Origin of the sequence: Nonomuraea sp. 3N208 (assembly GCF_052245935.1) — a bacterium.
Lineage (GTDB): Bacteria > Actinomycetota > Actinomycetes > Streptosporangiales > Streptosporangiaceae > Nonomuraea.
In genome coordinates this window covers 169,456-213,239 of record NZ_JBQQBR010000020.1, presented here as the reverse complement: position 1 = coordinate 213,239, position 43,784 = coordinate 169,456, and the positions used below count along the sequence as shown (strand labels likewise).

General features: G+C 69.9%; 48 protein-coding genes and 1 riboswitch (1 of these 49 running past the window's edge). Of the genes, 30 read left to right on the top strand and 18 right to left on the bottom strand.

The genetic code is table 11. The annotated features are described in order from the left end of the window. Positions 1 to 309: 309 nt before the first annotated feature. On the bottom strand, positions 310 to 504 hold the full coding sequence (locus tag ACTWPT_RS29625) for a hypothetical protein (protein WP_443180748.1): 195 nt from the start codon (positions 502 to 504) through the stop codon (positions 310 to 312). Between the two features lie 179 nt (positions 505 to 683). Here ACTWPT_RS29625 and ACTWPT_RS29620 point away from each other — a divergent pair, with 179 nt between their 5' ends. After that, positions 684 to 968 (top strand): hypothetical protein, encoded by a 285-nt coding sequence (locus ACTWPT_RS29620; RefSeq protein ID WP_443180747.1) that lies wholly within the window; start codon positions 684 to 686, stop codon positions 966 to 968. Between the two features lie 78 nt (positions 969 to 1,046). Further along, entirely contained in the window at positions 1,047 to 1,193 is a 147-nt protein-coding gene (locus ACTWPT_RS29615) for a hypothetical protein (protein WP_443180746.1), read from the top strand. 4 nt (positions 1,194 to 1,197) lie between these two features. On the opposite strand, the gene ACTWPT_RS29610 is transcribed toward ACTWPT_RS29615, so the two are convergent. Further along, positions 1,198 to 1,953, bottom strand: coding sequence for a hypothetical protein (locus tag ACTWPT_RS29610; RefSeq protein WP_443180745.1), 756 nt, complete (start codon positions 1,951 to 1,953; stop codon positions 1,198 to 1,200). A 12-nt stretch (positions 1,954 to 1,965) separates the two neighbouring features. Continuing rightward, entirely contained in the window at positions 1,966 to 2,265 is a 300-nt protein-coding gene (locus ACTWPT_RS29605; RefSeq protein WP_443180744.1) for a hypothetical protein, read from the bottom strand. A 164-nt stretch (positions 2,266 to 2,429) separates the two neighbouring features. Between ACTWPT_RS29605 and ACTWPT_RS29600 the strand changes: the two genes are divergently transcribed. Next, the gene (locus ACTWPT_RS29600; RefSeq protein WP_443180743.1) at positions 2,430 to 2,792 is read left to right on the top strand and encodes a YbaB/EbfC family nucleoid-associated protein; all 363 of its coding nucleotides are present in this window, start codon (positions 2,430 to 2,432) and stop codon (positions 2,790 to 2,792) included. 23 nt (positions 2,793 to 2,815) lie between these two features. Here ACTWPT_RS29600 and ACTWPT_RS29595 read toward each other — a convergent pair whose 3' ends face one another. Beyond that, positions 2,816 to 3,595: a hypothetical protein gene (locus ACTWPT_RS29595; protein ID WP_443180742.1), complete on the bottom strand. Its 780-nt coding sequence runs from the start codon at positions 3,593 to 3,595 to the stop codon at positions 2,816 to 2,818. An 86-nt stretch (positions 3,596 to 3,681) separates the two neighbouring features. Further along, positions 3,682 to 4,794, bottom strand: coding sequence for a phosphotransferase family protein (locus ACTWPT_RS29590; protein WP_443180741.1), 1,113 nt, complete (start codon positions 4,792 to 4,794; stop codon positions 3,682 to 3,684). A 117-nt stretch (positions 4,795 to 4,911) separates the two neighbouring features. Between ACTWPT_RS29590 and ACTWPT_RS29585 the strand changes: the two genes are divergently transcribed. Further along, entirely contained in the window at positions 4,912 to 5,544 is a 633-nt protein-coding gene (locus ACTWPT_RS29585) for a hypothetical protein (RefSeq protein ID WP_443180740.1), read from the top strand. 176 nt (positions 5,545 to 5,720) lie between these two features. On the opposite strand, the gene ACTWPT_RS29580 is transcribed toward ACTWPT_RS29585, so the two are convergent. From ACTWPT_RS29580 to ACTWPT_RS29570, 3 genes are all read right to left on the bottom strand, one after another. Continuing rightward, on the bottom strand, positions 5,721 to 6,953 hold the full coding sequence (locus ACTWPT_RS29580) for a MucR family transcriptional regulator (RefSeq protein ID WP_443180739.1): 1,233 nt from the start codon (positions 6,951 to 6,953) through the stop codon (positions 5,721 to 5,723). 136 nt (positions 6,954 to 7,089) lie between these two features. Then, entirely contained in the window at positions 7,090 to 7,479 is a 390-nt protein-coding gene (locus ACTWPT_RS29575) for a type II toxin-antitoxin system VapC family toxin (protein WP_443180738.1), read from the bottom strand. Further along, positions 7,476 to 7,709, bottom strand: coding sequence for a FitA-like ribbon-helix-helix domain-containing protein (locus tag ACTWPT_RS29570; RefSeq protein ID WP_443180737.1), 234 nt, complete (start codon positions 7,707 to 7,709; stop codon positions 7,476 to 7,478). Before ACTWPT_RS29570 ends, ACTWPT_RS29575 begins: the two co-directional genes overlap by 4 nt. Positions 7,710 to 7,811: 102 nt before the next feature. On the opposite strand from ACTWPT_RS29570, the gene ACTWPT_RS29565 reads away from it, so the two are divergent. The 7 genes from ACTWPT_RS29565 to ACTWPT_RS29535 all read left to right on the top strand — a co-directional run bounded on the left by ACTWPT_RS29565 (position 7,812) and on the right by ACTWPT_RS29535 (position 17,147). After that, complete coding sequence (locus tag ACTWPT_RS29565; protein WP_443180736.1) at positions 7,812 to 8,648, top strand: NAD(P)H-binding protein; 837 nt, start codon at positions 7,812 to 7,814, stop codon at positions 8,646 to 8,648. A gap of 70 nt (positions 8,649 to 8,718) precedes the next feature. After that, on the top strand, positions 8,719 to 9,846 hold the full coding sequence (locus ACTWPT_RS29560; protein ID WP_443180735.1) for an ROK family transcriptional regulator: 1,128 nt from the start codon (positions 8,719 to 8,721) through the stop codon (positions 9,844 to 9,846). Positions 9,847 to 9,851: 5 nt separating this feature from the next. After that, complete coding sequence (locus tag ACTWPT_RS29555) at positions 9,852 to 10,814, top strand: hypothetical protein (protein ID WP_443180734.1); 963 nt, start codon at positions 9,852 to 9,854, stop codon at positions 10,812 to 10,814. 66 nt (positions 10,815 to 10,880) lie between these two features. Beyond that, positions 10,881 to 12,632, top strand: coding sequence for an ATP-binding protein (locus ACTWPT_RS29550; RefSeq protein ID WP_443180733.1), 1,752 nt, complete (start codon positions 10,881 to 10,883; stop codon positions 12,630 to 12,632). Between the two features lie 14 nt (positions 12,633 to 12,646). Continuing rightward, positions 12,647 to 13,786 (top strand): exonuclease SbcCD subunit D, encoded by a 1,140-nt coding sequence (locus ACTWPT_RS29545; RefSeq protein WP_443180732.1) that lies wholly within the window; start codon positions 12,647 to 12,649, stop codon positions 13,784 to 13,786. Continuing rightward, entirely contained in the window at positions 13,786 to 16,203 is a 2,418-nt protein-coding gene (locus tag ACTWPT_RS29540; protein ID WP_443180731.1) for an AAA family ATPase, read from the top strand. The genes ACTWPT_RS29545 and ACTWPT_RS29540 overlap by 1 nt, the downstream gene beginning before the upstream one ends. Further along, positions 16,200 to 17,147 carry a hypothetical protein gene (locus ACTWPT_RS29535; RefSeq protein ID WP_443180730.1) on the top strand — a complete coding sequence of 316 codons (948 nt, stop codon included), beginning with the start codon at positions 16,200 to 16,202 and terminating at the stop codon, positions 17,145 to 17,147. The genes ACTWPT_RS29540 and ACTWPT_RS29535 overlap by 4 nt, the downstream gene beginning before the upstream one ends. Here ACTWPT_RS29535 and ACTWPT_RS29530 read toward each other — a convergent pair. Continuing rightward, the gene (locus ACTWPT_RS29530) at positions 17,144 to 17,575 is read right to left on the bottom strand and encodes a VOC family protein (protein WP_443180729.1); all 432 of its coding nucleotides are present in this window, start codon (positions 17,573 to 17,575) and stop codon (positions 17,144 to 17,146) included. The two genes, ACTWPT_RS29535 and ACTWPT_RS29530, sit on opposite strands and share 4 nt — an antisense overlap. Before the next feature lie 151 nt (positions 17,576 to 17,726). Here ACTWPT_RS29530 and ACTWPT_RS29525 point away from each other — a divergent pair, with 151 nt between their 5' ends. Beyond that, positions 17,727 to 18,254 carry a hypothetical protein gene (locus ACTWPT_RS29525; protein WP_443180728.1) on the top strand — a complete coding sequence of 176 codons (528 nt, stop codon included), beginning with the start codon at positions 17,727 to 17,729 and terminating at the stop codon, positions 18,252 to 18,254. Between the two features lie 25 nt (positions 18,255 to 18,279). Here the strand turns inward: ACTWPT_RS29525 and ACTWPT_RS29520 are convergent, their stop codons facing one another. Both ACTWPT_RS29520 and ACTWPT_RS29515 read right to left on the bottom strand, forming a co-directional pair. Beyond that, positions 18,280 to 19,746, bottom strand: coding sequence for a serine/threonine protein kinase (locus ACTWPT_RS29520; RefSeq protein ID WP_443180727.1), 1,467 nt, complete (start codon positions 19,744 to 19,746; stop codon positions 18,280 to 18,282). Then, positions 19,743 to 21,437, bottom strand: a complete 1,695-nt coding sequence (locus ACTWPT_RS29515; protein WP_443180726.1) for a protein kinase domain-containing protein — start codon at positions 21,435 to 21,437, stop codon at positions 19,743 to 19,745. Before ACTWPT_RS29515 ends, ACTWPT_RS29520 begins: the two co-directional genes overlap by 4 nt. Before the next feature lie 134 nt (positions 21,438 to 21,571). Between ACTWPT_RS29515 and ACTWPT_RS29510 the strand changes: the two genes are divergently transcribed. After that, positions 21,572 to 22,129, top strand: a complete 558-nt coding sequence (locus ACTWPT_RS29510; protein ID WP_443180725.1) for a class I SAM-dependent methyltransferase — start codon at positions 21,572 to 21,574, stop codon at positions 22,127 to 22,129. Positions 22,130 to 22,180: 51 nt separating this feature from the next. Here the strand turns inward: ACTWPT_RS29510 and ACTWPT_RS29505 are convergent, their stop codons facing one another. Continuing rightward, complete coding sequence (locus ACTWPT_RS29505; RefSeq protein ID WP_443180724.1) at positions 22,181 to 23,380, bottom strand: sensor histidine kinase; 1,200 nt, start codon at positions 23,378 to 23,380, stop codon at positions 22,181 to 22,183. Beyond that, complete coding sequence (locus ACTWPT_RS29500; RefSeq protein WP_443180723.1) at positions 23,377 to 24,033, bottom strand: response regulator transcription factor; 657 nt, start codon at positions 24,031 to 24,033, stop codon at positions 23,377 to 23,379. Before ACTWPT_RS29500 ends, ACTWPT_RS29505 begins: the two co-directional genes overlap by 4 nt. Positions 24,034 to 24,185: 152 nt before the next feature. Between ACTWPT_RS29500 and ACTWPT_RS29495 the strand changes: the two genes are divergently transcribed. The 4 genes from ACTWPT_RS29495 to ACTWPT_RS29480 are packed head-to-tail and all read left to right on the top strand — an operon-like array spanning position 24,186 to position 27,767. Beyond that, positions 24,186 to 24,701: a hypothetical protein gene (locus ACTWPT_RS29495; RefSeq protein WP_443180722.1), complete on the top strand. Its 516-nt coding sequence runs from the start codon at positions 24,186 to 24,188 to the stop codon at positions 24,699 to 24,701. Next, positions 24,701 to 25,846: an efflux RND transporter periplasmic adaptor subunit gene (locus ACTWPT_RS29490; protein ID WP_443180721.1), complete on the top strand. Its 1,146-nt coding sequence runs from the start codon at positions 24,701 to 24,703 to the stop codon at positions 25,844 to 25,846. Before ACTWPT_RS29495 ends, ACTWPT_RS29490 begins: the two co-directional genes overlap by 1 nt. An 8-nt stretch (positions 25,847 to 25,854) precedes the next feature. Next, positions 25,855 to 26,547 carry an ABC transporter ATP-binding protein gene (locus tag ACTWPT_RS29485; protein ID WP_443180754.1) on the top strand — a complete coding sequence of 231 codons (693 nt, stop codon included), beginning with the start codon at positions 25,855 to 25,857 and terminating at the stop codon, positions 26,545 to 26,547. Next, positions 26,547 to 27,767, top strand: coding sequence for an ABC transporter permease (locus ACTWPT_RS29480; RefSeq protein ID WP_443180720.1), 1,221 nt, complete (start codon positions 26,547 to 26,549; stop codon positions 27,765 to 27,767). Before ACTWPT_RS29485 ends, ACTWPT_RS29480 begins: the two co-directional genes overlap by 1 nt. 142 nt (positions 27,768 to 27,909) lie before the next feature. Here the strand turns inward: ACTWPT_RS29480 and ACTWPT_RS29475 are convergent, their stop codons facing one another. Further along, positions 27,910 to 28,896 carry a rod shape-determining protein gene (locus ACTWPT_RS29475; RefSeq protein WP_443180719.1) on the bottom strand — a complete coding sequence of 329 codons (987 nt, stop codon included), beginning with the start codon at positions 28,894 to 28,896 and terminating at the stop codon, positions 27,910 to 27,912. Positions 28,897 to 29,072: 176 nt separating this feature from the next. Here ACTWPT_RS29475 and ACTWPT_RS29470 point away from each other — a divergent pair, with 176 nt between their 5' ends. The 3 genes from ACTWPT_RS29470 (at position 29,073) to ACTWPT_RS29460 (ending at position 31,434) form a co-directional block, all read left to right on the top strand. Continuing rightward, a complete protein-coding gene (locus ACTWPT_RS29470) occupies positions 29,073 to 29,273 on the top strand; it encodes a DUF5302 domain-containing protein (protein ID WP_433005190.1) in 201 nt (66 codons plus the stop codon). A gap of 160 nt (positions 29,274 to 29,433) precedes the next feature. Beyond that, a riboswitch (cyclic di-AMP (ydaO/yuaA leader) is annotated at positions 29,434 to 29,568 on the top strand. A 172-nt stretch (positions 29,569 to 29,740) separates the two neighbouring features. Then, positions 29,741 to 30,550, top strand: a complete 810-nt coding sequence (locus ACTWPT_RS29465; RefSeq protein ID WP_443180718.1) for a hypothetical protein — start codon at positions 29,741 to 29,743, stop codon at positions 30,548 to 30,550. A gap of 44 nt (positions 30,551 to 30,594) precedes the next feature. Continuing rightward, positions 30,595 to 31,434, top strand: a complete 840-nt coding sequence (locus tag ACTWPT_RS29460) for an alpha/beta fold hydrolase (protein WP_443180753.1) — start codon at positions 30,595 to 30,597, stop codon at positions 31,432 to 31,434. A 36-nt stretch (positions 31,435 to 31,470) separates the two neighbouring features. On the opposite strand, the gene ACTWPT_RS29455 is transcribed toward ACTWPT_RS29460, so the two are convergent. Continuing rightward, positions 31,471 to 31,821, bottom strand: coding sequence for a winged helix-turn-helix transcriptional regulator (locus ACTWPT_RS29455; RefSeq protein ID WP_443180717.1), 351 nt, complete (start codon positions 31,819 to 31,821; stop codon positions 31,471 to 31,473). Between the two features lie 54 nt (positions 31,822 to 31,875). Between ACTWPT_RS29455 and ACTWPT_RS29450 the strand changes: the two genes are divergently transcribed. Next, positions 31,876 to 32,481: an NAD(P)-dependent oxidoreductase gene (locus ACTWPT_RS29450; protein WP_443180716.1), complete on the top strand. Its 606-nt coding sequence runs from the start codon at positions 31,876 to 31,878 to the stop codon at positions 32,479 to 32,481. Here the strand turns inward: ACTWPT_RS29450 and ACTWPT_RS29445 are convergent. After that, complete coding sequence (locus tag ACTWPT_RS29445; protein ID WP_443180715.1) at positions 32,475 to 33,683, bottom strand: DUF4032 domain-containing protein; 1,209 nt, start codon at positions 33,681 to 33,683, stop codon at positions 32,475 to 32,477. The genes ACTWPT_RS29450 and ACTWPT_RS29445 overlap by 7 nt on opposite strands. Before the next feature lie 22 nt (positions 33,684 to 33,705). Here ACTWPT_RS29445 and ACTWPT_RS29440 point away from each other — a divergent pair, with 22 nt between their 5' ends. Next, positions 33,706 to 35,295, top strand: a complete 1,590-nt coding sequence (locus ACTWPT_RS29440) for a DUF885 domain-containing protein (protein WP_443180714.1) — start codon at positions 33,706 to 33,708, stop codon at positions 35,293 to 35,295. A gap of 21 nt (positions 35,296 to 35,316) precedes the next feature. Here the strand turns inward: ACTWPT_RS29440 and ACTWPT_RS29435 are convergent, their stop codons facing one another. Continuing rightward, on the bottom strand, positions 35,317 to 35,949 hold the full coding sequence (locus ACTWPT_RS29435; RefSeq protein WP_443180713.1) for a class II aldolase/adducin family protein: 633 nt from the start codon (positions 35,947 to 35,949) through the stop codon (positions 35,317 to 35,319). 54 nt (positions 35,950 to 36,003) lie between these two features. Beyond that, complete coding sequence (locus ACTWPT_RS29430; RefSeq protein WP_443180712.1) at positions 36,004 to 36,588, bottom strand: TetR/AcrR family transcriptional regulator; 585 nt, start codon at positions 36,586 to 36,588, stop codon at positions 36,004 to 36,006. 47 nt (positions 36,589 to 36,635) lie between these two features. Here ACTWPT_RS29430 and ACTWPT_RS29425 point away from each other — a divergent pair, with 47 nt between their 5' ends. From ACTWPT_RS29425 to ACTWPT_RS29390, 8 genes are all read left to right on the top strand, one after another. Further along, a complete protein-coding gene (locus ACTWPT_RS29425) occupies positions 36,636 to 37,553 on the top strand; it encodes a carbohydrate kinase family protein (RefSeq protein WP_443180711.1) in 918 nt (305 codons plus the stop codon). Next, complete coding sequence (locus ACTWPT_RS29420; protein WP_443180710.1) at positions 37,550 to 38,764, top strand: aminotransferase class III-fold pyridoxal phosphate-dependent enzyme; 1,215 nt, start codon at positions 37,550 to 37,552, stop codon at positions 38,762 to 38,764. The genes ACTWPT_RS29425 and ACTWPT_RS29420 overlap by 4 nt, the downstream gene beginning before the upstream one ends. 212 nt (positions 38,765 to 38,976) lie before the next feature. Then, positions 38,977 to 40,422, top strand: coding sequence for an N-acetylglucosamine/diacetylchitobiose ABC transporter substrate-binding protein (ngcE, locus tag ACTWPT_RS29415; RefSeq protein ID WP_443180709.1), 1,446 nt, complete (start codon positions 38,977 to 38,979; stop codon positions 40,420 to 40,422). Positions 40,423 to 40,426: 4 nt separating this feature from the next. Further along, positions 40,427 to 41,344, top strand: coding sequence for a carbohydrate ABC transporter permease (locus ACTWPT_RS29410; RefSeq protein ID WP_443180708.1), 918 nt, complete (start codon positions 40,427 to 40,429; stop codon positions 41,342 to 41,344). Continuing rightward, the gene (locus tag ACTWPT_RS29405; RefSeq protein ID WP_443180707.1) at positions 41,337 to 42,185 is read left to right on the top strand and encodes a carbohydrate ABC transporter permease; all 849 of its coding nucleotides are present in this window, start codon (positions 41,337 to 41,339) and stop codon (positions 42,183 to 42,185) included. The genes ACTWPT_RS29410 and ACTWPT_RS29405 overlap by 8 nt, the downstream gene beginning before the upstream one ends. Before the next feature lie 9 nt (positions 42,186 to 42,194). Then, the gene (locus ACTWPT_RS29400; protein WP_443180706.1) at positions 42,195 to 42,470 is read left to right on the top strand and encodes a 4a-hydroxytetrahydrobiopterin dehydratase; all 276 of its coding nucleotides are present in this window, start codon (positions 42,195 to 42,197) and stop codon (positions 42,468 to 42,470) included. Positions 42,471 to 42,568: 98 nt separating this feature from the next. Beyond that, a complete protein-coding gene (locus ACTWPT_RS29395; protein WP_443180705.1) occupies positions 42,569 to 43,129 on the top strand; it encodes a superoxide dismutase family protein in 561 nt (186 codons plus the stop codon). 47 nt (positions 43,130 to 43,176) lie between these two features. Further along, positions 43,177 to 43,784, top strand: partial view of a low temperature requirement protein A gene (locus ACTWPT_RS29390; RefSeq protein ID WP_443180704.1) — the 5' portion only. Its footprint extends 493 nt past the window's final position; 608 of the gene's 1,101 nt are visible here — the first part of the coding sequence; the start codon lies at positions 43,177 to 43,179; its stop codon lies off the right edge, out of view.

The window sequence follows — 43,784 nt, the reverse complement described above, 5'->3', positions numbered from 1 at the left end:
GCTCCACGACCAGGGCGGCAAGCTCGTCATACGACGGACGCCCATCCCCAGCCTGCACCGAAAGATCATCCCACGAGCAGCACGACGCTCACGCCGTACCCGATCTTGAGCCCTGATGAATGCTTACCCAGCAGGTGTGCGGGTCGAGCCACGTGGCGGTATCCGGGCGGGCGTGGCGGAACAGTAATCTTCACTGCTAGCGCATCACTAGCGCGCGAATAGCGCCCCATGCAAACTGTGCCACCGGGCCGACCACGACACCCGCGGGAAGGCGATGGGTGGGCCCCGGCCCGCTGCGGAATGCCCGCGTCACTCCGTCGTGAGCACCCACGGTCGCCGGTCGCCGTCGTGCGGGGCCCGGACCTGCTCGCGGCCGTCCGCGCTCAGCTCCTCGATCTCGGCCCCGTACGGAAGTCCCACCCCGTTGATCTTGTACTCCCTGATCGTCTCATCGACGTTCGGCGCCAACCCAAGGCCGACGAACGGAAGCTCCTCGACGACCATCCGGCGACGGCCGCCATTCCCTCCGCATCGACCCCTCCGTACGGCGTCCGGTTGAGGGACGGGCCGACGACCGGCCAGCGCAGGATGTTCAATGCTCCGCCGCTGGTGAGCGCCTCCTCCTGGAGCAACGCCCGGGCGAGCACGACCGGCGTCGCGATGTGCTCCACTTCCATCGCGTGATGGCAGTAGCCCGACACGCCCAGCGGCTGGATGTCGCGGGGCCGCATCGAAGGGCTGCTCACGCTCGCCCAGACCGCGCGCGCGAGCTGACAGAGCGCGAGCCGGTCGACCTGGCCCACTCCGTCCTCGGACGGTACGAGGGGGTGGCGGCCGAGCTTTCGCCCGCCCGGGCCGCGGGCGACCCGGTGCTGCTGGAGCGCGTCATCGCGAACTTGGCGGACAACGCGGTCACGTACAAACTCCGCAGAAGGCTCTGTGAGCGTACGCACTGGCTCGCGGCCTGACGCGGTCTTCGTCGTGGTGGAGAACACCGGGCCCGAGGAGGCGCTTTCGGAGGTGCCGCGGCTGTACGAGCCGTTCAGGTGGCTCGAGAACGACTGTACGGGGTCGGCGTCGGGCTCGGCCTGTCCATGGTCCGGCCCGTGGTCCACGCCCACGGCGGCACCGCGGTCGTGCCACGCGAGGAAGGCGGGCTCGTGGTGAGCGCGCCGATCCCCGCTGCCGGGTGATGGGTCAGCGCGGCTGCTTCTGCGGCTCCGGCTGCTCCGACTGCTCCGGCGGCTGCGGGTCCTCCTCCTCCGGCTGCGGTGGGGCGGGCAGCTCGCGCATCGGGGCGATGTAGTTCGACGGCGGGTCCGTGGAGATGACGGCGCGCTCGAAGTCGATGGCGGCGCTCTGGGTCGGCTGGACGGTGAACAGCTGGCCCAGCGACTGCGAGCTGGTTCCGAGCGTGGCTGCGGCCACCCCCAGGAAGCTGAAGAGGAATCCGGTCTTCTTGGCGATCATGTAGTTGGTCGCCGCGGTCAATCTGTTGAGCATGACGGTGCCGGAGGCACGCAGGTGCGGCGTCATCATCATGGCCATGCAGGCAACGACATAGCCGATGACAACGACGGCGAGGGCGCCGATCTCCAGCCAGTAGATAGCGTAGGCATCGCGTACCTGGTCGACCTGCCCCTCCATGTTGTAGCAGAGGCCGCTGAGCTTCTGCAGGTCGCCGGTGAAGAGGGCGGCGGCGTTGAGGAACGCCTCGCGGTCGTCGGCGACCCAACCCGCCCTGGACAGGAAGACGGCGTTGCCGATCAGGCTCGGGTACTCCACCTCCAAGGCCTTGGCCAGCGAGTTCCAGTTGGACTTGGCTTCGCCCATGCCGGGCCAGTTCGCCAGCGCGGTGGTGGCGATGGCCACGCCGACTATGATGCCCGGAGCCGACTTCGCGGCCAGCTTGAGCTGGTTGAGCGCGGCGGTGGCCAGCGCGGGGTCAGGCATGCGGGCGTCCTTTCATTGGTAACCGACCTCGCTGGCGTCCTCGGCCGCACGCCAGTTCGTCCTGATCGTCTCCAGGGCCATGATCCAGTTTCGGACCGTCTCGATGGAGTCGTCCGCGTAGGCCTTGACGTCGTCGCGGACGAGGTCATACTTGCCGATCAGGACGAAGCCCAGCGTGCCGAAGCCGGGGAAAGGCACGTGGGTGCTGTCAACGGAGCTCTTGAGCCGCTCTAGTCCCGGGATGACGTACTCGTTGAGATTCCGCTGGATGTCGGCGATGGCCTTGGAAGTGACGTGAATGTCCTGGGCCATGAACCTCTCCCTTGACCAGCTGCAATCGCAGACCGCGAAACATCGGCTTAACGTGGGATGAGCGTATCGACTATTTTGTCCAAAGTCAGGAGTGATCGTTGTTACAGATGTGTCGCGTTGGGGGTTCTGTGGTGTTCGATCTCGGTAATGTCGGTCCTGAGGACATGGAACGGATCGCCCGGGAGGCGGAAGAGGCCATGCGCCGCCTCGCCGGCCTCCAGGAACGGCTCGGCGCGGTACGCGGCAGCGGCACGGCCGCGGGCGGGCAGATCGTCGTCGAAGTCGACAGTTCCCTTCGTATCGACTCGATCCGGCTGAACCCGCGCGTGATGCGGATGGCCAGCCAGGACCTCGCCGACGAGTTGCTGCGCGCGGTCAACGCGGCGCAGGACGACTGTGCCCAGCAGACCAACGACCTGATCGCCGAGACCGGCGTGAAGCCCGCGGTGGACGAGGCCGAGTTCCAGGCCATGGAACGACGGCTGAATGAGGCCCACGCCGCCTTCATAAAGGAGATGGGCTTCTGACCGGGGCGGTCAATCAGGTCCGTCTAACCTTCCCTTCGCGGGAGCGCCCTCCTGCGGCGTAGCGCGAGACCGGCGGCGGAAGAGAGGATCACCAAGGATCCGGCCAGCATCAACGCCCGCCCGTCCGGCCCGGCCTCGCCCCCGGCCCCCGTATCGACTCCTCCCTCCGGGGTCGCGGTGGTCGTGACGGTGGTCGTCACCTCAGGGGTCGTGGCGTCAGCCTCGTCCTCATCGTCTGTGGTCTCGTCCTCATCCGGGTCGGTGGGCGAGGTGGTGGGGGTGCTCGTTCCGGCGGATTCCCCGACGGCGAGGGGATACTGCGTGAGGGCGGACTTGTTCTTGACCTCGCACTCGATCAAGGGCTCCTGAGGGCTGGGGCCGATGTTGATGGCGGCGGCGTGCACCGTGCCCGTGCCCTTGCCCGGCGGTGTCGTCGTCAGGTTGACCGTGGTCGTGGGGAGCGGGATGGGCTGGCCTGGGGTGATCGTGCCAAGCTGGCCGACGCCGGTGGCCGAGGTCAGCCGCGGGATCCCGCTGATGCCGGCGTAGGCGTAGAGCTTGAGGCCGCCCTCCAGGCCGGTCGAGGGCGCGCGGAGCTCGGATCCCGTCACGTAGGTGCCGCGCCAGCCGATCGTCAGGTTCTCGCCCACCGCGGCACGCGCGGGGACGGTCAGTTCGACATCGACCTTGACCGGCTGCTTCTGGCCAGTGGCCGTCGTGGTGCACTCGTACTCCACCACGCTCGCCCCGGGGGCGGGTAAGAGCTGCAGGGCGATGATCGGGACGACCAGGTGGACGCGCACGGCGGCCCTCCTTGCGGCGGATGAGGCACTCGAGGAGACGAGGGTGGAGAAAGGTTGACACGAATGTCCACATATGGACAACCCGGTCAGCGGCCTCGGGGAGTGTAGGGCGGGACGGCGTCGAGGTCCAGGTCCGCGTCGGGCCAGCGGCGGCGGAGCAGGTCGGCCGCCTGCCGGGCCCAGCCGGCCAGGTGCGGTAGGGCACGGTGGGCCTCGGCGGTACGGGCGGCGGCCTCGAGTGTCGCGACCAGCTGCGGGCGGCTGTCGTCGCCCGGCGGGCGGGCGTCCACTCTGGGGAAGCGTTCCAGCCGGACCAGGGCGTAGGAGAGGCAGGCCGCAGCCAGGCCGAAACCGTAACGCCGGTCGTCCTCGGCCTCGGGCACGCCGCGGGCCAGGGCGCGGCGATACACGGCGGCGAGGCCGTCGTCGCGGACCGACAGCCAGCCGGGACCGGGCACATGCAGGCAGACGGCGTCGTGGAGAGCGTGGGCGTAGGCGGCGAACTCGAAGTCGATGAGCCGGGCGTCCGGGTCGCCCGATGGACGCACGAGGATGTTGTTCGCCTCCGGGTCGCCGTTGCTCAACGCCAGGAACGATCCGGGCTCGGCCAGCTCCTCCCGCATGGCGGTCAGCTCCCGCTCGGCCCGCCCCGTGATCGGCGCGCCGAGGGCTGCGGCCTGCCGGTGCCCCTCCTCGCGGATCCTGGCGAAGAGGATACGGTCCTCGTCCGGTGTGATCGGGCCGAGCGCGGCCCTGCGCGCGTGGTAGATCGGGGCCCGCCCGGCGGTGGCGGCGTTCAGCTCGCCGCGGGCGCGGGCGAAGGCGGCCAGACGTACCGCGTGGGCGGCTGCGCCGTCCGCACGCAGCAGCCCGTCCAGCGGCGTGCGCGGCGCCAGGTCCTCCAGCACGATGAGCCCGGCACCCAGGTCGGCGGCTAGAGCGCGGGGAGTCAGGCCGAGGCCGAGGTCGTCGGAGAGGAAGCGCAGCGCGGCCAGCTCGGTGCGGGTCCGCCACGAGGCGGTACGGATACCGTCGGCGCCCCGGTGCGGGCGCGTCCATTTGGCGATCACCTGTTCGGCGCCGTCCAACCGCGCTCGCGCGACGGCCCAGGGCGGCACGGGTTGCCAGCCGACGACGGTGACGGGGGCGGGACGATGGCGGGATAAGAGGGATTCCACTTCGGCAGGCTGGCCGATCATCCGAGCAGCTTACGCCCCTGCCGGGCCGGATTGATTTCAAAGGGCAAGGTTGGACTTCTCTGAAGTCGTTCCACGCTATGCATCTCAGAGAGTAATGGGTCAGTTACAATCTGTTATATGAACATGCTGCAGTCGGCCAATGGCCTGCCCGATCATGGGTATGGAGGGCTGGGACGGGTGGCGCACGGAGCGCTGATGTCCCTGTCCGGCGCTGAGGAAGGCCCGAGGCTCTTCCTCGGCTACAACACGCTTCCCAATCCGCCGTTTCCGCTGGTCGGATACCTGCAGAACGACTTGGGCCCGGAGGCGGCGACTCTCGACCCGGTCTCCCTGCTGCACGCCGCCGCCGGGTCGCTGCGCGCGCACCCGGTGCCGCCGAAGGAGGCGTTCGACGAGGGGCACCGGCGGGTGGCGGCGGTGATGCGGGTGGACGCGATGGTATTCGTGGTCTCGGCGCGGGCGTTCGCTCCGCAGCAAAGCCCGTCCGCCCGCGCACTGTGGGCGAACCTGGTCGAGGGCTATTACCGCGATGGCGATGCCGAGGCGTGCGCGGACGCGCGGGAGACGGCGGTGGCTCTGGGTGTGGACCGGCAGAAGGGTCGTGTGCTGCTGATGGCCGAGCCGGGTCCGTCCGGCGGCTATGCCGCGCCTGTCCACATCGAGGGCGAGCCGCGAGGGGAGCTGTTCGACCTGCTGGGGGAGGTGCTGGACGCCCAGTTCGTGTGGACCAAGGCGGCGTTCACGCTCTGAGGTCATGCCCTGTCGGTGTTCTCCCAGCCCAGCCATCCCTCCGTGGCGCCGGGGCGCCGGCCGCCGATCGGCTCCCGCCCCCGGCGCCTTCCTGCCTCGCCTTGAGCACGGCGAGGTAGGAGGGCCATGAAAGATCATGCAGCGCTCCTTACGGCACCCGGCGGACGCCGGACAGCTCATGAAGGTCGTCGATGCAGCTTGAGGTGGGTGGGCAAGCCGTGGCGGGCGCGGTATTCCTCGGAGCTGATCGCGTGCTTCCACCTCGCGTGCGCGGCGATGCCCCGTGTCCACTGGCCGCACTCCAGGCATAAGAGCTGGCTGTCCTTCTCGGGCTGCTCGCCGTGCGGCACGGCCGCCAGCTCCTCCGCTGAAAGCTCCGGGTGCGGACGGGGGGTCTTGGGGACGAATCCGACCGGCCTGGCACCGCGCGGGGGCGTGAAGCCGTAGCGGTGCCGGAGCTCGCGGGTCTTGCGCCGGCTTACGCCCAGCAGCTTCGCCAGGTCGGTGCCGTTCCATGAGGCTGTGGCGGTGAGCAGGTCGGTCAGCGAGGCGTAGCCCAGCTCGCGGGCCCGTGCCTCGTGCGGGTCGATACCGTGCTTCACGCGGTAGTCGGTGACAGTGATGGAGTGCATCACCGACATATGCTGGTCCAAAGTCTTGAACCAGCGGCCGCACTCCAGGCACAGGAGGTGACCGTTCCTGGTCGGCTGCTCACCGTACGGCACCGCCGCGAGCTCCGCCGCGGGGATCGGCGGCTGCATGCTGGGGTGTTTGACCACGTAATCCGCAGCCCATCGGCCGGGCGGCTCGAACCCCAGCCGGCGACGCTGCCCGCTCACACGACGCACGCTGATGCCCAGCAGCTCGGCGATCTGATGGTTGTTGAGGTCCTGGTGAGTGGTGAAGACCTCTTCGAGGCTCGCGAATCCGGCCTGCCGGCAGCGCTCGTCGAGCTCGGCGTTCAGCTGTTTCACGCGGCCCTGGGTCGCCAGATGAACGTTCTTGCCGACTCTTGGGTTGCCCCGATAGGAGGCGCGGACCCCGGCCCGGTCCTTCGATTCACGCCAGGCCGCCTTCGACAGCTCGGCCAGCTCTTCTCGTGACCGCTTTGGCCGGAGGCTGTCCTTGAACTCCGGGTCCGTGGCCAGTCTTTCGCGTTGTAACTCGGCGCGCCGCGCTTTGACGGTGCTGGAGTGCAGGCCGAAGCCGCGCGGAAGCTCATGGATGCGCCGGTAATCGTCGGCGGATATCTCATGCTTGACCACCACGTGCTGGCCGAGCTGCCGGAACCACAGGCCGCATTCGAGACAGAGCAGTTTGCCGCCGTATTCCGGTTGCACGCCGGGCGGCACGTCGGTGGGCTTGCCCGGCGGAATCCAGTGCCCCGGCCTGCCGCGCTGGTTCTCCATGTCCCACCTTCGACGACCGTGCTCGTCGCTCCAGTGTAGCGTCAGCAAGATCCTCAGGGATGCGGTCGTCGCACGCGACCACCGGGCCTGGCCTGCGAACCACCGTAGTGCCAAGGACGTGGGCGACCACGCCATGTCACCTCATGACACGTACGTCGATCCCGATCTTCTCGGCTTCTTTCATTTTGTTGTCGGAAGTAATCAGTGGCGCTTCAAGCGCCTGGGAGAGGACGATATAGGCGGCATCAGGGGTGGTGAAATTGTCCTTCAGATTGAGGATGTGGCGGAGCAGGTCCGTCATCTGATACCGCTGGATCCGCAGCGCGGTGAAGTCCTCGGTCGCCTCGTCGAGCCGGACCTGATCAAGCTTTCCCGCCAGGCAGTGTCCGCGCAGTGCGCTGATCACTTCGAAATCCAGCAGGGCGGGTGCATGCAGTTCTTCGTCGGCGATGAGCGCCAGAAGTGCGGGGTTGACCGGGTCGTCGACGAGCGCGTCGACCATGGCGGACGAATCTACAATGATCACGATGCCTCGCGGATCCGCCGGATCTCGGACACTGTGTCCTCCGTTGTCGGTCCACCACGTCTGTCGCGGCGGGCCATTCTCTCGATCACCTCGGCGTTCGTCGGCCTGGCGGCGAGCCGGTCGAGCTCCGCTCGGAGATATGCGGTAAAGGTCAGGCCCCGCTCCGCGGCCTGCGCCTTGAGCGCGTTCACGGTGGCTTCGGACACGTCACGTACCTGAACCAGCATCATGGAGTTCAGTGTATGTGTTTGTATGCAGCACATGCAATCGGTATTGCATTTCGGTATGTCGTGACATCCGCGCCCTGAGAAGTCGCCCATAGGCTTGGCGGCATGGCCTTCATCGTGACCACGGGCGCCACCGGCAGGCTGGGCGGCCGGATCGCCGCGCGGCTCGCGGCTGCCGGGGCGGAGCAGCGGCTCGTCTCCCGGGACGCGGGCCGCGTGCCGTCGCTCCGGCGCGCGACCGCGGTCAGCGCGGAATACGGCAACCCCGAGGCGATGAGGCGGGCCCTAGACCAAGCGACGACCGTGTTGTTCGTGTCCGCGTCGGAAAGCGCCGACCGGCTCGACCGGCACCGCACCTTCGTCGACGCCGCCCGCGACGCCGGTGTCACGCATCTGGTCTACATCTCCTTCTACGGCGCGTCGCCGTCGGCCACGTTCACGCTGGCGCGCGACCACTGGGCCACCGAGCAGCACATCCGCGACAGCGGCCTGCCCTTCACCTTCCTGCGCGACAACCTGTACGCCGACTTCCTGCCCAGCATGGCCGGCGACGACGGCGTGATCCGCGGCCCGGCCGGGCAAGGCCGGGTGGCGGCCGTGGCCCAGGACGACATCGCCGACGCGGCGGCCGCGGTGCTGCTGGACCCGGGTGTGCACGAAGGGGCGACCTACGATCTCACCGGACCGCGGGCGATGACGCTGGACGAGGTCGCCGCCACACTGAGCCGGGCCACCGGCAGGACCGTCACCTATTACCCCGAGACCGTCGCTGAGGCGTACGAGTCCCGCGGGGTCTACGGCGCGCCCGACTGGCAGGTCGAGGCGTGGGTGTCCACCTACCTCGCGATCGCCGCCGGCGAGCTGGAAGGAGTCAGCGACGCCATCCCGGCCCTCACCGGGCACCCGGCGACCACCTTTGAGGAGCTCCTGGCGAAGATCTAGGCATTGGGGGTTTGACCGATCTGCCCCTTGTCGATTAGTTTCTCACCAGTAGTTAATTAAGGGGCGGCTCATGGACCAGAGGTATTCGCCGGTTCAGGACTTACGGCGGCACCACCGCCGGCTGGTGCTGCGGAGCCTGCGCGACGACGGCCCTCAGCCGCGTGCCGACCTGGCGCGGCGGCTGGGCCTGTCGGCCACCACCATGACCAAGGTGGTGGGCCAGTTGCTCGACGAGGGCCTGGTCACGGAGGACGCCGTGGAAGGCGCCGGCCAGCGGGTCGGCCGCCCGTCGACCGGCATCAGGATCCGCGTGGACGCCCGCTACGTCATCAGTGTCCAGGTCGGCGCGGGCGCCGTGCAGCTGGGACTGTGCGACCTCAGGGCCCGGGTCGTCCGGAGCACATCGTTCACCTTTGACGCCGAGACCCCGGAGCGGGTCGTGGCGCGCATCGCCGAGGCCGCGTCCGAGCTCACGGCCGACGTGCCCGCGGACCGGCTGCTGGGCATCGGGGTCGCCGCCCCCGGGCCGGTGGATCCCGCGCACCGCCGCAACGTGCTGTCCGTCAACCTGGGCTGGCGCGACGTGGCCTTCGCCGACCTGCTGGAGGCCGCGCTGGACATCCCCACGGTCGTCGATCACAACGTACGCGCCATGGCGCTGGCCGAGAGCCGCTACGGGGAGACGGCCGGTGCGGACCCCCTCCTGTACGTGTACGTCCGCACCGGCGTCGGCGCCGGCCTGGTGATCGGCGGCCACCCGTTCCGGCCGGGCGCCTACGGGGTCACCGAGCTGGGCCACCTGCGTGTGCTGGAGAAGGGCCGCCGGTGCCCATGCGGCGCGACCGGTTGCCTGGAGACCGTGGTGTCGGAGCCGTACCTGATCGAGCGGCTCGGCCGCCGCTCCGCCAACCCCCTCGCGGACGTCCCCGACGGGCTCCTGGACGACCTGGTGGATCACCTGACCACCGGGCTGGCCAGCGCGGTCAACCTGCTCAACCCGGAGCTGATCCTGCTCGGCGGCATCTTCCGGCCGGCCCCTGAACCGGTGTTCGACCGGGTGCGTGCCGCACTGCGTGCCAAGGCGTTCCCCGTGCTGCGCGACGCGGTACGGGTGGAGCGGCCGACGCTCGGCGACGACGCGGCCGGCGTGGTGGGCGGGGCCGCCGTCGCCCTGGATTGTTTCTTGTATGAAAGGTAGGCATTGTGGTTAGTCGTGTTTACGCCCCGCTGGCCGCGTTCGACCCGCTTGCGGGCGAGGTGGTGCTCGCGCCCGAGAAGGACGAGGAGGGTTACTGGTCGGGCGCCGCCGGCGTGCTGCACGATGGCGAGCGGTTCTGGCTGACCTACCGGCGACGCCGGCCCAGGGGCGCCGCGTCGGAGCGCGGCTGGCAGTGCGCGGTCGCGGTCAGCGACGACGGCCTCGACTTCACCGACGTGTGGTCGGTGCACAAGGACGAGCTGGGCACGCCGTCGATGGAGCGTTTCTGCCTGATGCCGGCCGACGGCGGCGGATTCCGGCTCTACCTGTCGTACGTGGACCCGGCCGACAACCGGTGGCGCATCGACGCGGTCACCGCCGAGCACCCGTCCGTGTTCGACGTCACGAGGGCCCGGCCGGTCCTGACGGCGGCCTCGACCGGCACGGAAGGCGTCAAGGACCCGTACGTGCTGCGTGCCGGGCCTGTCACGTACCTGTTCGCCAGCTACGCGGAGTCGCTGGAGACCCCCGACCCGCTCGCGCACGCTACTGGGGACATCTACAACGTCGGCGCGACCACGCACCCCACCGGCGTGGCCACCAGTCTCGACGGCGAGTCGTTCACCTGGCGGGGGAGCGTCCTGCCGGTCGGCGCCGGCTGGGACCGCTACCAGGCCAGGCTGAACAGCGTGGTGCCGATCCCCGGCGGTGGATACGTGGGCTTCTACGACGGCTCGGCCTCGCACGCGGAGAACTACGAGGAGCGTTGCGGCGTCGCCGTCTCCACCGACCTGTTCGACTGGCGGCGGCTGTCCGAGTACGGGCCGTGGGTCACCTCGCCGCACGGCAGCGGATCCGTACGCTACCTCGACGCGCTGATCCTCGACGGACAATGGTGGCTTTACTACGAGATGACGCGCCAGGACGGGGCGCACGAGCTGCGCGTCCTTCGCGTTCGGGCTGAATGAGCGGGACGCACTCCTCGGACCCCATTACGCTCCCATAGAAGGGCATTCTTGGGGGCGGAGGGATTTGTGACGGTCAACGGGGCGTCCGCGGCGACGGCTGTGGCGCAAGTGACCGGCGAGGCGGTCGGGCGGGTTCTCGGCACGCAGGCGGCCTCGCCGCTGTCGTTCTGGGTCGGGCTGGAGCCGGGCAAGGTCCTCCAGCTTGACGACGTGGTGGTGACCAGGCGCGAGGTGCCGGGCCACGGGCCCGTGCTGATGGCGGGCGTGGTGACGACCGTGGAGGCCAGGCACGAGGGAGCCACGTACGACTCGGACGTGTTCCTGATCGCCGAGGGCGCGTTGCCCGCCGCCGTGGTCGAGGTGGCCGAGGTGCGGGTGACCCGGGTCGAGCCGGAGGTGTTCGTGCCGCCGCTGCCCGGCGCCCAGGTCTACCTGGCCAGTGCCGGTGACCGCGACCAGGCGCTGTACTTCGACGTCATGGACCGGCGCATCCCCATGGGCATGGGCCGCGACGGCCAGCCGCTTTACGTCAACTTCGACTTCCTCGACGGCACCCGCGGTGCGCACGTGTCGATTTCCGGCGTGTCCGGCGTGGCCACCAAGACCTCCTTCGCCACCTTCCTCCTTTACTCGATCTTCAACTCCGGGGTGCTGGACGTGGAGTCGGCCAACACCAAGGCGTTGATCTTCTCCGTCAAGGGCGAGGACCTGCTCTTCCTCGACCACGACAACCTCCGCCTCGACGAGAAAGCCAGGAGCGCCTACGCCAGGCTCGGGCTGCCCGCGCGGCCGTTCAACAGCGTGCACGTCTTCGCTCCGCCCCGGCCGAACGACCCCAACGGCGTGCCCCACGTCGCCACCCGCACCCAGGGCGTGAGCGCCTTCTACTGGACGCTGGTCGAGTTCTGCGAGGAGGAGTTGCTGCGGTTCGTCTTCGCCGACGCCGACGACGAGCGGGCCGGCTACTCGCTGCTCGTCGGCCAGGTCGCCGCCCGGCTGAAGGCGTGGGCCGAGCCTGTCGGCGACGGCGGCGCGGTCATGGTGCAGGGCACGACCTGCCGTACGTTCTCCGACCTTGTCGAGACGCTGTCCGACCAGTTGCAGGACGAGGGCAGCCGGCTGCAGTGGACCGGCGCGCAGACCCCGCTCGGCACCGTCAACGCGTTCCTGCGCCGGCTGCGCAGCGCGGTCCGCCCGCTGTCCCCGATCGTCCGCGGCGACCTGCCGTTCTACCGTGCCCACTCGGTCAGCACCTCCGACGCGCAGGTCTCGATCGTGGACCTGCACAACCTGCCGGAGCGGGCGCAGCGGTTCGTGGTCGGCGTGGTGCTGCGCGGCGAGTTCCATCGCAAGGAGTCCTCGGGCACGGCCAAACCCCTGCTGTTCGTGGTGCTGGACGAGCTCAACAAGTACGCGCCGCGCGAGGGCGACTCGCCGATCAAGGAGATCCTGCTGGACGTGGCCGAGCGGGGCCGCTCGCTCGGTGTCATCCTCATCGGCGCCCAGCAGACCGCCTCGGAAGTGGAGCGCCGCATCGTCTCCAACAGCGCCGTACGCGTCGCAGGCCGCCTCGACCCGGCCGAGGCCGCCAGGTCTGAGTACGGCTGGCTGCCCTCGGCCGTCAGGGAACGCGCCACGATCGCCAAGCCGGGCACCATGTTCGTGGCCCAGCCGGAGATCCCTGTCCCGCTGGCCGTCGCCTTCCCCTTCCCGGCGTGGGCGACCCGGCCCGCTGAAGCGGCGGCGCAGGTGACGGCGTCGAGCGGCGATCCGTTCAAGGGCCTGCCCGGCATCGAAGACGACATCCCGCCCTTCTGACCACAGGTGGTTTCGTGAAGATCCTCCACACCGCGGACTGGCACGTGGGCAAGGTGCTCAAAGGCCGCCCCCGCCTCGACGAGCACCGGGCGGTGCTGCGAGAGCTGGTCGCCGCCGCCCGCACGCACGACGTGGACGCCGTCCTCGTGGCCGGCGACCTCTTCGACACCTCCGCGCCCACGCCCGAGGCCCAGTCGCTGGTGCTCAACGCGCTCATGGCGCTGCGCGGCGACGGCAGAGACGTGGTGGTGCTGGCCGGCAACCACGACAACCCGCAGCTGCTGGAGGTCTACCGGCCGGTGCTGGGCAAGCTGGGGCTGCATGTGCTCGGCGCCTTCCGCCGCCCCGACGCGGGCGGCACGCTGGCCTTCACCGCGCGGTCCGGCGAGCCGGTGCGGCTGGCCGTGCTGCCCTTCCTGTCGCACCGGTACGTCGTACGCGCCGCCGAGGTCCTCACCGGCACCGCCGCCGACCACAACCGCGACTACGCCGCCCGCATCGGCGAGCTGATCGGCGCGCTCACCGCCGGATTCCACGGCGACACCGTCAACCTCGTCACCACCCACGGCACCCTGCCCGGCGGGGCGTTCGGCGGTGGCGAGCGGGAAGCGCAGTCGATCTTCTCCTACTACTTCGAGCCGACCGCCTTTCCGACCGCCACCCAGTACGCCGCGCTCGGCCATCTCCACCGCCGCCAGCAGATTCCCGGCCCGTGTCCGATCTGGTACAGCGGCTCGCCGCTCGCCGTCGACTTCGGCGAAGAAGGCAACACCCCGGGCGCGCTGCTGGTCGAGGTCTCCCCGGGACGGCCCGCCGTGGTGCGCGAGCTGACGCTCAGCTCAGCCCGCCGGCTGCGCACCGTACGCGGCACGCTGGAGCAGCTGGAGGCCATCGAACCCAGCGACGACTGGCTCAAGGTGATCGTCGAGGAGAAACCCCGCGTGGGCCTCGCCGACGACGTGCGCGAGCTGCTGTCCGGCGCCGTCGACGTCATGCTGGACGAGAAGTTCCGGCCGGTGCCCGCCACCCGGCGGGCGAGCTCCGCCGATCGCAGCCCGCGCGAGTTGTTCCGCGACTACCTCGCCGCCACCGGACGCCATGACGACCAGGTGGCCACCCTGTTCGACCGGCTCTACGACGAGGTGACCGGCTGATGCGTCCCCTGCTGCTGCACCTGGACCACTTCGGCAGCTTCCGCGAGCCGGTGACCGTCGATTTCACCGACACCGAATACTTCGCGCTCGTCGGCCCCACCGGGGCCGGCAAGAGCACGATCATCGACGCGATCTGCTTCGCCCTGTACGGCACGGTGCCCCGCTGGGGGAGAGAAGGCGCGGTCGCCCACGCCCTGGCGCCGTCCGTCAGCGCCGGCAAGGTGGCGATGGTGTTCGAGAGCAACGGGCGGCGTTACGGCGTGGTCCGGGCAATGGTGCGCGACGCCAAGGGCGCGGTGCGTACCAAGGAGGCCAGGCTCGACGAGCTGGACCCCGCGGCCCCGCCGGCGTTCGACGCGGTGGTCAAACCCCTCGCCGAGGGCGAGAACGTCACCATCGAAGCTCAGCAGGTGACCGGACTCGAGTACCGGTTCTTCACCCAGTGCGTGGTGCTGCCGCAGGGCCGCTTCGCCGAGTTCCTGCACGCCGCGCCGCGCGAGCGGCAGGACCTACTGGTGCAGCTGCTCGACGCCGACGTGTACGAGCGGATCAGGCAGCAGGCCGCCCGCGAGGAGGAGACCGCCAAGCAGGCCGCCTCCTTCGCCCGCGACCAGCTCGCCAAGTTGTCCGGCGCGAGCGAGGACGCCGAGCGGGAGCTGGCCGAGCGGCTGGCGGCGCTGCGGCGGCTGGCCGAGACCATCGACGCCGACCTGGACCTGCTGCGGGCCCGTGAGACCGACATCCGCCGCGCCGAGCAGGAGCGTGCCGCCGTCGCCGAACGGCAGTCGGTGTTGTCGGCGCTGCGCATGCCCGACGCGGTCCCGACCCTGGCTTCGGCCCGCCGCACCGCCGCCGAGGCGGTCGAGACGCTGACCGCCGAGGTCGCCACGCTGGAGGCCGACGACCATGAGGCGTACGAGGCGCTGGCCGCCCTGGGCGATCGTGGCGCGCCGCGGGCGGCGCTGGCCGCGCTCGACCACCGCGACCGGCTGCGGGCCGAGACCGCCCGTGCCCGCGCCGCCGCCGCCTCGGCCGCCGCGTCGCTGGAGGGCCTGACCGGCGAGCTGGCGACGGCCGAGCAGGTGCTGGTCGCGGCCGAGGAACAGCGCGAACGCCTGCGCGACGCCCACGCCGCCGCCCACCTGGTCGGCCGCCTGGCCGTGGGCGAGCCCTGCCCTGTCTGCCGCCACCCGATCTCCCAGCCGCCCCGCCACGAACCGCCGGCGGACATGCGCACCGCCGACCGCGTCCTCGCCGGCGCCCGTGAGCGCGCCCAGCGCGCCAGAGCCGCCCATGCCAAGGCGGAGGCCTCGGCGTCGATGTCGGCCACGCAGGCGGCCCGGCTGGAGTCCGAGCTCGCCGCGCTACCCGCGCCCGGTGACCGGGCCGAGCTGGAGGCGCGGCTGGCCGCGATCGCCAAGGCCGACGAGCTCGCCACCCAGGCACGCAACGCGCTACGCGCTGCGCGCGGCCGGCTGGACCGCGCGCGGGCCGCCGCCGAGCAGGTCGAGCGCCAGGCCGACACCGCCTGGCGCACGCTGGAGTCCGCCCGCGACCGGCTGCTCGTATCCGGCTCCCAGGACGACCGGCCCCCGCCCCTGGTCCGCGAGGACCTGCACCGGGCCTGGACCGAGCTGCTCGGCTGGCGTGACCGGGCCGTGCAGGCCGCCCGCGCCGCTCTGGCCGCGCGCGACGAGGAGCTCGCGCAGGCCGGCGAGCGGCTCGCCGCCGACCGCCGCAGGCTGGCCGAGCGCCTGGCCGAGCACGGCGTCGTCGCCCCGCGCGACGCCTCGCCCGACCAGCTCGGCGCCGCCGTCGCCGGGACCGTGGCCCGCGCGGAGAGCGCGCTCGACCGGCTCAAGGAGGAGCGCAAGCGCGCTGCCGACCTGGAGAACCAGGCCACCATGAAGGAGCACGAGGCCAAGGTCGCCCACGAGCTCGCGCTCCGCCTGCGCGCCAACGCCTTCGAGCGCTGGTTGTGCGCCGAGGCCCTCGCCGTGCTGGTCGCCTCGGCCTCCGAGACGCTCCGCGAGCTGTCCGACGGCCAGTACGAGCTGGCGCTCAGCGACAAGACCGGCGACATCGAGGTCATCGACTTCGGTGAGGCCGGGATGCGGCGCAGCGCCCGCACGCTGTCCGGCGGCGAGACCTTCCAGGCCGCGCTCGCGCTCGCCCTGGCCCTGTCCGGCGCCGTCGCCAGGGGACTGGACTCCATCTTCCTCGACGAGGGCTTCGGCACCCTCGACCCGGCCACGCTCGACACCGTCGCCACCACGCTCGAACGCCTCGCCGCCGGCCAGGAACGCATGATCGGCGTCGTCACGCACGTTCCCGCGCTGGCCGAGCGGGTGCCGGTACGCTTCGAGGTCAGGCGCGACGCCAAGGGCTCCCATGTGCGGAAGGCGGAGGTTCAGTGACGGGCTTCACCGTTGACCCGTGGGACCCTGGCTACGCCGCCGCGCTCGCCGTCGAAGCCCTCTCCGAGCTGGGCGCGACCAGCGCCGAGCTCGTGCTGGACATCGAGCGGCCGGCCGCCGACTGGAAACCCGTCACGCCCGGCCCTGACGCCGCCGCCCCCGAAACGCTGCTGGTCGCTGACGGCGTCCGCAGGATCGACGCCCGCGTCTGGGTGCACGATCCCGACGCGCCCATGCCCGTCCCCGGGATCGCGGCCTCGTACGCGGCCGGGATCGTGCGGTGCGGCCCGGACGGCGCCGACCTCGCCGAGATCGAGGTCCACCGGGCGCTGATCTCCGCGTTCCCGCAGACGCCCGAGGTCAAGACCCCGCACGCCACCTACCACCCCAGCAAGGCCGCGGACGGCAGCTTCGAGGAGCTGTCCCTGGCGTTGCAGCGGCAGGTCACGCAGCTGGAGGTGGACCTGGCGGTGCGGCACCGGTCACAGAGTGACGACCTGCTGCTGGTCGACGGGCCGTTGCGGGGGCGTACGCATCTGCCGCGCACGGTCGGTTACATCAAGACGCACCACACCGCGTACCTGCCGCCGCCGCAGTCCTCGGTGATCGCCGCGCTCACGCCCGGGCAGCGTACGCCGGTGTTCCTCATGGGCACCAGCTGGCGGCGGCACGCCTGGTACGTGCGGCTCCCCGTTCAGTCCTCGGCCCCTTGGGCGGGCGTGGCCCGCTGCGAGGCCAGCGCCGAGCTGGAGCCGGCCCAGGTCGTGCGGCTCGCCGACGCGGTCACGCTGGCCCTGCCGCCGCTGGCCGGAGTGGACTACAAGGACCCGCGCGCGCCACAGAACCTCGTCCCGATCGGCGGCCTGGAAAAGCTCCTGCGCCACCACCTGGGCGACGCGCGCCTGCTCTACCGTGCGCTGCGTACCGCCGCCGCCGGCGGCTAGACCGCGAACACCTGGGAGTCGTCGGCGAACGCCTTGAACTCCAGCGCGTTGCCGGCCGGGTCGAGCAGGAACATCGTCCACTGCTCTCCGGGCAGCCCCGCGAAGCGCAGGTACGGCTCAATGACGAACGACGTGTCGGCCTCACGGAACCTGTCCGCCAGTTTGTGGAATTCGGGAATTGTCAGGATTAGCCCGAAATGCGGCACGGGCACGTCGTGGCCGTCGACCGGGTTGTGCGCTTGCTGCGTGCGGGCGGGCGCCAGGTGGGTGACGAACTGGTGGCCGTGCAGGTTCCAGTCGATCCAGGTATCAGAGCTACGGCCCTGCGCGCAGCCGATGAGCTCGCCGTAGAAGTGGCGGGCCGCGTCCAGGTCGTCCACGGGCATGGCCAGATGGAACCGGGGGATCGAGGGGGTGGACGCCGTCATGTCAGGTCAGCTCCCGTACGTTTTCCGGGATCACTACCCCAGCGGTGCGTCACCTGAACGTTCTGTGCATGTTGGGACATATGAGGTGTGTCATCACGGTGGGATCTTCTATGTTTGGCGTGACCAAAAGCCCCTCAAGGAGACATTCACGGTGAAGAGACTTCTGGAAGGAACACCGCTGCGTACCGGTGTCGTCGCGGCCGTCGCCTTAACCGGCGCCCTGCTGACCTCCACCCCCGCCGTCGCGACCGCCGACCGTGCCGCTGCCGCGGTTACCGAGACCACCGCGGCAGCGCGTCCGAGCAACGGCAAGATCCTCTATGACCGCATCAGCGGTGGCCACGGCACTCTCAAGATCAGGAACGGCACCTCGAAGGACGGGGTCGTCACCCTCGTCAGGGGCCGGACCAAGGCGATCAGCATCTACGTTCGCGCGAGGTCCACCGCGAGCATCAAGGACGTCAGGGACGGCACGTACCGGATCTACTTCACCACCGGCTATCGGTTCAGCACGTCGAAGGGCAGGTTCACCAGGGGTGCCCTTTATCAGCGGTTCAACGATCGGCTGAAGTTCACCACGACCTCGACGCAGACGACCATCTGGACCCTGACCCTCCACCAGGTCAAGGGCGGCAACGCGCAGACCAGCTCGGTCAACCCCAAGGACTTCCCCGCGTGATCCCTGGGAGGGCCGAGGTTCAGCCCTACCAGCCCTCCCAAGAGTCGCAGATGGTCACCGTGGTGCTTTTGCGCATGGCGCTGGGCGTGACCACCTCGAAGACGACGCGGTAGGTGCCGGGGCCCTTCCACACGATGGACGGGAGCAGCGGCTTCGACGACGGCGTGCCCTGCTGCCTGCCCTGGTTCTGGCCGTTGACGAGCCACCGGTAGCTGTAGGTGCCGGTGGCCGAGACCTTGGCCCAGATGTTGGTGTCGCTGCGCCAGCAGTCGCCCAGCTTGAAGCCCTCGTAGGTGAAGGCCACGGACGTCACGCCTCCTGAGCCGCCGTCGCTGGTCGCGGTCGGCTTTGAGGTGGTGAGCGTGGGCCGGGACGTGGGGCGGGAGGTGGAAGCTGTGGCGCTGGGCTTGGGGGTGGCGGGCTTGACGGATTTGGTGGGGCTCGGGCGCAGGGCCCTGGCGGATTCCTTTGCCCTGGTACGGCCGGGATCGGCGGTGGTGGCGGGGGCGCCGGCGGAGGTTGTGGCGATGGCGGCGGTGCTGGTGCCGTCGCGCGAGCCGGGCAGCCAGAACCAGGCCGTGACCACCGCGCCGGTGACGGTGAGCGCGGCCCCCGCGGCGAGGAACACGACTCCGCCCGGCCGGCGGGCGGTCGCGTGCGTCGGCCCATCCCCGACGCCGGCCTGCGCCGGGCCGCCTGGGACGCCGGCGGGCGGCGCATGTCCTGGGAAGACCGGTCGAGCTTGGCCGCCGATGAGGCGGAAGAGCACGTCGTGCATGGCCGGACGGGCGTGCGGGTCCTTGGCCAGGCAGGCGTACACGATCGAGCGCAGCGGCTCGGGCACGCCGTCCAGGCGCGGCTCCTCGTACTGGATCCGCCTGAGCACCGCCGGCAGGGAGTCGTTGCCGAACGGCGGGGCACCGGTGGCCGCGTACACCATGACGGATCCCCAGGCGAACACGTCCGCGGCGGGTCCGATGACCGCGCCCGCGAACTGCTCGGGCGCCATGTACGCGGGCGTCCCCACGACACTGCTGGTACGGGTCACCCCGTCGTCCATGGCGCGCGCGATGCCGAAGTCGATGACGCGCGGCCCGTCCCGCCCGAGCAGGATGTTCGCGGGCTTGAAGTCGCGGTGCACCACGCCGGCGCGGTGGATGGCGACGAGCGCGGTGGCGCTGGCCACGGCCAGCCGCTGCAGGTCGGCCCCGGTGTGAAGGCCCGCCTCGCGTAGGGACGGGCCCTCGACGTACTCGGTGACGATGTACGGCCGCCCGCCCAGCGACGCGTCCAGCACCTGCGCGATGCAGAACGGCTCCACCCGCCGGGCGGCGGCGATCTCCTTGGCGAAGCGCCCGTCCCCGCGTACGCCCTCGCGCAGCACCTTGACCGCGACACGGGTGCCCTCAGGCGCCTCGGCCAGGTAGACAATGCCCTGCCCGCCCTCGCCGAGCTGCCTGATGACCTTGTACGGGCCAATGGCGTCCGTCATTCGTAGGTCTCCACGTCACACATGTTGATCGAGACGCCCTTGCTCGTCACGGACGGCGAGGTGACCCGCAGGGTGATGCGGTGGCTTCCGGGCTTCAGGTCGTAGTGATAGGAGGTTGCGAACGCGGTGTAGCCGCCCTTCGACACCCATGACCTGTTGCGCGAGACGGCCTTGCCGTCCACCTCCCAGACATAGGAGACCCACACCTCTGACCGGGACGACTCCAAATTTGTCTGGAAGTGCACCGGCGGCATGTAGCAGCCTTCGGCGTTGGACTGGCCGGGCCCGCCGAACAGCTCGATCTCGAGGATGCTGATCCTGGCGCTCGTGGCGGGCTTCTTCGTGGTCCGCGTGGGGGAAGGCGTCGGCCGTTCCGTCGTGCGCTCGGGGGTCGGCGAAGACGTAGGGGTGGGTTTGGAGGTCTTCGTCCGGATGGGCGTCCGAGTGGGTGTCCGTAGGGGTTTGCGCGTGGACTTACGCGGCGGCGGTGTCGTCGTCGCGGGCCGCTGCGTGCCCGGTGCGGAGGGCGTCGGCGAGGCGGCCGCGAGCTGCACCGAGCCGGTTCGGCCCCCCGGCCATGGGGCGAGCCACACGACACCGGCGATCAGCGCCGCCATCACGACCCCCGACACGCCGATGGCCACCGCCACACCGCCCCGTCGTCGTCCGCCGCCACCACCAGCGGCAGCACCGGCCCTCGGCCCAGGCCCGGGCATCGCCCCCGCCCATGGCCCGGCTCCTGCCGGTGGCGCGGACGATGGCGGCGGCAGCAGCCCTGCACCAGGTGCAGGCGCCGGACGCCCTCCGCCTGGTGCAGGTCCCGGGGGGAGTCCCGTGCCTGGTGCGGGCACTGGCATCGGGTCTGTGCCTGGTGCGGGCGCCAGAATCGGCCCTGCGGCTGGTGCCGGGTCTGGCCCGCCCAGCATCCGTAGCAGCACATCCCGCATCGCCGGCCGAGCGCGCGGATCCTTGGCCAGGCAGCTGTACACGATCGACCTCAGCGGAGGCGGGAGATCACCCAGCTGGGGCTCGTTGTGGAGGATCCGGTTGATGATCGCCGGCAGTGTGTCCTGGCCGAACGGCGGCGCGCCGGTGGCCGCGTACACCATGACGGACGCCCACGCGAAGGCGTCCGCGGCCGGCCCCACCGCCTCCCCTGCCAGCTGCTCAGGCGCCATGTACGCCGGCGTTCCCACGATGCCGCTCGTGACCGTGGCGGCGGCGTCCGAAGCACGGGCGATGCCGAAGTCGATGACCCGGGGCCCGCCAGGCCCGAGGAGCACGTTGGCGGGCTTGAAGTCCCGGTGCACGATGCCCGCCCCGTGGATGGCGGCCAGCGCGGTGGCCGTGGCGACGGCCAGCCGCTGCAGATCGGCCCCGGTGTGCCGGCCGGCCTGCTGCAACGACGGTCCTTCGACGTACTCGGTGACGATGTACGGCTGCCGCCCCAGCGACGCGTCCAGCACCTGCGCGATGCAGAACGGCTCCACCCGCCGCGCCGCCTCGATCTCCTTGGCGAGCCGGTCGTCGAACCCCGCGGCGTCCCGCAGCACCTTGACCGCCACCGCCCTGCCGTCGGGCGCCTGCCCCAGGTAGACGGTCCCCTGCCCGCCGGCGCCGAGCCGGCCGAGCAGGCGATAGACACCTACCGCCGCTGGATCGTCCTCCCGCAGCGGTTCGACATGCGCCATGAGAGAAGTGACTCCTGGGACGGGTGCGGTGGATCTTTACGTACGATAGCGACTCATTTCCAGATTTGTGGTGAAGTCGCGGAGCCGATGAAAAACCTCCGCCTTAGCCCGGAAAGCCGTAAAGTGCCGCCATCATGCCTCTCACCACGGACGACGAGCTGGAGAACTCCCCGGTGGTGGCCAATTCCCTCATGAACCGGGAGCGCCGCCTCCGAAGCTATGACCGCGAGCTGGGCATCGACATCGTCAATGTCCTCGGCGCCGCACGGACCAGGCCGGCCCGCTGGCTGGACCTGTGTTGCGGAACGGCCAACGCCCTCAGCGAGGCCGCCGCCCTGCTCGGAGACGACGTCGAGATCGTGGGTGTGGACCTGGTCGGCTTCTTCGCCTGCCCGCCCAACCCACCACGCCTGCACCTGGTCACCGCCTCCGTCACGGCCTGGCGCCCCGGCACCCGCTTCGACCTCATCACGTGCGTGCACGGTCTGCATTACGTGGGCGACAAGCTCGGCCTCCTCGCCAGGATCGGCGACTGGCTCACCGACGACGGACTCTTCGTCGCCAACGGCAGGATCCGCCGCACCGGCCGGGCCTCCATCACGCTGCCCTACCGCTACCTGGGCGCCGACGATCAGGCGGGACCCAACTACACCGGTCAGCCCGCCGTCCACTCGCACTACGCGCGCGCATAGCCGGCCAGGGTGGCGGTGAGCCCGGACAACGAAGCGCCAGACGCACGCCTTTCAGTGCCGGGCGCGGGGAAGCGAGGCGGTCACGACCAGGCCGCCGCCTTCGCGCGGACGTGCCCTGACGTCGCCGCCGTGCGCGAGCGCCACCGACTGCACGATCGACAACCCCAGCCCCGCGCTCCGCGCGGTGACCACTCGCTCGGCGCCGTGCCGGTGGAAGGGCTTGAACAGCTGCGGGATGTCGTACGGCGGCACCTCCGGCCCGGTGTTGCTGACCTCCACCTCGACCTTCCCCTCGGACACGGTACGGCTCACCACCCGCACCCACCCGGTGCCGTCGTCGACGTTGTACCGGATACCGTTTTCGACCAGGTTGTGCACGAGCCGTTCCAGCAGCAAGGCGTCCCCCGTCGTCGGCGCCTGCGCGGTCACCTCGTACACGGTGAGCTTGGCCTCGGCGGCGTCCCCCTCGGTCTGCCTGACCACGTGCGCCACCACGTCGGCCAGGTCCACCGGCGAGCGGTCCGCGATCTCCTGCTCGGACCTGGCCAGCAGCAGCAACCCGGAGATGAGCCGCTCGTGGCGGGTGTTGATCTCCAGCAGGCTCTCGCCCAGGTCCTTGACGTCGGCCGAGGCCGTACGGCGGTGCATGGCCAGCTCGACCAGCGCCCGGTTCAGCGTCAGCGGCGTACGCAGCTCGTGCGAGGCGTTCGCCACGAACCTGCGCTGCCCGTCGAAGGAGTGATCCAGCCGCTCCACCATGGTGTCGAACGTGTCGGCCAGCGTCTTGACCTCGTCCTCCGGCCCCTCCAGGCTGATCCGCCGGTGCAGGCCGCGCTCGGCCGTGGGCTCGGCGGCGATCTTGCGTGCCGTGTCGGTGACCCGGTGCAGCGGGGCAAGCACCCGCCCCGCCGCCACCCAGCCGAGCCCGATGGCCAATCCGCCCACCACGACCAGAGCGATCGCGCCCTGCGTGAGCAGCGAGGTGACGGCGGCGCTGCGCAGCTCCAGCTCTTGCTGCCGCAGCCACTCGATCGCGGCCTGGCCCTGCAGCAGGACGCCGTGCTTGACGAAGAACAGGTTCTTGGTCTTGCCGGGCTCCGACGTGAACCGGCTGTCGAACGACTGGGTCAGCTGCTGGTTGAACAGCAAATAGGTGACGCCGAGCAAGGTCAGCCCGGCGAGCATGAAGACGGCGCCGTACACGAGGGTGAGTCGCAGCCGCAACGTGGGCTGGAGGTGCGGGAGTCTCATGAGATCCGGTACCCCACCCCCGGCACGGTCTCCACGACCGGCGGGTCGGCGAGCTTGCGGCGCAGCTTGAGAATGGTGAGCCGGACGGCCCCCGTGAACGGGTCGGCGTGCTCGTCCCAGGCCTTCTCCAGCAGCTGCTCGGCAGAGACCACGTTGCCGTTGGCCCGCATCAGCTCGGCCAGAACCGCGAACTCCTTCTTCGACAACGGCACGAAACGCCCGTTCCTGAACACCTCCCTGCGCGCCGGGTCCAGCGTGATCCCGGCCCGGCGCAGCACCGGCGGCACGGCCGGCCGCGAGCGCCGCCCCAGCGCCAGGACGCGGGCGGCCAGCTCGGGGAACGCGAACGGCTTCGACAGGTAGTCGTCGGCCCCGATGGACAGGCCCGTCACCCGGTCGTCGAGCTGCGCGGCGGCCGTCAGCATCAACACCCGCGCGTCGGACTCCGAGGCGACCACTTCCCTGCACACCTCGTCGCCGTGGACCCGCGGCAGATCGCGGTCCAGCACGACCACGTCGTAGTCGTTGACCGCGATCCGTTCCAGCGCCGCCTCGCCGTCGTGCGCCAGATCGACCGCGTGGGTCTCCTCCCGCAGCCACTCGGCAATCGCGTCGGCGAGCGTCCGCTCGTCCTCAACCACCAGCACCCGCATGGCGCACCCCAGGTCCTTCTCTCCGCTTATGGAGCCGAGTGTGGCCTACGGGGCATTTGCTCAAAATAAGCGAGCCGCGGAAACGCTGAGGAAACGGCGGGCCCTATTGCATCTCCACTCGAACGACGTTGAGTCGACGGAGGAGATCACCCATGCGAGCACGAGCTCTCATCACACTGGCCGCCGCCACCATGCTGCTGGCCGGCTGCGGAGGCGCCGCCGCCGGCGGCTCCGACGTGGCCTCGGTCACCGGCACCGGCAATCAGGCCGCGGCCAGCCCCAAGCCGAGCGAGGACCCGCACGAGAGGGCGCTCAAGTACGCCCAGTGCATGCGGGAGAACGGGATCGACATGCCGGACCCCGAGCCGGGCAAGGGCGTCATGATGCGGCTCGACAAGAACACCCCCAGGGAGACGATGCAGAAGGCCCAGGAGGCCTGCAAGCAGTACGCCCCGAGCGGTCAGACGGCGGGCGGGGGCGACCCCAAGCGGGCCGAGGCCCTGCGGAAGGTCGCGCAGTGCATGCGGGACAACGGCGTGGAGAAGTACCCGGACCCCGAGGGCGGCATGATGCGCATCACCGGCGACGTCGGCCAGGACCCCGACTTCAAGTCCGCCCAGGAGAAGTGCCAGAAGGAGATGGCTGAGGCCGGTATGGGAGGCAGGTGATGGGGCCCCTACAGGGCGGGGCCACCCTTGACGGGAAGGCGGAACCCGACGTGACGCCCTCCCGCCCGCGCCGCCGTCGCGGGCGGGGCAAGGTGGTCGCCGGACTGCTCATCGTGCTGGCCGCCGCGGGCGGCGGGTTCGTGGCGATCAACAGCGGGGGTCTGCTGGAGGGCGCCTCGGGCCCGACCCAGTCGGCCGACGTCCTGCCCCCGGCCACCGCCACGGTGGCCAGGCAGACGCTGAACGACACCATGGACGCCGACGGCGAGCTCGGCTACGGCCCCGTGACCACGGCGGTGACCAGGAAGCCCGGCACGATCACCTGGCTGCCCGAGAGCGGTCAGCAGATCACCCGAGGGAAGTCGATGTACCGGCTGGACAATGACCCCGTCACGCTCATGTACGGCGACACACCCGCCTACCGCGACCTCAAGATCGGCGTGGAGGGCAATGACGTGGAGAACCTGGAGCGCAACCTCAGCAAGCTCGGTTACGACGGATTCACGGTCGACGACGAGTACACCTACGACACCGCCGAGGCCGTCATGGAATGGCAGGAGGACCGTGGCCTGGACGAGACCGGCGTGGTCGAGCTGGGTCGCGTCGTCTTCGCGCCGGGCAAGCTACGCGTGGAGAGCATTGAGGCCGAGGAGGGCCAGCCTGCCCAGCCCGGCCAGAAGGTCCTGACGTACACGGGCACGTCCAAGGTCGTCACCGTCGAGCTGGAGGCCGAGGACCAGCGGATGGCCAAGAAAGGGGCCAAGGTCGAGGTAACGCTGCCCGACGGCAAGAGCGTGAGCGGCAAGGTCACCGAGGTCGCCACGGTCATCGTGCCGGGCGAGGGCCAGAACGCCGACCCCGAGACCCGGGTGGAGGCGCTGGTCTCGATCGGCGCTGCCAAGGCCGCCAAGGGCCTCGACAAGGCGTCGGTGGACGTGACGTTCACCGCATCCCAGCGCAAGAACGTGCTGACCGTGCCGGTCGCGGCCCTCGTGGCGCTGCGGGAGGGCGGCTTCGGCCTGGAGGTGATCGAGGGCGGCAAGTCGAGGTACATCGCCGTCGAGACGGGGCTGTTCGCCGGAGGACGGGTCGAGGTCGAGGGCGACGGGCTCACCGAGGGCATGACCGTGGGGATGCCGAAGTGACCTACCCCATGATCTCGCTGACGGATGTGTCCAAGTCCTACCCCGGTGGGGTGACGGCGCTGAACTCGGTGTCGCTGCGCATCGAGCACGGCGAGCTCGTCGCCATCGCCGGCCCGTCGGGGTCGGGGAAGTCGACCATGCTCAACGTCGTCGGCACCCTCGACCGGCCGTCCTCGGGAACCATCCACATCGACGGCTACGACGTGTCGAAGTTGTCCGACGGCCAGCTCTCGGCGCTGCGCGCCACCACGATCGGCTTCGTCTTCCAGCACTTCCACCTCGCGGCGAAGGTCCCGGCACTGGACAACGTGGCCGACGGCCTCATCTACACCGGGATGAGCAGGTCCGAGCGGCGCCGGCGGGCGGCCGCCGCGCTCGAACGGGTCGGTCTCGGGCACCGGATGGACCACGAGCCGCACGAGTTGTCCGGTGGCGAGCGACAGCGCGTGGCCATCGCCAGGGCTGTGGCGGGCGAGCCGCCGCTGGTGCTGGCCGACGAGCCGACCGGGGCGCTGGACTCCGTGTCCGGCACGGGAGTGATGGAGTTGCTGCACGAGTTGAACGCCTCTGGCACCACCATCGTGATCATCACGCACGATCGGGAGATCGCCGCCAGCCTGCCCCGGCAGGTGCGGATGCGGGACGGCGAGATCATCGCGGACAGCACGGTGCCGGAGATGGTCGAATCAGGGGTGGCGTGATGGCCGTCGTCGAGGTGAAGCGGCCCAAGCTCGCCCCGGCCGGCATGCGGCTGGGCGACGTCATGCGGGTCGGCGCGGTCGGCCTGCGGACGCGCCCGTTGCGGGCGTTCCTGTCCGCGCTCGGCATCGCCATCGGCATCGCGGCCATGGTGGGCGTGGTCGGGCTCTCGTCCTCCTCGGGCGCCGAGCTCGACCGCACGCTCTCCGCCCTCGGCACCAACCTCCTCACCGTCACGTCGGGCACCACGCTCGCAGGCGAGGCGGCGCAGATGCCGAAGGACGCCGAGGCGATGATCGAGCGCATCGGGCCGGTGCAGGCCGCCTCCGCGGTGGCGAAGATCTCCGAGGCCAAGGTCTACCGGTCCGAGCAGATTCCCGAGGCCCAGACCGGCGGCCTGTCCACGTACGCCGCCCGCCTCGACCTGCCCGCCACCGTCGGCGCGACGCTACGCAGCGGGACCTGGCTCAACCAGGCCACCGAACGGTACCCGGCCGCCGTGCTCGGCTCGGCCGCCGCCCAGCGGCTCGGCGTCGGCTCGGTCGGCCAGGACACGCAGGTCGTCGTCGGCGGCCAGCGCTTCTCCGTCGTCGGCGTGCTGAACCCGGTCGCGCTCGCCACGGACCTGGACAGTGCCGTCATGGTGGGCTGGCCGGTGGCCGAGGAGCGGTTGGACTTCGACGGGCATCCGACGACGCTCTACACCCGCTCGGAGGAGGCCAAGCTGGAGGCGGTACGCCAGGTCCTGGCCGGCACCGCCAACCCGGAGGCGCCGAACGAGGTGGACGTCTCCCGCCCGTCCGACGCGCTGGCCGCCAAGCAGGCGACCAGCCAGGCGTTCGCCAACCTCTTGCTGGGCGTGGGCGCGGTGGCCCTGCTCGTGGGCGGTGTCGGCGTGGCCAACACGATGGTCATCTCGGTGCTGGAACGCCGCGCGGAGATCGGGCTGCGCCGCTCGCTCGGGGCGACCCGCGGCCAGATCCGCACGCAGTTCCTGGCCGAGTCGCTGCTGCTGTCGGCGATGGGCGGAGCGGGCGGTGTGCTCCTCGGCACCGCCGTCACCATGGGGTACGCGCTCTACAGCGGCTGGCCCTCCGTGGTCCCGGCCTGGGCCACCGTCGGCGGTCTCGCGGCGACGCTGGCCATCGGCGCCATGGCCGGGCTCTATCCGGCCGTCAGGGCCTCCCGCCTGTCCCCGACAGAGGCACTCTCCACGCCATAGCCGGGGTGCGTTCGGCCCTCGTCCGCCTGACCGGGCGTGGGCCGTCGCCCTATTCGGGCCGGAGGAGCTGGGCGGCCGGCGTCCGGTTGACCCACTCCTCCCACTGCTCGGGCGGCCAGCCGCGGCCCGCTGCACCGTGGCGTCACCTGGCGCCCCTGAGCTTGGCGATCAGTCCCAGGTCGTCCACGCAATGTCCGAGCCCGAGAGCCACGGACTCCAGCGGCCGCTCCGCCCGGCGCACCGGCATGCACAAGGCGGTACGCAGCCGCCGGCACAGCCCGCGTAGCAGCGCGCCACCCCCCACCAGCACCGCACCCCGTTCCCCGAGGTCGGCCACCAGCTCCGCCGGGCAGTGCTCCACGATCCCGACCGCCGCCCGCTCGATGGTCTCGACCGGCTGTCTGGTCGCCTCATAGATCAGCTGCACCGGGAGTGCCGCTGTGCGCTCCCGCCCGGTCTCCACGTCCCTGCCGCGGACCAGCACCTGCCGGTCCAGCGGCTTCCATTCGGAGCCTGCGCGGCGCTTCGCCGCCTCCGCCTCGCCTTCGTCGATCAGCAGCCCGTGCTCGCGCTCCACGAGGCGGGCGATCGACCTGCTCATGGCGTGGCCGCCGACCGGCACCGTGCCGGAGGCCACGACGGCCCCGTACGAGAGCACCGCGATCCTGGCCGCGTCGCGCCCGATGTCGATGACCATCCGCCCGGCGCAGTCCTTGACCGGCACGCCCGCGCCGAGCGCGGCGGCCAGCGCGTGCGGGATCAGCAGGATGTCCCGCGCCTCCGCCTCGAACGCCAAGTCGCGCAGCGCCGCCCGGTCGATCCGCGTGCAACCGTCGGGCAGCGCCAGGACCACACGCGGCCGGGCGAACGGATGCCCGTGCACTTTACGGACGAAATACCGGATCAGGCGCCGGGTGAGCTCACTGTCGACCGGCAGGCCGTCGCTGATCGGCCAGCACGTCTCGCAGGGCGCGTCGAGGGCCGCCGCGCCGTACCCGAGGACCTTGCCCGTCTCGGCGTCGCGTGCGACGGCCGAGGGCTCGTTCAGCACGATGCCCTTGCCCTTGACGTAGATCCGGGTGCACGCCGCCCCCAGATCCATCGCCAGGTCATGGCCGAGGACACTCATCGCCGCTCCGGGGGTTGACCATCATGTCGCTTTGCTTCCCTGGTGCGCACCAACGCAATACCAGGAACGGTTCGCCTTTGCTCCAGGCGCCGACCTGCCACGCGGCGGCCCCAGTTTCGTGCCATGGCCGACGTCGTGCGAAGCTGTGATTGTCCCCAAACACCATGGAGGTCCTCATGGCGGATACACCCGAGCCGGAAAACAGCGAAACTTCCGAGGACGAGATGAAGCGCAAGTTCCGCGAGGCGCTGGAGCGCAAGCGCAACCAGCACGCGGGCTCGGGCGCGGGTGGCAGGGGCGGTGACCCATCGAAGATCCACGGGGCGCACGGTCCGGCTGCGAGTAAAAGATCGTTCAGGCGCAAGAGCGGCGGCTGAGGCTGGGATTGCGAGGGGGCACGGCAGGCCGTGCCCCCTTTTTCTATGCCCGCGGAGGCCGATCTTCGCCCGATTTGGGCCTTTACATCCTTAGGTAGATCTTTCGACGGATTCATGATGATTTGTTTGCGTGTGTCCGGAATACGTGGTTAAAGTGTGGGCCATTACCTAGCCGAGTCCCGATAGATCGGGAACCGGGGACCCATCCCTCGGGGTGAATCCGGCCACGTGCCGGTAGGGCATCTCCACCGCCCGAACCCGTCAGCTAACCCGGTAGGCGTGATGGAGAGGACACCGCATTGATGTACGTACCCCCAGACAGCGTCGTGCCGGCCTCCGGCTGATCGGCCCTTTTCCCAGGCTCCTTTCGCGCTCCGCGTAGTAACCCCCGTTCGGCGTTCTGCCTTGCTATGCCCTTTTTCCGGGAGCGCGTGTCCCTGACCCCTCGCAAAGGACCTCACTGCCCCATGTCTGCACGTTTTGGCCTGCGTTCCTGCGCCCTGTTCGCCACCTCCGCCACCACCGTTGTGGCCATCGCCTGTACGGCGGCCCACGCCGATTCCGACACCGACGAGAAGGTACTGCTCAAGGGCTCGACCACGGCGTCCTATTACTGGGACGACGGCTCCGGCCGCAACGGTGACACGGGGATGCCCGCCAGCGGCAAGCCCATGCAGAAAGGGCTGGCCGCCAGTCCGAGCTGGCCGCTGCTGACCGAGGGATACGTGGTCTACAAGGGCAAGAAGCTCCCCTTCTTCGTCGGCGACCGCGGTCCGGGCGTGCCCTCCAACCGTGGCATCATGCTCGACTTGGACGCCAAGACCTTCGCGGAGCTGACGGGCGGCAGGTTCAACCCCAACACGCTCAGCGTGGACGGCGTCGGCGGCCAGGGTCACATCGACGTCGACTATGTCATCACCAAGTGGGGCAACGGCGTCGGCAAGAAGAACTACCCGGTCCCCTTCTCCACCGGCGCATGGGCCAGGAAGGACACCAACCCGGCCAAGCCTCCGACGGTCGTGGCCGAGGAGAAGCCTGCCGAGGAGGAGCCTGCCCAGCTCAAGCCCCCCGCGGTCAAGTCCACCGAGGTCAAGCCCGCCGAGGAGCCCGCCGGCGGCAAGGCGGTCGCGGCTCCGCCGGAGAACGCCGTCGCGTCCAAGACCGAGGCCGAGGAGTCGAGCGCCGTGGGCGGCGTCCTCCTCGCGGGTGCCCTGGCCATGGCCGGGGGCGGCGCGGTGCTCGGCCACAAGCGCGTGCGCAGGCTCATCAGGCGCTGACTTTACGACACGGAGACCAGAATGTCATTCTGGTCTCCGTGACCATGCGCGCAGCCGTCAACGGCATCGACATCGCCTACGAGACCTTCGGCTCACCGGCAGGACGACCCCTGCTCCTCATCATGGGGCTCGGCGCTCAGCTCATCCACTGGGATGAGGGGCTCTGCCGGCTCCTGGCGGAGCAGGGCCACCACGTCGTACGGTTCGACAACCGCGACGCGGGCCTGTCCACGCACTTCCACGACGCGGGTGTCCCCCAAGCGGGGAAGCCCGCGCCGTACCTGCTCGACGACCTGGCCGACGACGCCGCCGACCTCATGGACGTCCTCGGCCGGCCCGCCGCCCATGTGGTCGGCGCGTCGATGGGCGGGATGATCGCCCAGACCCTCGCCATCCGGCATCCCGGACGGGTGCTGACCCTGACCTCGATCATGTCGACGCCGGGCCCGGAGGTCGCCCCGCCGACCGCGGAGGCGCTCGCGGTGCTGATGGCCACGCCGCCCGACGACCGCGACGGCGTGCTGGAGCAGGCGCTGCGGACCTGGTCCATCATCGGATCGCCCGGCTACGACCTGGATCGCGAGCGCATCACCGAGATGGCCGGGATGGCCTATGACCGGTGCTTCGATCCGGCGGGCACGGCCAGGCAACTGGCGGCCATCATGGCCTCGGGCGGCCGCACGGAATCGCTCGCCCAGGTGAAGGTGCCCACGCTGGTCCTGCACGGCGAGGCGGACCTGCTCGTCCCCGTGGCGGGCGGTCAGGCCACGGCGGCGGCCATCCCCGGCGCCAGGCTGGTGACCTATCCCGGCATGGGCCACGATCTGCCGCGCCCCCTCTGGCCCGACATCGTCAGCGAGATCACCAAGCTCACGAGCGCCTGAAAGCTCGGCGGCGGCCCGCGCCGGGATGCGGGCCGCTCAGGCGGATTTCTCGCGGTACCGGAGAATGCCGGCCACGTTCCGCTCCGCCCACGTGGCCACCGCCGAGACCGGCTCGTGCAGCGAACGCCCGAGATCCGTCAGCGTGTACTCCACCCGCGGTGGCACCTCGGCGAACACCTCCCGCGTGACCAGCCCGTCCTGCTCCATGGCCCGCAACGTCTGTGTCAGCACCTTGGGCGTGACCCCACCCATCCGGGCCCGCAGCTTCGTGAACCGCATCGGCCCGCTGATGAGGCTGAGCAATACCAGCACCGACCACTTGTCTCCAATCCGATCCAGAACCACCCTGGTCGGGCAGTTGGGGTCGAAGACATCACCGGTATCCATAAGGTACTTATAGCACGATGAAGTAACCAGTATCCGATGGATACTCTTGCCGGCATGAAGATTCTTCTCTTTGGCGCGACCGGCATGATCGGCCAGCGCATCGCCGCAGAGCTCACCAACCGCGGGCATGAAGTGACCGGCGTCAGCCGTTCCGGCGGCCCGGTCAAGGGCGACGTCCACGACGCCGCCACGCTGGCCAAGGGGCATGACGCCGTGGTCAGCGCCATCTCCCCGCCGCGGGACGGCACGGAGCCGGAGGGGCCGTTCCTCGACGCCTACCGGGCCCTGATCGAGGGCGTACGCGAGTCCGGCGTGCGCCGCCTGATCGCCGTCGGCGGCGCCGGCAGCCTCAAGGTCACGCCCGACCTCGACCTGGTCGACACGCCCGAGTTCCCCGACATCTACAAAAAGGAAGCGCTGGCCCAGCGCTCGGCGCTCGGCCTCTTCTTCCCGGTCGAGGACCTGGACTGGACCTACATCTCGCCGGCCGCCGAGATCGCGCCGGGTGAGCGTACCGGCGTCTACCGGATCGGCCACGACTACCTGCTGACCGACGCCGTGGGCCGCAGCTTCATCAGCGCCGAGGACTACGCAGTGGCCATCGCGGACGAGCTGGAGAACGGCGCCCACCTCCGCCAGCGCATCACGGTGGCCTACTGAGGGGCGTCGTCAGGAAGCAGCGCCTTCTCGTCGGGCTTGTGGACGAGCACGTTGTCCACGTACGACTTCACGGCCGCCTCCAGCCCGACGTCGGCGCCGGCCTGCTCGGACAGGTACCAGCGGTGGTCGAGTATCTCGTGGAACAGCTGCGCGGGCTCCAGCTTCCCGCGCAGCTCCACGGGGATGGCCTCGACCGTCGGCTGGAACACCTCCGCCAGCCACTTGTGCGCCACGATGGCCTCGTCCTCGTGCCGCAGCCCCTTGGCCACCCGGAATCCGTCGAGGTCGTTGAGCAGCCGCCGCGCCTGGTTCTCCTCCACGTCGAGTCCGGTCAGCCGGAGCAGGCGCCGCTGGTGGTGCCCGGCGTCGACGACCTTGGGACGGACGATCAGCCGCCCGGTGCCGACCTTGCGCCGCACCATCATCTCGGCCACGTCGAAGCCGAGCAGGTTGAGCCGCCTGATCCGCTGCTCCACGCGGTGCCAGTCCACCTCCTCGATGATCTCGCTCTCGTTGATCTCGTCCCACAGGCGGTGGTAGCGGGCGACGACGTCCTCGGCGGTCTCCATGGGGTCGACGGACGGGTGCAGCAGCCCGCCGGCCTCCAGGTCGAGCATCTCGCCGAAGATGTTGGTGTGCGCCGAGTCGATGTCGGCCAGCCGCTGGCCATTGCTGATCATCGGGTGCATCTCGCCGGTCTCGGCGTCCACCAAGTACGCCGCGAACGCCCCCGCATCCCTGCGGAACAACGTGTTGGACAGCGAGCAGTCGCCCCAGTAGAAGCCGTTCAGGTGCAGCCGCACCAGCAGCACGGCCAGGGCGTCGAGCAGCCGGGTGAGCGTGTCCGGGCGTAGCGTGCCCGACATGACGGCGCGGTAGGGCAGCGAGAACTGCAGGTGCCTGGTGATCAGGGCCGCGTCCAGCCCGTCCTCGCGGCCGGTGACGTACGCGACCGGCTCCACGGCCGGCGCGTCCAGCCGGGCCAGGTCCCACAACAACTGGTATTCGCGCTTGGCGTAGCGCTCACTGATCTCCTTGATCGCGTACACCTTGCCCGAGAGCCGGGCGAAGCGCACCACGTGCCGCGAGATGCCGCGCGGGAGATCGACCAGATGGTGTTTTGGCCAGTCGGCTAGAGGGACGTCCCAGGGAAGGCGAATGAGGTCGGGGTCGCCGAGCGCGCCAGTCATCTGCAGGGGCATTTGCTCAGGATAAGGTGCACCGGTGGACGAGTTTCTCAAGTGGTACTTTTCCGACCGTCCCGTCGTCGCCAGCCTCCTGGGAGCCGACGGCTACGATCACACCCTCGGCGATTTCACCGCCTCCGCCTGGGCCGCTCGCGAGCAGGAGGAGATCCGCTGGCTGGATCGCCTGTCGGCGACCGAGGCCGCGTCCCTCGAGGACGCGATCGACAGAGACCTTGTCCTCTCGCAGCTGAGAGGGTCCATCGCGCTGGCGTCCTGGCCCGAGTGGCGCCGCGACCCCGCGGCCTACCTCTCGCCGATCTTCGGCTCCATGTACACGCCGTTCCAGCGGCGCCTCAAGCCCGAGCCCGAGCTGGTGTCGGCCGCGATCTCCCGGTTAGCGGAGGTTCCCGGCGTGCTGGCGGCGTGCTGGGCGAACCTCGACCCCGACCTGGCGGCGCCGCTGCTGGTCCAGCGGGGTCTCGGCCAGGCCCGCACCGGCCGCAACTTCCTCACCAGGACGATCCCCGGCATGGTCGAGGACCCCGAGTTGCGTGCCAAGCTGGCGGCCGCGGCCGAGCCGGCCGCCGAGGCGTTCGACCAGCTTGTCACCTTCCTCGAGTCCTTCCAGTGCGGCGGCACCTGGCGGATGGGGGAGCGGCTGTACTCCACGCTGCTGCGCGAGCGCGAGCTCCTCGGGTACGGCGCCGCCGAGCTCCACGAGAAGGGCAGGAGCGCGTGGGCCGAACTGGACGCCAGGATGCGGGAGGTAGCGGTCCGGGTCAACGGAACCGAGGACTGGCGGGCCGCGATGGAGTCCCTCATGGACGACCATCCGCCGACCTTGGCGGACATGCGCGCCGAGTACGAGGCGGAGACCCAGCGGGCACGGGAGTTCGTCAGGGAGCGGGACCTGGTGACGTTCGCCGACGGCGAGGAGTGCCACGTGCTGCCGTCCGCCGAGTACACCCGGCCGATCCTGTCCGTCGCCCACTACCTGTCGCCGCCGCCGCTGGCCAGCTCGCGGACCGGCGTCTTCTTCGTGCCGTACACGCCTGACGACTTCACCCCCGAGCAGGTGCGCCAGCGCCTGCGGACGAACTCGCGGGCCCAGATGCCGTCGATCGCCGTCCACGAGGCGTACCCCGGGCACCACTGGCATCTGTCGTACATGGCGGGCAACCCGCGTACGGTCAGGAAGGTCTTCCGCACCTCGTACTTCACCGAGGGCTGGGCCCTGTATGTCGAGAAGCTCCTGCACGAGCAGGGCTACTTCGACACCCCCGCCACCGAGCTGGCGCACCTGGACTGCCGGATCTTCCGCGCCGCCAGGATCGTCGTGGACACGGCGCTGCACTGCGAGGACATGTCGATCGAAGAGGCCGAGACGTTCATGGCCACGAAGGCCTCGCTGTCGCCCGGCACCGCCCAAGGCGAGGTGAACCGCTACTGCGCGTGGCCCACGCAGGCGCCCTCCTACCTCACCGGCGCCATCGAGATCGACCGCATCCGCGCGTCGTTCCAGGGCTCGCTGAAGGAGTTCCACGACAAGATCGCGGGATCCGGCGGCCTGCCGCTGGGTCTGGCCGAGCAGGCGGCACATGGCGAAGGAGCCCGCCTCACGGAGTGAGGCCATGAGCACGGCCCTGGCCTAGCGCCGGGGGAACTGGGGCGGGTTGAACGAGCGCTCGACCACGGCGGCCAGCTGCTCCTCCGTCAGGATGGTGGGCTTGCCCACGCCGAGGCCCCGCACGTAGACCTCGCAGAGCCACTCGAGCAGCCGGGTGGCCTCGAACGCCTGCTCCAGCGTCGCCCCGATGGTCACCCCGCCGTGGTTGGCCATCAGGGCGGCCTGCTTGCCCTCCAGCGCCGCCCGCACGTTGGCGGCCAGCTCAGGGGTGCCGTACGTGGCGTACTCGGCGACCTTGACCACACCGCCCAGCAGCAGCGCGTTGTAGTGCACCGGAGGCAGCTCGGTCATCGTGGTCGCCACGACGGTCCCGAACACCGAGTGCGTATGCACGATGGCCTGCGCGTCGGTGGTCTCGTAGACGGCCAGATGCATGGGCGTCTCACTCGACGGCTGCAGCTCGCCCTCCACCAGATAGCCCTCGACGTCCACGATCGGGCACATCTCCGGGGTGAGCCGGTCGAGCGCGGCCCCCGACGGCGTCACCGCGACCAGGTCGCCCTGGCGCACGCTCAGGTTGCCCGAGGTGCCGATGACCAGGCCGAGCTCGACGGCGCGCCGGCCGTACGCGCACAGCTGCTCGCGGAGGCTCATACGTTCGCAATGTAGTCGGTCGTCCGATATCCAGCAATCACCTTGGTCGCTCCCTCACAGGCGGTCGAGTGCCTGCAGTATGAGCCGCTCGAGGTCGACGCGGGTCAGCCGGCCCGGGTAGAGCAGCAGGTGCAGGCTGAGGCCGTCGACCAGGGCGAGCAGATGCTCGGTCAGGTCGTCGAGGTTGTCGTCCGCACGCAACTCGCCGGCCGCGCGAGCCTGGCCCAGCAGGTCGCGTACGGCGGCACGCAGCTCGGCCGCCTCTGCCCGCTGCACTTCCGCCAGCCGCTCCGAGGCCAGGCTACGGCTCCAGAAGCTGACCTCCAGCCGGGTCTCCTGGGTGCGCTCCGCGTCCAGCGGCAGGTTGTCCAGCAGCAGCTCGCGCAGGGCCGCCAGCCCCGTCACGCCCTCCACCTTGCGTGCCAGCCGCGCCCTTATGCGCTGGTGCGACTGGCGCAGCGCCGACAGCAGGATCTCGTCCTTGTCGGCGAAGTAGTGCGCGAGCACCCCGTTGGAGTATCCGGCCTCCTTGGCGATGGCCCTGGTGGTGGCGGCATCGATGCCGTCCCTGACGATCACACGGCGGGCCGCCGACAAAACCTCGCGCCTGCGCTCGTCATGATCGACGATCTTCGGCATCGGTCGCCTCCATTGACTTTTTAGTCGGACGTCTGTCTATTTAGACTATGACCGTCGTCACCGTCGGCGTCCACATCGTCGACATCCTCGCGAGGCCCATCGAGCACATTCCCGAGGGCCAGGACACCGTGCTGGTCGATCAGATCCGCCTCACCGCCGCGGGCGCCGCCGCGGGCACGGCCGTGGACCTGGTCAAGCTGGGCAACGACGTGGTCACGATGGGCGCCATCGGTGACGACGAGCTCGGCGACTTCCTGCTGATGGTGCTGGCCAAGCGGGGCGTGGACACCTCGTTCCTGGCCCGCAGGGCGGGAGAGCAGACGGCCGCCTCCATCCTGCCCATCCGGCCCGACGGCGGGCGGCCCAGCTTCCACGTGCCCGGCGCGAACCTCTCCGTGACGTACGCGGACCTGGACGCCGCCGTGCTGCGGGGGGCGCGAGCGATCCATCTGGGTGGCATGGACGTCACGTTCGGCCTGGGGGATCCGGCCTTCTTCGCCCTCCTAGACGAGGTACGGGCGGCCGGGAGGATCGTCACCATGGACCTCCTGTCGGAGATGCCCGACTTACTGGGCATGGCCCGTGCCTTCCTCCCGCACGTGGACTACGTCCTGCCGAACGAATCCCAGGCCCTCCTCATGACCGGCGCCACGGACCTCCCCGAGGCGGCGGCCGCTCTGCTCGGCGACGGCCCGCGCGGCGTACTGATCACGATGGGCTCGGAAGGCAGCCTCGTCGTCACCGAGGCCGGCTCCGAACACGTGCCCGCGCTCAAGACGGACGTGGTGGACACGACGGGTTGCGGCGACGCGTACTGCGCCGGCTTCCTCACCGGCCTCCTCCACGACCAGGACGTCCTGACGGCCGCCCGGTGGGGGACGGCCGCCGCCGCCCGCGTCGCCACCGGCCTCGGCTCGGACGCCGGCCTCACCGACCTCGACTCCACCCTAGGAATGCTCACGTGAACGACGCCGAACTCCGCCAGCGTGCCGCGAAGGTCGTCCCCGGCGGCATGTACGGGCATCTCAACGCCGCCCTCTTCGCCCCCGGCTTCCCCCAGTTCTTCGAGCGCGGCGAAGGGTGCCGGCAGTGGGACGTGAACGGACGCGAGTACATCGACTTCATGTGCAGCTGGGGCCCCGTCGTGCTCGGGCACCGGCATCCGCGCGTGGAGGAGGCCGCCGCCCGTCAGGCCGCGCTCGGCGACTGCCTCAACGGTCCCGGCGCGATCATGGTGGAGCTGGCCGAGCTGCTCGTGGACACCATCCCCAGCGCCGACTGGGCGATGTTCTCCAAGAACGGCACCGACGCCACCACGCAGGCTCTCATGGTCGCCAGGGCCGCCACCGGGCGGACGAAGGTGCTGATGGCGCACGGGGCGTACCACGGGGCCGATCCCTGGTGCACGCCCTCCCTGTCGGGCACGACGCCGAACGAGCGGGCCGACCTGGTCGAGTTCACGTACAACTCCCTGGAGTCGCTGGAGGCCGCCGCGGCCACCGTGGAGGGGGACGTGGCGGCGATCATCGTGACACCGTTCAAGCACGACTCGTTCGAGGACCAGGAGCTGGTCGAGCCGGCCTTCGCCCGCGGGGCCCGCGCCCTGGCCGACCGGCTGGGGGCGGCGCTGGTGATCGACGACGTGCGGGCCGGCTTCCGCATCGACCTCCGAGGCTCGTGGGAGCCCTACGGGGTGCGGCCCGATCTGACGGCCTGGTCCAAGGCCATGGCGAACGGCTACCCGATCGCCGCCGTGACCGGCACCGACGCGCTGCGCGGGCCCGCGCAGACGCTGTACTCGACCGGCTCGTTCTGGTTCTCCGCGGTTGCGATGGCGGCGGCCAAGGCCACCATCGAGACCCTGCGCGACACGGACGGCATCGCCGCCATGGAGCGCGCGGGCACGCTCCTGCGCGAGGGCCTGAACGAGCAGGGCAAGTCCCACGGCTTCGTGGTGAATCAGACGGGACCGGTCACGATCCCGTGGCTCAGCTTCGACGGCGACGCGGACCTGTCCGTAGCCATGTACTGGAGCGACGCCTGCCTGCGGCACGGGGTGTATCTGCACCCGTGGCACAACTGGTTCATGTCGGCCGCGCACACGGACGACGACGTCGCCAAGGCGCTGGAGGGCACCGACCGGGCCTTCGCCGAGACCCGGGCCCACTTCGGCTGACATCCTCCCCTCGGCGCAGACCGTTGGTGATGGTACGGGCGCCCTTGTCCTTTTCGTGCAGGTAGACGATGCTGTCGTCTACTTCCAGGTCACGGGCGCCGCGCTAGCGTCACGGCCAGGTCACGGCTCGATTGCGGCCCTTGACGCAGGTCGGGGGCCGTTCGTACCTTTCGGGCAAACGTTTAGGAAACTTTCCTAATTCGGGAGCCTCCATGACCCACCCGGGCGAGATCACGCGACGTCAGCTTCTCCGCCGCATCGGCATGGCCGCGTTCGTGGCCGGCCCCGGCGCGGGCCTGCTGAGCGCCTGCGCCACCGCCGGCACGGGCGGCGATCCCACGGCCGCCCCAGCGACCTCGATCGCCGCCTCCGCCGACCCGAAGAACCCCTTCGGGGCCGACGCCAAGAAACCGCTCGAAGTGGTCATCTTCAGCGGCGGGTACGGCGACGCGTACGCGAAGGACCTGCACGAGGAGCTCTACAAGAAGGCGTACCCGGGGGTGACGATCAAGCACACCGCGACCCAGCAGATCGGCACCCAGCTCCGCCCCCGTTTCGTCGGCGGCGACGTGCCCGACGTGCTCAACAACTCGGGCCCCGAGGCGCTGGACCTGGCCGCCCTGGCCGCCGAGGGCCACCTGGCGGACCTGACCCCGCTGTTCGACGCGCCGTCGATGGACGAGCCGGGCAAGAAGGTCCGCGACACCGTCACGCCCGCCGTGCTCGACAACGCCAAGATCGACGGCAAGGACCTGGTGCTGAACTACACCGTGTCCCACCGCGCGCTCTGGTACAACGCCAAGCTGTTCGAGTCCAGGGGATGGACGGTCCCGAAGACGTGGGCCGAGTTCACGGCCCTGGGGGAGACCGCGAAGAAGGACGGCATCCTGCTCTTCGCCTACCCCGGCCAGAAGGGCCCGTACTACCAGCTCTGGAACGTGCTCTACACCGCCGCCAAGATCGGTGGCAACCAGGTCGTCATCGACATCGACAACCTGGTGGACAACGCCTGGAACGCCGAGCCGATGAAGCAGGCGGTGTCGGCGTGGGCCGACATCCAGGCGAAATATGGTGACAAGGCATACTTTGGCCTCGACCACACGCAGACCCAGATCAAGCACCTGCAGAACGAGCTGCTGTTCTACCCGGTCGGGTCCTGGATCGAGAACGAGATGACCAAGGACATCCCGCTGGACTTCCAGTACGCCATCGCCCCCATTCCCGACGTCACCGCCGCCGACAAGATGCCGTACGGCGCCATCCAGGTCGGCGTCGGCGAGAACTTCGTCGTCGCCGCCAAGGGCAAGAACCCGCAGGGCGGGCTCGAATACCTGCGCATCATGCTCTCCAAGGAAGGCGCGAAGGGCTTCACCGAGAAGACCAAGAACCTCACGGTGGTGAACGGCGCCGCCGAGGGCGTGGACCTGCCCGCCGGCCTGATCAGCGCCGCCAAGGCCCAGGACGCGGCCGGTGAGAACATCATCACCGACGCCCGGTTCGAAGGCTGGTACAAAGAGCTCTTCGACTACGGCACCGAGCAGATCAACGTGGTCATGGCCGGGCGGATCACGCCGGAGAAGTTCTGCGCCAACATGCAGAAGAAAGCCGACGCCATCAAGAAGGACGACGCCGTCGCCAAGCAGACGCGGAGCCAATAGCACGATGGAGCGGTTGCGCAGGTACGGGTTCGTCGCCGGATTCCTCGTCGTCCCCGTCGCCCTCTATTCGGTCTTCGTCATCAGCCCCTACATCCAGGCGTTCCAGCTCTCGCTGACGAGCTGGAACGGAATTTCCTCGGTCGTACGTTATGTGGGCCTGGACAATTTCGGCCGGTTGTTCGAGGACGAGGTCTTCTGGCGGGCCCTGCGCAATCACGGAATCCTGCTGCTCGTATTGCCGATCGTCACCATCGTCATCGCGCTCTTCCTGTCGTTCCTGCTGAACCTGGGCGGCGGCACGCGCGGCGCGGGCATGAAGGGCGTCTGGGGGTCGAGGTTCTACCGCGTGGTCTACTTCTTCCCTCAGGTGCTCGCCGTGGCCGTGGTCGGGGTGTTGTTCCAGGCCGTCTACCGGCCGGACGAGGACGGCGTGCTCAACGGCGTGCTCGGCAGGCTCGGCGTCGAGCCCGTGGGATGGCTCACCGAGCCGGGGCTCGCCCTCTGGTCGATCATGGCGGTGATGGTCTGGCAGGCGGTCGGGTTCTATGTGGTGCTCTTCTCCGCGGGAATGGCCGCCATTCCGCGGGACTATTTCGAGGCGGCGGCGCTCGACGGCGCGGGGCGCGTGCGGTTGTTCTTCTCGATCACGCTGCCGCTGCTGCGCGACACCGTCCAGGTCGGCTGGATCTACCTCGGCATCGCCGCCTTCGACGGATTCGCGCTGGTCCAGGTGCTGGCGGGGGACAAGGGCGAGCCCGACGGGGCCACGAGCATTCTTCCGGTCACCATCTACAAGACGGCCTTCGCCTACAACAAGGTCGGGTACGCCTGCGCGATGGGCGTGGCGTTGTTCTTCCTGACTGTGACGTTCGCCGTGCTGACCCTGCGGACGACCCGGCGGGAGAGGATCGAACATGCGTGACATCGGTCGGCCGCGGCCCGGCGTGCTCAGTGGGCTGTCGCACGTGGCACTGGCGGTCTGGGCGTTGCTGATCATCGCACCCCTGGCGTGGACGTTCCTGGCGTCGTTCAAGACCAACACCGAGATCTTCGGCGACCCGCTGCAGTTGCCCGGCGCGCTGCGGCTCGACTCGTGGGGCCGGGCCTGGGACAAGGCGCATATCGGGCAGTACATGCTCAACACGGTTGTCGTCGTGTTCTTCGGTACGGCCGGGACGATGGTGTTCGGGTCGATGGCGGCGTACGTGCTGGCGCGGTACCGGTTCGTCGGCAACAAGCTGATCTATTACTACTTCGTGGCCGGTTTGGCGTTCCCGGTCTTCCTGGCGCTGGGGCCGCTCTTCTTCGTCGTCAAGCAGTTCGGCCTGCTGAATTCGCACCTCGGCCTGGTCCTGGTGTACATCGCGTATTCGCTGCCGTTCACGGTGTTCTTCTTGGCGGCATTTTTTAGGACACTGCCGGATGTCGTCGCCGAGGCGGCCCTCATCGACGGCGCCTCGCACACCCGCACGTTCTTCCAGATCATGGTCCCCATGGCCAAGCCCGGCCTGATCAGCATCACCATCTTCAACGTGCTCGGCCAGTGGAATCAGTACCTGCTGCCCCTCGTCCTCCTCGCCGGCGACCCGGACAAATGGGTCCTCACCCAGGGCATCGCCAGGATCTCCACCTTGGCCGGGTACGAGGCGGACTGGCCGGGCCTGTTCGCCGCCCTGAGTATGACGATCCTGCCGGTAATGATCCTCTACATCGTTTTCCAGCGTCAGATCCAGTCCGGGCTCGGCACGGGCGCGCTGAAATAAAGTGCTGTCATGGACGTCGAGAGCAAGCTCAAAACCCTGCCGGAGTGGCGGCGCGAGGGCGACGAAATCCGGCGCACGGTCACCGCGCCCGACTTCCCCGCCGCCATCCGCATCGTCGACGAGATCGCGGTCAAGGCCGAGGAGCTCAACCATCATCCCGACATCGACATCCGGTGGCGCACGCTACATCTGGCGCTCACCACCCATGACCAGGGCGGCCTCACCGACCTCGACTTCACCCTGGCCGCCATGATCGACGGCATCGCGGCGAGACACGGCGCTTGAAAGGCGTCACGGAGAATACCCACCGTAGTGGGTTGATTACTCGTTAGAGTGGGTTCCCTCCCCGAGCCTGACAGCGGCTCGGCCGATGAGGAGCTCTCATGCGTGTGCCCACCATCCTGTTCATCCTGCTCGCCGCAGCCGGCACCGGTGCTTGTGCCGGCCCGTCGGCCCCGCTGCAGAACGCCCCAGAGCGGGGCGCGTCCAAGGACAGTCGGGTGACGCTGTCCGCGGCCGGCGACTTCACGCCGTCCGACACCGACGCCATCGTCTACGGCCGCAAGCTGGCCCCCAAGGGCGCCCAGGCCAGCGTCACCGCCGAGTCCTCCGACGGCCAGACCCGCACGTCGCTCGTCGTCGAGGGCTTCCTGCCGAATCACACGTACGGCGCTCACCTGCACAACAAGCCATGTGGCCAGAAGCCCGACGACTCAGGACCGCACTACCAGCACCAGCCTGGCCGGATCGACCCGGTCAGCGAAGTCTGGCTGACCGTCGCCACCGACGGCGCGGGCGCAGGCCGTTCGACCGCCCGCAACGCTTGGGCGCTGGACGCCGCCCGCCTGCCCCGCTCGCTAGTGATCCACGCCAAGCCCACCGTCACCAGCGGCCCGAAGGCCGGCCAGGCGGGGGACCGGGTCGCCTGCCTCACGCTACGCTAGGCCCGGCGAAGAGAGCATAATTACACAATTACATAGCGGAGGTATGAGTGACCAGCAGCCGCCAATGGCAGCCACCCCGATTAAGGCTCTTCGAGGACGCCCACCGCCGGGCGACCTGGCTCGAGCTACTCTATGACCTCGTCTTCGTCGTTGCGGTAGCGGAACTGGCCGCCGTTCTCGCCGATGGGAACAACCTCGGCGTTTTCGTGGGGCTGTTCGTCCCCATCTGGTGGGCCTGGGCGGGATACGTCTTCTACGCCAACAGGTTCGACACCGACGACGTCAGCCACCGGCTGTTCGCGCTGCCCCAGATCCTGGCGGTCGCGACCATGGCCGCCAGCGTGGGCGACATCGAGCACCGTTCCGGGCTCTTTGCGATCGCATACGCAGTGGCCAGGGTGCTGCTCATCGTGGCCTACGTCCGCGCCGGCCGCCACGTGCCCGAGGCCCGGCCGCTGACCGTCCGATATGCCGCCGGATTCGCCGTGGCCGTGGCCATCTGGCTGGCCTCGCTCGCCGTCGAGCCGCCGGCGCGCTACGTGTTCTGGGCCGTCGCCATCGTCATCGACCTGGCCACGCCCCTGCTGGCCCGCCGCCAACAGGGCAAGCTGCCTCCGCAGACCGAGCACCTGCCCGAACGTTTCGGCCTGTTCGT

What these genes read in the sequence shown, in the direction of transcription:
- ACTWPT_RS29625 (WP_443180748.1), bottom strand. Translation starts at nt 504, where the DNA reads ATGGTCGTCGAGGAGCTTCCGTTCGTCGGCCTTGGGTTGGCGCCGAAC.
- ACTWPT_RS29620 (WP_443180747.1), top strand. Translation starts at nt 684, where the DNA reads ATGGCAGTAGCCCGACACGCCCAGCGGCTGGATGTCGCGGGGCCGCAT.
- ACTWPT_RS29610 (WP_443180745.1), bottom strand. Translation starts at nt 1,953, where the DNA reads ATGCCTGACCCCGCGCTGGCCACCGCCGCGCTCAACCAGCTCAAGCTG.
- ACTWPT_RS29605 (WP_443180744.1), bottom strand. Translation starts at nt 2,265, where the DNA reads ATGGCCCAGGACATTCACGTCACTTCCAAGGCCATCGCCGACATCCAG.
- ACTWPT_RS29600 (WP_443180743.1), top strand. Translation starts at nt 2,430, where the DNA reads ATGGAACGGATCGCCCGGGAGGCGGAAGAGGCCATGCGCCGCCTCGCC.
- ACTWPT_RS29590 (WP_443180741.1), bottom strand. Translation starts at nt 4,794, where the DNA reads ATGATCGGCCAGCCTGCCGAAGTGGAATCCCTCTTATCCCGCCATCGT.
- ACTWPT_RS29585 (WP_443180740.1), top strand. Translation starts at nt 4,912, where the DNA reads ATGAACATGCTGCAGTCGGCCAATGGCCTGCCCGATCATGGGTATGGA.
- ACTWPT_RS29580 (WP_443180739.1), bottom strand. Translation starts at nt 6,953, where the DNA reads ATGGAGAACCAGCGCGGCAGGCCGGGGCACTGGATTCCGCCGGGCAAG.
- ACTWPT_RS29570 (WP_443180737.1), bottom strand. Translation starts at nt 7,709, where the DNA reads ATGATGCTGGTTCAGGTACGTGACGTGTCCGAAGCCACCGTGAACGCG.
- ACTWPT_RS29565 (WP_443180736.1), top strand. Translation starts at nt 7,812, where the DNA reads ATGGCCTTCATCGTGACCACGGGCGCCACCGGCAGGCTGGGCGGCCGG.
- ACTWPT_RS29560 (WP_443180735.1), top strand. Translation starts at nt 8,719, where the DNA reads ATGGACCAGAGGTATTCGCCGGTTCAGGACTTACGGCGGCACCACCGC.
- ACTWPT_RS29540 (WP_443180731.1), top strand. Translation starts at nt 13,786, where the DNA reads ATGCGTCCCCTGCTGCTGCACCTGGACCACTTCGGCAGCTTCCGCGAG.
- ACTWPT_RS29530 (WP_443180729.1), bottom strand. Translation starts at nt 17,575, where the DNA reads ATGACGGCGTCCACCCCCTCGATCCCCCGGTTCCATCTGGCCATGCCC.
- ACTWPT_RS29520 (WP_443180727.1), bottom strand. Translation starts at nt 19,746, where the DNA reads ATGACGGACGCCATTGGCCCGTACAAGGTCATCAGGCAGCTCGGCGAG.
- ACTWPT_RS29515 (WP_443180726.1), bottom strand. Translation starts at nt 21,437, where the DNA reads ATGGCGCATGTCGAACCGCTGCGGGAGGACGATCCAGCGGCGGTAGGT.
- ACTWPT_RS29510 (WP_443180725.1), top strand. Translation starts at nt 21,572, where the DNA reads ATGCCTCTCACCACGGACGACGAGCTGGAGAACTCCCCGGTGGTGGCC.
- ACTWPT_RS29505 (WP_443180724.1), bottom strand. Translation starts at nt 23,380, where the DNA reads ATGAGACTCCCGCACCTCCAGCCCACGTTGCGGCTGCGACTCACCCTC.
- ACTWPT_RS29500 (WP_443180723.1), bottom strand. Translation starts at nt 24,033, where the DNA reads ATGCGGGTGCTGGTGGTTGAGGACGAGCGGACGCTCGCCGACGCGATT.
- ACTWPT_RS29495 (WP_443180722.1), top strand. Translation starts at nt 24,186, where the DNA reads ATGCGAGCACGAGCTCTCATCACACTGGCCGCCGCCACCATGCTGCTG.
- ACTWPT_RS29490 (WP_443180721.1), top strand. Translation starts at nt 24,701, where the DNA reads ATGGGGCCCCTACAGGGCGGGGCCACCCTTGACGGGAAGGCGGAACCC.
- ACTWPT_RS29485 (WP_443180754.1), top strand. Translation starts at nt 25,855, where the DNA reads ATGATCTCGCTGACGGATGTGTCCAAGTCCTACCCCGGTGGGGTGACG.
- ACTWPT_RS29480 (WP_443180720.1), top strand. Translation starts at nt 26,547, where the DNA reads ATGGCCGTCGTCGAGGTGAAGCGGCCCAAGCTCGCCCCGGCCGGCATG.
- ACTWPT_RS29475 (WP_443180719.1), bottom strand. Translation starts at nt 28,896, where the DNA reads ATGAGTGTCCTCGGCCATGACCTGGCGATGGATCTGGGGGCGGCGTGC.
- ACTWPT_RS29470 (WP_433005190.1), top strand. Translation starts at nt 29,073, where the DNA reads ATGGCGGATACACCCGAGCCGGAAAACAGCGAAACTTCCGAGGACGAG.
- ACTWPT_RS29465 (WP_443180718.1), top strand. Translation starts at nt 29,741, where the DNA reads ATGTCTGCACGTTTTGGCCTGCGTTCCTGCGCCCTGTTCGCCACCTCC.
- ACTWPT_RS29460 (WP_443180753.1), top strand. Translation starts at nt 30,595, where the DNA reads ATGCGCGCAGCCGTCAACGGCATCGACATCGCCTACGAGACCTTCGGC.
- ACTWPT_RS29455 (WP_443180717.1), bottom strand. Translation starts at nt 31,821, where the DNA reads ATGGATACCGGTGATGTCTTCGACCCCAACTGCCCGACCAGGGTGGTT.
- ACTWPT_RS29450 (WP_443180716.1), top strand. Translation starts at nt 31,876, where the DNA reads ATGAAGATTCTTCTCTTTGGCGCGACCGGCATGATCGGCCAGCGCATC.
- ACTWPT_RS29445 (WP_443180715.1), bottom strand. Translation starts at nt 33,683, where the DNA reads ATGCCCCTGCAGATGACTGGCGCGCTCGGCGACCCCGACCTCATTCGC.
- ACTWPT_RS29435 (WP_443180713.1), bottom strand. Translation starts at nt 35,949, where the DNA reads ATGAGCCTCCGCGAGCAGCTGTGCGCGTACGGCCGGCGCGCCGTCGAG.
- ACTWPT_RS29430 (WP_443180712.1), bottom strand. Translation starts at nt 36,588, where the DNA reads ATGCCGAAGATCGTCGATCATGACGAGCGCAGGCGCGAGGTTTTGTCG.
- ACTWPT_RS29425 (WP_443180711.1), top strand. Translation starts at nt 36,636, where the DNA reads ATGACCGTCGTCACCGTCGGCGTCCACATCGTCGACATCCTCGCGAGG.
- ngcE (WP_443180709.1), top strand. Translation starts at nt 38,977, where the DNA reads ATGACCCACCCGGGCGAGATCACGCGACGTCAGCTTCTCCGCCGCATC.
- ACTWPT_RS29410 (WP_443180708.1), top strand. Translation starts at nt 40,427, where the DNA reads ATGGAGCGGTTGCGCAGGTACGGGTTCGTCGCCGGATTCCTCGTCGTC.
- ACTWPT_RS29405 (WP_443180707.1), top strand. Translation starts at nt 41,337, where the DNA reads ATGCGTGACATCGGTCGGCCGCGGCCCGGCGTGCTCAGTGGGCTGTCG.
- ACTWPT_RS29400 (WP_443180706.1), top strand. Translation starts at nt 42,195, where the DNA reads ATGGACGTCGAGAGCAAGCTCAAAACCCTGCCGGAGTGGCGGCGCGAG.
- ACTWPT_RS29395 (WP_443180705.1), top strand. Translation starts at nt 42,569, where the DNA reads ATGCGTGTGCCCACCATCCTGTTCATCCTGCTCGCCGCAGCCGGCACC.